Below are 54,805 nucleotides of genomic sequence, written 5' to 3'. Positions count from 1 at the left end.
GCGTGCCTCGGCGGCGGCCGCCTTGGGATCGACGATGGGCGCGGGGTAGTGACGGTCGAGGATCTGCCCGGCCCCGTCCCAGCGCCAGGGCTCCTGCAGGTAGCGATCCGGCACGCGCGCCAGCTCCGGCAGCCAGCGTCGGGTGAATACCCCCGCCGGGTCGTTGTCATGACCTTGCTTGACGGGATTGTAGATCCGCACCGTATTCATCCCCGTCGTGCCCGATTGCATCTGCACCTGCGGCCAGTGGATCCCCGGCTCGAAATCCGTGAAGTACCGCCCGAGGATCACCCCAGACGCTCGCCAGTCGAGCCAGAGGTGATAGGAGGCCACCGCCACCAGCATCGCCCGCGCCCGGAAGTTCAGCCAGCCCGTGGCGATCAACGACCGCATGCAGGCATCCACAAAGGGCAGCCCGGTCTCCCCCCGCGCCCAGGCCCCGAGCCGCGTTGCGTCGGGCTGGGCCGGACGGAGCCCTTCATATGCGCTGTGCAGGCAGCGATGCTCGAGGCTGGGCTGATCCTCCAGCTTCTGCATGAAGTGATCGCGCCAGGCGAGACGGGCCTCGAAGCTCTTCATGGCACCGATCCAACCGTCCCGGGTGCCCTTGGCTTCGACCTTGCGGGCCTTGGCGGCCTGGGTCGCCTCGCGGCCCGACAGGGTGCCCAGCGCCAGATGGGGGCTGAGACGCGAGCAGGCCGAGGCCCCGTCCAGTGGGTTGGCCATGGCCGCGCGATAAGTCTGGCCCCGCTCGGTCAGAAACCCGCCGAGCAGCGACAGCGCCGCGTCCCGTCCGCCCAGCTGCCGCCCGGGGCATGGATCCGCCGCCAGACCGAGATCCGCGGCCTCTGGCAGCCCGCTGCCCATGGCCCCGTCCTCTGCCACCCCGCGCAGCGCGGGCACGGGCTGTTGCGGCGTGGCCATGCGTTGATCGCGCTGGCGCGCCCAGCCATCGCGCCCGGCCAGGCGGCGGACCACGCCCGATTGCGGCAGCTCGTCCCACCGCACCCCTTGCGCCCGGGCCCATGCGGCAACGGCCCGATCCCGGGCAAAGGTCCAGCTGTTCCCGGTCTCCTCATGGCTGATCATCCGGGTGATGCCATGGGTGACGCGCAAGGTCTCGAAAACGGCGACCGCCTGCCCGGTCTCGATGCGCAGGGGTGCGCCCAGCCGGGCAAGGGCGACCGCCAGGCTCGCCACGCTCTCGCGCGTGAAGGCCCATTGCCGGGCGGATGTATCGGGCTCGGCCCAGTACTCCGGCTCGACCACATAGACGGGCAGGACCGGACGAAGGGCGGCCGCCGCGCAGAGGGCCGGATGATCCTCGACGCGCAGGTCACGCTTGAACCAGACAAGAACAGGAGAAAGAGCGGTCATGCCTGTCGAACTAGCGTGCGCGCCCGTCGGTCAAGACAGCCTGCGGGCGCGATGTCCCGACCAAAGTCCAGAGTGCGTAACGAGCAGCCCGTTTCCCTATCCGCGAGCGCAGCCGATCTGTCGCCATTTGATGCAGCGATCCTCCCACCGTGCAGATCGAACGGAGCATGATCGACCGCAATCCGTTCTTGCCCTCAACCGCAGGTGACCCGACAACGGGCCTGACCGCCACGGGAACGGCCCCCCGGAACGACAGCTTTAATGCCGCCGCTACAGCGATCCCCCTGCCCGCCACACTCCCTCGGCGTTCGGCGACTTGGCGGCCTTGCGGGACGGTGGCGCCGAGACGGATGGCACGGGGCGCGCGCACGAGCGTTCAGGGCCACTGGCCATTCCCGAAAAACTGTCGCAAATTGCAAAGACGCCCATCAGCAGGAGCCCGCAATGCGCGACGCCGCCCCCCAGACAATCCGTCTTGCCGACTACACCCCCTATCCGTTTCGCATCGACCATGTGGCGCTGGAATTCCGCCTCGCCCCGGTGGCGACGCGGGTCATCGCAACGCTCAAGATCACGCCACTCTCCTCCGGGGCGGATATGCGGCTCGATGGGGAAGACCTACGCCTGATCCGGGCGACCGTGGATGGCCGCTGGCTCGACCTGACGCCGGATGCGACCGGGCTGACGGTTCCGGCCGCCGAGCTGCCGGACGGCCCGTTCACATGGGAATGCGAGGTGCAGATCACACCGGCGGAAAACACCGCGCTCGAGGGGCTCTACATGTCGAAAGGCATGTATTGCACTCAGTGTGAGGCCGAAGGCTTCCGCAAGATCACCTTCTATCCGGACCGCCCGGATGTGATGGCCCCGTTCGATGTCCGCATTCTGGGCAACGAGGATGGCAGCACGCCGGTGCTCCTGTCCAATGGCAACCCGGATGGCCATGGCCGCTGGACCGATCCCTGGCCCAAGCCCGCCTATCTCTTTGCGCTGGTGGCGGGCCAGCTCGTCGCCGTGGAGGACAGCTTCACCACGGCCTCGGGCCGCGAGGTCGCGCTGAAAATCTGGGTCCGTCCGGGGGATGAGGGTAAATGCGCCTATGCCATGGATGCGCTGAAACGCTCCATGCGCTGGGACGAGACGGAATATGGCCGCGAATACGATCTCGACATCTTTCAGATCGTCGCCGTGGACGATTTCAACATGGGCGCGATGGAGAACAAGGGCCTCAATATCTTCAACTCGAAATACGTGCTCGCCTCGCCCGAAACGGCGACCGATCGCGACTACGAGCTGATCGAGGGGATCATTGCCCATGAGTATTTCCACAACTGGACCGGCAACCGCATCACCTGCCGCGACTGGTTCCAGCTCTGCCTCAAGGAGGGGCTGACCGTCTTCCGCGACCAGCAATTCTCGGGCGACATGCGTTCCCACGCGGTCAAGCGGATCGACGATGTGCTGATGCTGCGCGCGCGCCAGTTCCGCGAGGATGCGGGACCGCTTGCGCACCCGGTGCGGCCCGAGGAATACATCGAGATCAACAACTTCTACACCGCAACGGTCTACGAAAAGGGCGCTGAGGTGATCGGAATGCTGCGCACCCTGATCGGGCCCGAGGCTTATCGGAAGGGCTGTGACCTCTATTTCGAGCGGCACGATGGCGAGGCCTGCACGATCGAGGACTGGATCGCCGTCTTCGAAGAGGCCACGGGCGAGGATCTCGCACAGTTCCGGCTCTGGTATGCGCAGGCCGGCACACCGACGCTCGACGTGGCAGAGGCCTGGTCGGACGGGACCTACACGCTCACCCTGCGCCAGGACCTGCCCGAGACACCGGGCCAGAGCGACAAGTCCCCCCAGGTGATCCCTGTGACCACCGGGCTTCTGGGCCGCGACGGGGCAGAGCTTGTGCCCTCCCAAACGCTGGTGCTGCGCGAACAGACACAATCCTTCCGGTTCGAGGGCCTGCCCGAACGCCCGGTGCCCTCGCTGCTGCGCGGGTTCTCGGCTCCGGTGCGGCTGCGTCACGGGATCAGCCGCGCGGATCGGCTGCTGCTGCTGGCGCACGACACAGACCCCTTCAACCGGTGGGAGGCCGGGCGCAGTCTGGCCAAGGACACGCTGATCACCATGATCACCGAAACCACCGCCCCGGCGGAGGCGTTTCTCGACGCGGTCATGACCGTGGCGCAGGATCCGAGCCTCGATCCGGCCTTCCGGGCCTTGGCGCTCGCGCTCCCCTCGGAGGATGATCTGGCCCAGACCCTCCATTCGGGCGGGGTGACGCCGGATCCCGATGCGATCTATGCGGCGCGCAAGTCCCTGACCCGGGCCATCGCGACCCATGGCGCCGAGGCCTTTGGCCAGCTCTATGACGCCATGGCCGTTCCGGGCCCCTACACCCCCGATGCCAAGGCTGCGGGCCAGCGTGCCCTGCGCGGCACAGCGCTGCGTCTGCTGTCCGAGATCGATGAGGGTGCGCGGGCCAAGGCGCAGTTCCTCGGGGCCGACAACATGACCGAACAGCTTTCGGCCTTCTCTGCACTGCTGAGCATCGGCAAGGGCACCAACGCGGTCAGCACCTTCTATGAACAATGGTCCGGCGACCGTCTGGTCATGGATAAATGGTTCGCGCTGCAAATCTCGCTCGCGGCGCCTGACAAGGCCGTGCGCGCCTGCAAGGCCCTGACCGCGCACCCGGATTTCGACTGGAAGAACCCCAACCGCTTCCGCAGCACACTCGGGGCGCTGGCCATGAACACCGCAGGCTTTCACACGGCGTCGGGCGAGGGCTACGAGCTTCTGGCCGACTGGCTGATCCGGCTCGACCCGCTCAACCCCCAAACCGCCGCGCGGATGTCGAGTGCCTTTGACAGCTGGACCCGCTATGACGAGAAGCGCCAGCGCCTGATCAAGATCGAGCTGGAACGGATCGCTGCAACCCCGGGCCTGTCACGGGATGTCACCGAAATGGTCGGGCGCATCCTCGCCGCCTGACCTCGCATAACCCAACGGAGCCCTCCCTTGCCTCATCTCCTCATCACCGGCGCCAGCGCGGGCATCGGCGCCGCCTGCGCCCGGCTGTCCGCGCGCCCGGGCCTGCACCTGTCGCTGCACTACCGCTCCGATGCCGATGGCGCGGCCGCCGTCGCGGCCGATTGCGCGGCGTCCGGGGCCACCAGCTCGCTCCATGCCGCGGATCTGGGCGATTCCGACCAGATCCCGGGGCTCTTTGCCGAGATCGACGCGGTGGGCGCGCCGCTCACCGGCCTGATCAACAATGCCGGGATCGTGGATGTGCCTGCCCGGGTCGACGAGATGAGCGCAGATCGCGTGACCCGCATGTTCGCCGTCAACACCGTGGGCGCGATCCTCGTGGCCGGGCAGGCCGTGCGCCGCATGTCCACCCGCCATGGCGGGTCGGGCGGTGCCATCGTCAACGTCTCTTCCGCTGCGGCCCGTCTGGGGTCACCGAACCAATATGCCGATTACGCCGCATCCAAAGGCGCCATCGACACCTTCACCAAGGGCCTCGCGCTCGAGGTCGCGGGCGAGGGCATCCGCGTCAATGCCGTGCGACCGGGCATCATCACCACCGAGATCCACGCCAAGGGCGGTCTGCCCGACCGCGCCGCCGATCTGGCCCATACCGTGCCCCTTGCACGCCCCGGCAGCGCCGAAGAAGTGGCCCGCGCCATCCTGCACCTGCTCTCGGATGAGGCCAGCTACACGACCGGCGCCCTGCTCGATGTCGCAGGCGGGCGCTGATCTGACTTAAGTCTGGAAATATCCCGGGGAGAGCGCGAGAGGGGCTGGCCCCTCTCGCCCCGGGCGACGCGCGCAGCGCGGCGCAAAACCTCCCGAGCCAAGCCCACGCCCCCCCACAGATCGATCAGCTCTCGTAGCGGGTGTTGCCACGCCGGTTGGTGTCCAGCGGCAGATCCATATGCAGCGGCTGATGCGCCCGCTGCGAGCAGCTCTGGCGCGGGCACATCTGACAATTGATCCCGATCTTGCCGAAAAGCTTGGTGTCGCTCAGCCGATAGGGCGCGGCATAGCCGATCCGCTCCGCATGGCTCAGCTCGCATCCCAGCGCCACCGCCAGTCGGCGCTCCTGGGTGTCGCGGCTGAACACCGGGCGATCCGTGGTCCGGCTGATGGTGAAGAACTGCTCCCCATCGGGCAGTTCCACGAATTGCGGCAGGATCACACCGGGCGAGGTGAAGGTGTTGTGGATGTTCCACACCGGACAGGCCCCGCCATACTCCGCCAAGTGAAACGACGTGGAGTTGAATCGCTTCGTAACATTTCCCGCCTTGTCGATCCGCATGAAGAAAAACGGCACCCCTTTGGCCCCGTCCCGCTGCAAGGTGGTGAGCCGGTGACAGACCTGCTCGAAGGCCACGGAAAACGCCGCCGCGATCCGGTCCACATCATACCGCGTGCGCTCCGCCAGCTCGAGGATCGGCTCATAGGGCATCAGCAGAGCGGCCGCGAAATAGTTTGCCAACTCCACCCGACAGCGCGCCAGACCAGACTTCTCCGAGAGCCCCGCCCCCGCCGTCAGGCTGTCGAAAATCTCGGGGAATTCCACGAGACCCAGCACATGGGCGAGCTGGAAAATCCGGTTGGGATGATCGAGCGCCTCTGACAGGCGCAGGCGCCTGGCCGCCTCGTCATAGACCCGCAGGCTGTCGGGCATGTCGTGGATCCGCTCCAGCGTGACGGTGATCCCATGCTGGCGGCTGAGCCGGTCCTTGAGGTCGGAATAGATGTCATCCGGCCCGCCGGGCATAGCTGCACGCACGGCCTCGGCGGCGCATTCGAGCTCGTCGAAGTGATTGCGATGATTGCGAAAAAAGTCGTGGATGATGGTCTCGGGCGAGGTCGCCACCAGATCGGGCAGCCCCCCGTCAGAGCCAATGCGCATCACCTTCTCCAGCGTCGCGCGATGGGACTGGTGAAGCTGCAGGAACCGCGCCACCAGCTTGGGCGCATGATCCAGCGCCGCGCGCAGTTCCGTCAGGTCCGGAGCCGCATCGTCAAACACCGGGTCCTGCATGGCATGGCGCAGATCCGTCAGCTGGGTGGCCGCGTCATCCTTGACCAGATCGCGCCAATCCACGTTGTAGGTCTCGGTCAGCGCCATGAGCATCTGTACCGAGAGCGAGCGCTGGTTGTTCTCCAGAAGGTTGACATAGGCCGCGGAGACACCGAGGGCCTGGGCCATCTCTGCCTGCGTCTGCTTGCGCTCGCGCCGCAGCGCCCGCAGCCGGGGGCCCACAAGGGTCTTGCGCATGCCAAACCTTACAACATTACAAGTTTCGTCTCTGTTGCTCAGACATATAACACGCCAACCCGAAATCCAGTGAAATCTGCGGAACGCCGCTCCATGTTGCACCTCACGCCCAGCACGGGGCGCGGCCCGAAAGGGTCGCTCAAAGGTCATCAGGGAGGACACCATATGACACTCAACTTTACCCGCCGCGCCGCAATGGCCGTCGCCGCCGCCGCCGCGACATCCCTCGCCGCCCCCGCCATGGCCGACGACGACTGGAAGCCCAACAAGCCGATCGAGATGGTGATCATGGCCGGTCAGGGCGGCGGTGCGGACCGTCTCGCGCGTCTGTTCCAGTCGATCATCCAGAAAGAAAACCTGGCCTCCATGCCCGTGCTGCCCGTGAACAAAGGCGGCGGTTCCGGCGCTGAGGCGCTGCGCTACCTGAAGGACAAGCCGGGCGACGCCCATGTCATCATGGCCACCCTGAACAGCTACTATACCACCCCGATCCGCACGGATATCGGCGTGGATATCGCCGAGTACACCCCGCTGGCGCGCATGGCGCTCGACACCTTCGTGCTCTGGGTCAATGCCGATAGCGACATCCAGACGCTCGACGATTATGTGGCCGCGGTGAAGGACGCTGGCGGCACCTGGAAGATGGGCGGCACCGGCACCGGGCAGGAAGACAGCCTCGTGACCGCGATGCTCGAGAAAGAGTTCGGCATCAAGCACACCTATGTGCCCTTCAAAGGGGGCGGCACCGTGGCCAAGAACCTGGTCGGTGGCCATATCGATGCGACCGTGAACAACCCGTCCGAGCAGATGGGTTTCTGGAAAGCAGGCAAGGTCCGCCCGATCGCCGCCTTCACGCCCGAGCGTCTGGCTGTCTTCCCCGACGTGCCCACCGCGACCGAGCTTGGCCATGACATCGTCTACTGGATGCAGCGCTCCTTCGTCGGTCCCAAGGACATGCCCGCCGAGGCCGTGGCCTATTACACCGCCATGTTCGAGGGCCTTGCCCAGACCGAGGAATGGCAGACCTACACCGAGGAGAAGGCTCTGATGTCGGACTTCCTCACCGGGGATGAATTGCAGGCCTATTTCCTCGAGGAGCGCGAGAAGCACGCCGCGATCCTGAAGGAAATGGCAGGTGAAACCGGCTCGTAAGATCCCCTACGCCGGACAGAGCGCGGGCGGCCCCGGAAGGCGGCCCGCGCTTGCATATAAGAACAAGCATTCACAAGGGGTTGGGGCATGCTGAAAGCCGAAAGCCTGATCGCGATGGCCCTGATGGGTCTGTCGGGATATTTCATGATCCACGCATTGGTGCTGCCCATTGGCTGGGTCGAGTATGAAGGCCCGGGAGGCGGCGCATTTCCGTTCTGGCTCTCCGGTATCATGCTGCTGACATCGGCCGCGATCCTGTTGCGATCCTTGCGCAGCGAGGCGCCCGAAGAGCCCTTTTTCGACCCCGAAACGCGCCGGGCGGTTCTGGCCGTGTCGATCTCCCTTGTGGTGACGATCGCGCTCTTGCCGGTCGTCGGCGCCTATGTGGCGATCCCGCTCTTCATGATCTGGTATCTGCGGATCTATGGCGGCCATGGCTGGAAGCTCACGGCGATCCTGACTCTCTCCGTGCCCGTGTTTCTCTTCTTCTTTTTCGAAGTGACCCTGAAAATCCTGCTGCCCAAGGGCGTGACAGAACCGTTGTTCCTGCCGCTCTACGCCGCGTTTTTCTAAAGGACCCCGGACATGGATATCTTTGCTCTGCTGGCCGAAGGGTTCGCAACATCCCTGAGCCCGCTCAACCTGTTCATCGTCATCATCGGCGTGACCGTGGGCCTGTTCATTGGCGCAATGCCCGGATTGGGATCGGTCAACGGGGTGGCAATCGTGCTGCCCCTGACCTTTGTCGTGCCCCCCGCCTCGGCGATCATTCTGCTCTGCGCCATCTACTACGGCGCGATGTATGGCGGCGCGGTCAGCTCGATCCTGCTGGGCATTCCCGGCGCCTCGACCGCGGTCGCGACCACCTTTGATGGCCGACCCATGGCGCAAAAGGGCGAGGCTGGCCTCGCGCTCATCGCGGCGGCTGTCGCGTCTTTTGTGGGCGGGACGATCTCGGTCATCCTCTTCACCGCTTTCGCGATCCCGCTTGCGGATCTCGCCCTCGCCTTCGGACCAGCTGAGGAATTCGCGCTTGTCCTTCTGGCCTTCACGACCTTTGTGGGTCTGGGCGGCGACGATGCACTCAAGACCATCGTGATGATCTGTCTCGGCCTCGTGCTGAGCACGGTTGGTCTGGACCTGATCTCAGGGCAACCGCGGCTGATTTTCGGGGATATGCCGGGCTTCTATTCCGGGATCTCCTTCCTGGTGCTGGCCATCGGGGTCTACGGGATCGGCGAGATCCTCTACACGATCGAGACATCGAAATCCTCGCCTACGGTCACCGCAGCCAAGATCACCTTTTCCGAACTGCGCGCCGGGATGCGCCGGATGAACCAGCTGTGGAAAACCATGTCCATGGGCTCGTTCCTCGGCTTCTTCGTCGGGATGCTGCCAGCCGCAGGGGCCACACCGGCCGCGTTGATGGCGTATGGCATCGCGCGCACGACCTCCAAGAAATCCGAGAATTTCGGCAAGGGCGAGATTGAGGGCGTCGCCGCCCCGGAAACCGCCAATAACGCCGCCTCGACCGGATCCCTCTTGCCGATGCTGACCCTGGGCATCCCGGGCTCGCCGACCACGGCCCTCTTGCTGGGCGGCATGGTGATGTGGGGCCTGGTGCCCGGCCCGATGCTGTTCATCGAGCAGCCGGACTTCGTCTGGGGCATGATCAGCTCGCTTTACACGGCCAATGTGGCGGCGGTGCTGATCAACCTCGCGCTGATCCCGCTCTTTGTCTGGGCGCTGCGGATGCCCTTCACCGTGCTCTGCTCGGTGGTCATCGTGCTGTGCATCGTGGGCGGTTTCGCCCCGAGCCAGAAGATCCACGATGTCTGGCTGATCGCGGCCTTCGGCATTGCGGGCTATGTCCTGCGCAAGGCGGATTACCCGCTCGCGCCGCTGGTGCTGGCCCTCGTGCTCGGCCCGCTGATGGAGAAAAGCTTCCGTCAGACGCTGGTGATGGAGCAAGGCAATGTGTTTGCATTTGTCGAGCGCCCGCTGTCGGCTACATTCATGGTTCTGGCGCTGGTTTTCTTCCTGCTTCCCCTGCTGAAGTATGTGAAAAAGCCCGGCAAGAAGCAGGTCCCGGCGGAGTAACGCCGGGGCGGACCCTGGGGCCCACGGGAGCGGGCCCCGCAGACCCGTCGCGCGTATGAGGACCGGAGCAACCGCCGGCACGCGCGACCGAGACGAAGAAGAAAGACGAGGGGACTTTTCATGGCACAGACGGTTTCTGAGCTGATCGCAACCCATGCGGAGGATGCGCCCGCCATTGGCGCACCCGAGCGGGACTGGCTGAGCTATGGCGGGCTGCGCGCCCAGAGCGCCGCGACGCGCGATGCGCTGCATGCGGCGGGCGTGGGACGGGGCGACCGGGTGGCCATCGTGCTGCCCAACGGGCCCGAGATGGCCTCGGCCTTTGTCACCATCGCGCAGACCGCGACCACGGCCCCGCTGAACCCGGGCTACCGGCAGGAAGAATACGAGTTCTACCTGAGCGATCTGAGCGCCAAGGCGATTGTTCTGGCCGAGGGCTATGACGGCCCCGCCCTGGCTGCCGCGCGGAGCTCGAACCTGACGGTGATCCGTCTGGCCTTTGACGCGGCTGAGCCCGCGGGCACCTTCACGCTGACCCCCGAGGGCAGCGCCGGAACCGCCGAGACCGCTGCGCCGACCCCGGATGATGTGGCCCTGATCCTGCACACCTCGGGCACGACCTCGCGCCCCAAGATCGTGCCGCTCCTGCAGTCGAACGTGGCGGCGTCGGCGGCCAATATCCGAACCTCGCTGGAGCTGACCCCGGCGGATCGCTGCATGAATGTCATGCCGCTCTTCCATATCCACGGGCTGATCGCGGCCGTGTCGGCCTCGCTCGAGGCCGGGGCGTCGATCTGGTGCACGCCGGGCTTCAACGCGCTCGCCTTTTTCGGTCAGCTCGAGACCTGCAAACCCAGCTGGTACACCGCCGTGCCAACCATGCATCAGGCGATCCTGAGCCGCGCGGGCCGCAATGCCGAGATCATCGCCGGGGCCAATCTGCGCTTCCTGCGCTCGTCCTCGGCCTCCCTGCCGCCGCCCGTGATGGCCGAGCTGCAAAAGACATTCGGCGCGCCGGTGATTGAGGGCTACGGCATGACCGAGGCCACGCACCAGATGTGTTCCAACCCGCTGGGCTTTGACACGCAGAAGGCCGGCTCGGTCGGCGTGCCCGCCGGGCCGCTCGTGCGCATCGCCCACGAGAGCGACGATGTGCTGATCGACAATGGTACGATTGGCGAGGTCGTGATTTCGGGGCCCAATGTGACCCCGGGCTACGAGGGCAACCCGGACGCCAATGCCAAGAGCTTTTTCGAGGCCGAGGGCGCGCGCTGGTTCCGGACCGGCGATCAGGGCGCGTTTGACGCCGAGGGCTATCTGTCCCTGACCGGGCGCCTGAAAGAGATCATCAACCGCGGCGGCGAGAAGGTCTCTCCGTTGGAGGTGGACGCGATCCTGCTGGATCATGCAGAGATCGCGCAGGTCGTCACCTTCGCCCTGCCCCATCCCAAGCTCGGCGAAGAGGTTGCCGCCGCCGTGGTGCTGACCGACGGGTCCGAGATGACCGAGCGCGATATTCGCGACTTTGCCGCCTCGCGTCTTGCGGATTTCAAGGTGCCGCGCAAGGTCGTGCTGCTCGAGGAACTGCCCAAGGGCGCCACGGGCAAAATCCAGCGGATCGGCATGGCGGAGAAGCTCGGCCTCGTGGAGCAGGCCGCCTGACCCGCGCCTGATCCGACCCTGTTGCCGGTGGCCGCTGCGGGACGCCTCCGGCGGGAGTATTTTGGGAACAATGAAGAAGAGCGCGCGCGACCGGGCGGGCGTGGGAGACTTCCATGAAAATCTGTGTGTTCGGCGCCGGGGCCATCGGCGGCTATATGGGCGTGAAACTGGCACAAGCGGGCGCGGATGTGAGCCTCGTGGCGCGCGGGCCCCATCTGGCGGCGATGCAGGCGAACGGGCTGACCCTGATCGAAGAGGGCGACCAGCGCAGCACGGTGTCGGTCACCGCCTCGGACAATCCCGAGGATCTGGGCCCGCAGGACTATGTGATCGTCACGCTGAAGGCGCATTCGGTGCCGCCGGTCGTGCCGAAGATGCAGCCCCTGATCGGGCCCGAGACCACGATCGTGTCCGGCGTGAACGGCGTGCCCTGGTGGTATTTCCACAAGATCGGCACGGATCTGGAGGGGACGCGGCTGGCCTCGGTAGATCCGGGGAACGCACAATGGGACGGGTTCGGCCCGGACCGGGTGCTGGGCTGCGTGGTCTACCCGGCGGCCGAGGTGATCGAGCCCGGTGTGATCAACCATATCGAGGGCAACCGCTTCTCGCTGGGGGAGCCATCGGGCGAACGCTCGGATCGGGCGATGGCGCTGTCCAAGGCGCTGTCCTCGGCTGGGTTGAAGGCGCCCGTGCGCCCGCGGATCCGCGACGAGATCTGGGTGAAGCTCTGGGGGAACCTGTCGTTCAACCCGATCTCGGCCCTGACCCATGCGACGCTGGATGTGCTCTGCACCGATCCGGGCACGCGGGCCGTGGCCAAGGGCATGATGCTCGAGGCGCAGGAGATCGCCGAAAAGCTGGGCGTGAAATTCCCGATCGATGTGGAAAAGCGTATCGATGGCGGGGCCGCCGTGGGCGCGCACCGGACCTCCATGTGGCAGGATCTCGATCAGGGCCGTCCGATGGAGATCGACGCGCTGGTGAGCTCGGTGCAAGAGCTCGGCCGTCTGACGGAAACGCCGACGCCCACCATCGACACGGTGCTGGCCCTTGTTGCCCTGCGCGGCAAGACCGCCGGGCTCTACTAGGCACGAAAAAGGGCGCGCTGACCGCGCGCCCTCAGGGGCCTGCATTCCGTGAGTGGGCTCAGGCGTCGGCCGTCTCGGCGACCTTGTCCTTGAAGCTGGCAAAGAATTTCGCCGAAAGCTTTTTCGCGGTTGCCGCCACGAGCCGGGAGCCGAGCTGCGCAAGCTTGCCGCCGATCTCGGCCTTGGCTGTATAGCTCAAGAGCGTTGCCGCGCCGCGATCCTCCAGCACCACATCCGCGCCGCCCTTGGCAAAGCCCGCCGCCCCGCCGGAGCCCTCGCCCACCAGCGAGAACCGCTCCGGCGCACCGCTTGGATCGAGGGTGACATGGCCGGTGAAGCGCGCCTTGACCGGCCCGATCTTGAGCACGACCTTCGCCTCGAGCTCGGTCTCGGAATGCTGGATCAGCTCTTCGCAGCCGGGAATGCAGTCGCGGAGGATCTCCGGGTCGTTCAGGGCGGCGTAGACCGCCGCGCGCGGTGCGGGGATCTCGATCTCATCGGTCAGGTTCAGGGACATGGCGTCCTCCTCTCAGCAACAGGGAAACTTGATGCGGCTCAGGACATCGGCCTGGGCCTTGGTGGGCTTGAGCCGGGCGACCAGCCGCAGGAACAGGGCCCTCATGCGCCCGCCTCCCGCTGGGGGCTGCGGCGGGCGGCGACGATCTCGGCGAGGATCGACAGGGCGATCTCCTCGGGGGTGATCGCCTTGATGTCGAGCCCGGCGGGTGCCTTGACCTGATCGAGCAGCGCGGGGGCGAGACCGTCAGCCTCGAGCCGGGCGCGCAGGGTCGCGAATTTCCGGCGGCTGCCGACAAAGGCGATATAGCTGCCCCCGGCGGCCAGGGCCGCACGCAGGGCCGCTTCATCGCCCTTGCCTTGCGTGGCAATCACGAGAAAGCGGGCCGCATCCGCGCCCGTATCAAAGGCATAGCTGTCAGCGAGGCGCACGCCCTCGGGCGCCTCCTCGGCCGACAGGCCCGGCGCGGCAAGCGCCAGATCGAAATCGAACCCGGCCCCAAGCCGGGCCAGCGCACGCGCCACGGGACCCGCCCCGCAGATCTGCAGGACCGGGCGCGGCAGGACCGGCTCGACGAACACATCCATCGAGCCCTTGGAAGGGCAGCCATTGCGGGCAAACCGGACGCCCGCGCGCTCTTCGCCGGGGGCGACGCCCTCAGCCTCGAGGATCTCTTCGGGGCGCAGTGACAGAAACCGCGTCTCACCATCAGCCACGGCCTCGCGCGCAGCGCGCCCGATGGCCCCGCGGATGCAGCCGCCGCCGACCCAACCCGCCAGTATCTCGCCCTCGGCCGAGACCAGCGCCTTGGCCCCGGGCTTGGCGGAGGTCGCCTCGAGCGTGCGGACCACCGTGGCCACCGCAAAGGCGCGGCCCTCGGCCCGCAGACCGGCCATTTCGCGTTCCAGAGCGTCCATCACAGCCCTCCCAGTTCTGTTTCAAGCGCGGCCAGATCCGCAAGGGTCGCCGCCGGGGCAAAGAGATCGAGATGCGGCAGGGCCGCCGCCATCGCCCCCGAGACCGGCGCGTAATCCCGCCATGATTTCAGGGGGTTCAGCCAGACGATCTTGCAGCCCCGGCGTTTCAGACGCGCCAGCGCCGCGCCGGTCTGGCCGGTTTCGCCCGTGTCGTAGCCATCGGACAGGATCAGCACGACCGTCCGGTTATCCACGAAACGGCGCGCATAGGTGCTGGCATAGGTGTCGAGCGCCGCGCCGATCCGCGAGCCACCCCCGAACCCGTCGGCCAGCAGGCTGAGCCGGTTCAGGGCGCGGATCGGATCCTCGTCGCGCAGCGCGCCGGTGATCCGCACCAGACGGGTGTGAAAGAGATAGGCATCCGAGGCGGGATCGGCCCGCATCAGCCCCGCGAGAAAGGCCAGAAAGACCCGGGCATAGACCGTCATCGAGCCCGACACGTCGCAGAGTGCTGCGATCTTTACCGGGCGCTCCGGGCGGCGGCGGCGCGCAAGGCGCAGGGGCTCGCCGCCCGTGGCCAGGGACCGCCGGATCGTGCGGCGAAAGTCGATGCCGGGGCCGCGCGTGGCGGCCTTGCGACGCCGCGACCGGCGATCACGCAGCGCCTTGCCCAAACGTTCGGCCACGCGCTCAGCCGCGCGGATATCCGCAGCCGACACCACGTCGCGCAGATCCTTTTTCATCAGGTTCTGGACCTGCGAGGCGATGAGCTTGCCTGCGCCGTCCGTCTCTGCGTCGCCTGCGCCGTCCTCAGGGCTCTCGGCCCGTCCGCGTCCGCCCTGCGGGCCATCCGCGATCTCGGAAGAGCTGTTTTGCGGCGTGGGCGCCTTGGGGCTCGGCACGGATTTTTCCCGAACGCGCCCGCCATTGAGCCAATAGGCATCAAAAAGCCCGTCAAACTGCGCCACCTCGGCCTGCGACCCGGCACAGACCGCGCGCAGGGCGGCCCGGGCCGTGGCCGGGCGCGTGGCATCCACGCAGGCCAGCGCCTCGAGCCCCAGCTCGGTCGCGCCGACGCCCAGCGTCATGCCGTGGCTGCGCAGATGGGCCATGAACCCGGCCATGCGCGCCGCCGGGCCGGCATCGCGGGCGGCAAAGCGGGTGACGCGGCTCATGCCGCCTTGCCCGCCAACCGCTGGGCGACCTCGAGAGGCAGTGCATCCCGGTCGGTCCGGGTCTTGAGCAGGGTCGCCAGCGTCGCGCCCAGCACCTGCGGATCATCGTTCAGATCCGCGATCCCGAGCCCCGACAGCGCCGCGGCGAAGTCGAGCATCTCGGCGATGCCCGGCTTCTTTTCCAGATCCTCGCGCCGCACCGATTGCACGAAGCCGACGATCTGCGCCGCCAGATGATCGGCGATCTCGGGACAGCGCGCGACCAGGATCGCAAGCTCCGTCTCGCGGCTGGGATAGTTCACATAGGCGTAGACGCAGCGCCGCCGAAGCGCATCACTCAGATCCCGCGTGCCGTTGGCGGTCAGGACAACCGTGGGTCGCGTGACGGCCTTCAGGGTGCCAAGCTCGGGGACGGTGATCTGGTATTCCGACAGGATCTCCAGCAGGTAGGCCTCGAACTCCTCATCCGCCCGGTCGATCTCGTCGATCAGCAGGACCGGCGCCTTATCCTGCCGGATCGCGGCCAGAAGCGGACGTTCGAGCAGGAACTCCTCGGAGAACACGCGCGCCTCGGCGGCGCGGGCCCCCTCCCCGTCCTCGGCGGCCGCCCGGATCGCCAGCAACTGGCGCTGGTAGTTCCACTCATAGATCGCGTGGGCCGCATCCAGCCCCTCGTAGCATTGCAGGCGGATCAGGCGCGTGTCCTGCACCGCGGCCAGCACGCGCGCGACCTCGGTCTTGCCGACACCCGCCGCCCCCTCCAGCAGGAGGGGCCGCCCGAGACGCCCGGCGATATGCAGGGCCATGGCGAGATCGTCCGAGGCCACATAGCCCGTCTCCCCCATGGCCCTTTGCAAGTCGGTCCAATGTGTCATGTCATATCCGAAGGTCCGCGAGGGTCCGGCGCCTTGCACACCGTCCCCCGCGTCCCCTCGCTCCTCAGCCGTGGAGGCCGAGATCGTTGGCGGTCTTCCAGATCCGCCAATGGTCATGGGGCATGTGGCTCTGCCGGAGCCCAAAGGCCCGGAAGGCATCATGCACCGCGTTCGAGAAGGCCGGCACACCCCCGACATTCGGGCTCTCGCCCACGCCCTTGGCCCCGATCGGGTGATGCGGGCTGGGGGTTTCGGTGAAGTCGGTGGTGTAGTTCGGCGTCTCCCACGCGGTCGGGATGAAGAAGTCCATCAGCGTCCCGGTCTTGCAGTTGCCGATATCGTCATAGGCAATCTCTTGGCCCATGGCGATGGCGAGCGCCTCGGTCAGGCCGCCGTGGACCTGCCCCTCGATGACCATCGGGTTGATCCGGGTGCCGCAATCATCCAGCGCATAGAACTGCCGGATCTCATGCTCGCCGGTGTCCACGTCGATCTCCATGACGCAGATATAGGCCCCGAACGGATAGGTCATGTTGGGCGGGTCATAGTAGCTAACCGCTTCCAGCCCCGGCTCCACGCCCGGGATGGGCTGATTATAGGCGGCATAAGCGATCTCCTGGATCGTCTTGAACCGCTCCGGCGCGCCTTTGACCACAAAGCGGTCCACGTCCCATTCCACGTCGTTGTCGTGGACCTCCAACAGGTAGGCCGCGATCATCTGCGCCTTGGCGCGGATCTTGCGCCCGGCCAGCGCCGTGGCCGCCCCGGCGACCGGGGTCGAGCGCGAGCCATAGGTGCCCAGCCCGTAGGGGGCGGTATCGGTGTCGCCCTCTTCGATGGTGATGCTGTCTGCGGGCAAACCGGTCTCGGTGGCGAGGATCTGCGCAAAGGTCGTCGCATGCCCCTGCCCTTGGCTGATCGTGCCCAGCCGTGCGACCGCGGACCCCGTGGGGTGAATGCGGATCTCGCAACTGTCGAACATCCCCATCCCGAGGATGTCGCAGTTCTTCACCGGCCCCGCCCCGACGATCTCGGTGAAATGGGTCAGGCCAATGCCCAAGAGCTTGCGGGTCTCGCCGCGCTTGAACGCCTCGACCCGCTCGGCCTGTTCCTTGCGCAGGCCGTCGTAATCGACCGCTGCAAGCGCCTTGTCCCAAGCGGTATGGTAGTCGCCACTGTCGAACTCCCAGCCGAGCGCCGATTGATAGGGGAACTGATCGGCCTTGATGAAGTTGATCCGGCGCAACTCTGCCGCATCCATACCCAGCTCCATCGCCAGCACTTCGATCATCCGCTCGATGAAGTACGCGGCCTCCGTCACCCGGAAGGAGCAGCGATAGGCGACCCCCCCCGGGGCCTTGTTTGTATAGACCCCGTCCACACCCACATAGGCGACCGGAATGTCATAGGACCCGGTGCAAATATGGAAGAACCCGGCGGGGAACTTGGTGGGGTCGGCGCAGGCATCGAACGCACCATGGTCGGCGGTCACATGGCAATGGAGCCCGGTGATCTTGCCCTCTTTCGTGGCGGAGATCTTGCCCTTCATCCAGTAGTCCCGGGCGAAGGCCGTGGCCATCAGGTTGTCCATCCGGTCCTCGATGAACTTCACCGGCTTGCCGGTCACGATAGAGGCCACGATGGAGCAGACATAGCCCGGATAGACCCCCACCTTGTTGCCGAAGCCGCCACCGATATCCGGCGAGATGACGCGGATATTGTGCTCTTCGATCCCGGACAGCAGGCTGGCGACCGTGCGGACCACATGGGGCGCCTGGAACGTGCCCCAGAGGGTCAGCTTGCCATTGACCTTGTCCATGCTGGCCACGGACCCGCAGGTTTCCAGCGGGCATGGATGCGTGCGGTGGTAATAGACCATCTCCTCGACCGCGACCTCGGCACTGTCGATCACCTGCTCGGTGGCGGTCTTGTCGCCCTCTTCCCAGAGGAAGATATGGTTGTGGTGACGACGGGGCCCATGGGCGCCATCGGCCCCCGGCTCCAGATCCTCGCGCAGGACCACATCCGATTGCAGCGCCTCGAACGGGTCCACGAGGACCGGCAGTTCCTCATACTCGACCTCAACCAGTTCCACCGCATCGGCGGCGATATAGCGGTCCTCGGCGACGACAAAGGCGACCTCTTGGCCCTGGAACAGGACCTTGCCATCGGCCAGCACCATCTGCTTGTCACCCGCCAGCGTCGGCATCCAGTGCAGGGACAGCGGCTCCAGATCCTTGGCGGTCAGCACAGCGACCACGCCGGGCAGCGCCATGGCCGCGTCGGTATTGATCGAGACCACCCGCGCATGGGCATAAGGCGAGCGCACGAAGTCGCCATGCAACATGCCGGGCAGTTTCACGTCATCGACATAGTTGCCCTTGCCCTGGGTGAACCGCGCATCCTCGACCCGCTTGCGTGAGGACCCGAGCCCCTTGAGCTTCTCGACCCGCTCCTCGCGGGTGGGAGGTGTCATGTCATTCATTCTGCGGCCTCCTTCGCGGCGTTCATCTCGGACGCGGCGGCCAGGATGGATTTGACGATGTTCTGATACCCGGTGCAGCGGCACAGGTTCCCGGCCATGCCGAAACGGACCTCCGCCTCGGTGGGGTTCGGGTTCTCCTGCAGCAGGCGGTGCGCGCGGGTGATCATGCCCGGCGTGCAGTAACCGCATTGCAGCCCGTGATGCTCCTTGAACATCCGCTGCAACACGTGGAGGTCATCTGGATCGCCCAGCCCCTCCACCGTGGTGATGTCGGCCCCGTTGGCCTGGGCCGCGAACACGGTGCAGGCCTTGACGGACTTGCCGTCCATCTCGACCGTGCAGGCCCCGCAATGGGAGGTCTCGCAGCCCACATGGGGGCCGGTGATGTTGAGCCGCTCGCGCAGCACGTAGATCAGCAACTCGCGCGGCTCGGCCAGCATTTCCTCGGCTTTGCCGTTCACGGTCATCTTGATGTGCATCTTGTCAGACATGTCTGTCCCCCTCAGGCCCGCGACCACGCCCGGGCAACTGCCCGACCGAGGATCACGCCTGCTACGTGGCGTTTGAATTCGATCGGCCCGCGATTGTCGGGCATCGGATCAATATCGGTGAGCATCGCCGCGACGGCGGCCTTCACGGCCTCTGCATCGCAGGACGTGCCGCTGAGCGCCGCCCCGGCGGCCTCGGAATAGACCGGTGTGTCGCTGAGATTGGTCATGGCGATGTCCACCTTGCCCGCGACCATGCCATCCTTCTCGATCAGAACGGCCGCCGCGGCGGTGGCGTAATCGCCGATCTTCCGCTTCTGCTTTTCATAGGCATAGCCCTTGGCATGGGCGTCAAAGGCGATCTTGGTCAGGATTTCCTCGTCCTCGCGCAAGGTCGTATAGGCGCCTTCGAAGAACTCCCGCGCCGCAACCTCGCGGGACCCGTCAGGACCCAACAGGGTGAAAGTGGCATCCAGCGCCTGCATCAGCCCCGGCATGTCATTTCCCGGATCACCATTGGCGACGTTCCCGCCCACGGTCCCCATATAGCGCACCTGCGGATCGGCGATCTGCTCGGCGGCCTCCCGCAGGAGCGGTGCCGCAGCGTTGAGCGCGTCCGAGGTGATCAGCGCATGCTGGGTGACCATCGCGCCAATGGTGATCCGGCCGGCCTCGACGGAAATCTCGCGCAGCTCGGCGATGTCCTGCAGATCCACCAGATGCTCCACCGCGGCCATGCGCAGTTTCATCATCGGGATCAGGCTGTGCCCTCCGGCGAGGCAGCGCGCCTCGTCTCCATGGGTTTGCAGCACCTGCAGCGCGGATTCGAGGTCCGCAGGGCGGTGATATTCAAAGCCCGCTGGTATCATGTTCGGGTCCTCCTCTGGGTCGGGGGCGTCTCATGCGCCCATCTGCCTTGGCCTGCGACGCTAGTGCGACCGCCTGCCGCAGACCCACCGCCGACACATGGATCGAGAGGCGGATTTCACGAATTGCGCATATGACGCACGAGTTGCGAACCCGTTCGCGCATGGGGCGAGAGCCCCCGTGCGGGGCGCGCGAATTCGGTCATTTGGTGACAGGCCGGGGCGCGGTTCGGCTCAGACGAGGCCCAGGGCGAGGCGCACATCCTGCAGACGCGAGCGGCTGACAGGCACCTTTTCAAGGGCCCCGGCCGCGTCGAAGAAGACCACGCCATTGTCTTTCTTGCGCTCGAAGCCGGTGACATGCGCCGGGTTCACCAGATAGCTGCGATGGGCGCGCACGAAATGCCCCCGGGGCAGGCGTGCCTCCGCATCCGAGATCGACCAGGGGCAGAAGAGCTTCTGCGTCCCGCGATAGAGGATCGTGTAATGCCCTTCGGCACGGATCGCCGTGACATCCCGGCTGTCGATGAAAAACGTTTTTCCATCAAGCTCATAGGGCACGGACTTGATCTGCGGTGTGAGCTCGGGATCCGGCAGGGTGTCGGGCTCCGGCGCGGGTTCCGGGTCGCCGGCCTGCGCCTCGGCCGCGCGTTGCTGCGCCTCCACCGCCGGGAGGAGCGTCACACTGGACAGCAGGAACGCGCCGCATATCACGAAGGCGATCACTGCCACGATCAGGGCGAGCGTCGCGTTGCTGATCAGGGGGCCCGCCGCATCGGCCCCTTCGATGGCCGTGAAGGACGTGCCGTACATGGCCACGAAATGCACCGCGAAGACCGCGAGCCCGAAGAACAGCGTGCCCAGCAGGATGTTGCGATAGGTCCGCTCGCCATAGGCAATCCAGATCGCCGCGACCCCCAGCAGGATCGAGGCGGCCCCGGCCTCCAACAGCCCGAGCAGGGTATAATCCGGCTGGCACAGGCGCATCCCGGACATGCCGATATAGTGCATCACCGGAATGCCCAGCCCGACGCAGACCCCTGCCAGGGTGATCGTCTGGCGCGAGCGCGGCAGGAAATGCAGGATCAACAGAGCGACCCCCACGATCAGGATCGCCACCAGTGCCGAGATCAGGGTGATGAGAGGGTCGTAATAGAACAGGATCGGCAGTTGCAGTCCCAGCATGGCCACGAAATGCATCGCCCAGATGCCCCCGCCCAAGGCGACGGCAGCCATGGCCACCCGGGTCTTGCGCGGCCCCGCAGGCAGCGCCGAGGCCCCCTTGGTCAGCGACAGGCCCGTGAACCCGGCCATGAGCGCCACCGCAAGGGATGCGACCACGAGCCATTCGTTATGGGACACTTCCAGCACGCGGCTCCCCTCCCCAGTTGCTCCGTGCAGGGGATAAAATAGGCCCAAGGCCCCGCGTCGTCCATCACATTAGGGTGTCACGCCGTCTGGACAGTTACCGGCAATAGGGTTGCGCGGCGGTCCAGGCCTGCATGGATTGGCGTTTGGACGTGCTCAAAAGGGGCGCCCAATCGGCGGCGACGCCCCCGCGCCCGGCGGCGATCACCCCGTCCCGTGGCACGGTTACTGCCATGATGCGGATCGCGCAGGACAGGTTCGCCGGACCATCGAGCAGAGCATTGCCGGTTGTTGCCCGGCAGCCATAGCCCCGCGCCGTGGCGGGCGAGATTTGCGTGAGCCCGAACCACTGCCCGCCCCCGCCAACGGCCTGCGGGTTCCACGTGCTCTCGTATTTCGCGAGTGCTGAGAGAAACCCCGTCCAGAATGCTGCCCGATCCTCGGGTCCCGCGCGCAGATAGGCCGGACACCAGTCGCGCACATCCGCCGGCGTCCCCGCGGGCAGCGCCGCGCCATGGGTGGCCAGCGCCGCAAGGGCAGCCCCGGTCAGCGCCTCTGCATCGGGGCGGAAATCCCATTGGGTGACCGGCAGGTCCGGCGCCCCGCGCTCGGCCCGCCCGCCGCAGGCCGCGACCAGACAGACGGCGATCAGGCCCAGAAGGCGCGTGAAACGAGGCATGGTCCGGTCCTTTGCAAAGATCGCGCCAGCCTCGCCCATCGCCGCAGCCAAGACCAGAGGCAAGCGCCCGTTTGGCAAAGATCGGCCTGCGCGGTCAGGGATTGATGGTGCAGGACCCTGTGCCGCTGGCCTGCACGCAGCCTCCGGTGCAATTCGCCTCCACCAGGATCTCGGTGCCATCGGTGCAGGTCACCACCACGACCCCGGCCTCATTGGTATAGGCCCCGCAACTGCCCGTGTCGTTGCCCGTATCCAGCCGGTAGGTCTTGTTCCCGCAATCAAGATCCATGACGGCCCGCTGCCGCCTCTCTTGTGTGCCGAAGGATTGCGGCCCGGGGCGTGTCGAGGCCTCCGGGCGGGCCTGCATCTGCAACTGGGTCTGGGCCATTGCCAGCTGCGGCGGGAGCATGCCGAGGAGGAGAAGGGTAAGAACGGCCCCGGTCCGTGCGGGAAACATCTGGGGAAATCGCATTGCTAAACTCCTTTTGCTGAAACCATGTCCGGAAGGCTGAGCAAGAGGGCGTTAGAAGAGTGTTAGATTAGAAGAGTGTTTGACGGGGCGCCTCCCTCGACCCGCGATTTCGCGCGGAGGTTTGGCTGAGCTGTGTTAGGGTTACTGAACTGTTTCCTTAGCGAGAGCTTTCCTTATGAAATTCCTATCCCTGATCTCTTGTCTTTTTTGCGTCGCAATGGCGGGCGCTGCCCATGCCACGCCGATCACCCTGACCGGCCTAGCGATCGGGGATCCGAACCCTCCGCTGTCGACAGCCGATGAGTTCCAAAACGGGGATTTCACAATCCGTCAGATTGGTGGCTTGTCGAGCGCAAGCCTGATCAATGATGCGACCGAAGAGACAACGGGCTGGTCCTACGACCTTACTGCTCAGTTGGCTGATCGAATGGTAGTTGAGGTGACCTCCGCAAAACTGACCCTCGACGTGCGGACCGGGGGTGACACGCCCGCAAATGACCCTTTTCGGCTAGACGGCTTTGAGATTGCAAACCCGTTCAACGGACCGGCGAATTTTGACAGCTTCACCACGACTTTGGACTTGCTAGATTTGTTTGGAGAAGATCGGCTCTTGCGTTCCATAAACAATGATGGCCTGCTCAAATTCGGTCTTGGAAATGACAGCACGGTCAGCCGAGGCGCGCTCAGCATCTCGGTAGTTGTGCCGCCGATCCCACTCCCGGCGAGTGCGGGGCTGTTGCTCGGCGCACTGGCGCTGATCGGCGGAGCGCGGATCGCTCGGCGCAAGGCCAGCGCAATGCGCCTTGCCCCGACCTCGCGCCTCCCCTAAAACCGCTGCGTTCACTGGCGGAGACAGACCATGCTCGACCTCACATATGACACCCCGAAACCCAAGGTCATCGCGGGCGCGCGGGAGGATTGGGAACTGGTGATCGGGCTCGAAGTCCACGCCCAGGTCGCAACCAATGCCAAGCTGTTCTCCGGCGCCTCGACGCTCTTCGGGGCCGAGCCGAATTCGAACGTGGCCTTCGTGGATGCGGGCATGCCGGGGATGCTGCCGGTGATCAACGAGGAATGCGTGGCGCAGGCCGTGCGCACGGGCCTGGGCCTCAAGGCCGAGATCAACCTGCGCTCGGCCTTTGACCGCAAGAACTATTTCTACCCGGACCTGCCCCAGGGCTACCAGATCAGCCAGCTCTATCACCCGATCGTGGGCGAAGGCGAAGTGCTGGTCGAGCTGGGCGATGGCACGGCCCGCGTGGTGCGGATCGAACGCATTCACCTGGAGCAGGATGCGGGCAAGTCGATCCACGACATGGACCCGCATATGTCCTTCGTGGACCTGAACCGCACGGGCGTCGCCCTGATGGAGATCGTCTCGCGCCCGGACATTCGTGGCCCCGAAGAGGCCGCTGCCTATGTCTCGAAACTGCGCCAGATCATGCGCTATCTCGGCACCTGCGACGGCAACATGCAAAACGGCAACCTGCGCGCGGATGTGAATGTCTCGGTCTGCCGTCCCGGCGATTACGAGAAGTATCAGGCGACGCAGGATTTCGGCCATCTCGGCACACGCTGCGAGATCAAGAACATGAACTCCCTGCGCTTCATCCAGCAGGCGATTGACCACGAGGCCCGCCGCCAGATTGCGATCATCGAGGATGGCGGCAGCGTCGACCAGGAGACCCGGCTCTATGATCCGGACAAGGGCGAGACGCGCTCCATGCGCTCCAAGGAAGAGGCGCATGACTATCGCTACTTCCCCGACCCCGACCTGCTGCCGCTGGAGATCGAACAGGGCTGGGTCGATGACATCGCCTCCGGCCTGCCCGAGCTGCCCGACGCCAAGAAGGCCCGCTTCATGGGCGATTTCGGCCTGTCGGATTACGATGCGAGCGTGCTGACCGCCGACACCACCAATGCCGCCTATTTCGAGGCCGTGGCCGGTGAGGCGGGCGATGGCAAGCTGGCGGCCAACTGGGTCATCAACGAGCTCTTTGGCCGGTTGAAGAAAGAAGACCACGACATCGCCGACAGCCCGGTTTCGCCGGAGCAACTCGCCGGGATCATCAAGCTGATCAAGGCGGATGCAATTTCGGGCAAGATCGCCAAGGACCTGTTCGAGATCGTCTATACCGAAGGCGGAGACCCGGCTGAGATCGTCGAGGCGCGCGGCATGAAGCAGGTCACCGATACCGGCGCCATCGAGGCCGCCGTGGACGAGATCATCGCCGCCAACCCGGCCCAAGTCGCCAAGGCCAAGGAGAACCCCAAGCTCGCGGGCTGGTTCGTGGGTCAGGTCATGAAGGCCACCGGCGGCAAGGCAAACCCGAAGGCGGTGAACCAGCTCGTCTCGGCCAAGCTGAGCCAGCAGTAGCCCGCCCATGGGCCTGCGCCGCCCCCGCCCGGACCGCGATGCGGTGCTGGTCTATAACGAGCGTGTGAAGCTCTTTGCGACCTTCATGAACGCGCTGGCGCTGGGGCTGATCGGCTTTGCCATCCTGCGCCCGCTGACCGGCGCGGCGGCGGGCATGACGGCCTCCAGCCTGTGGTGGGGGCTCGCCGGACTGGTATTGCACGGGGTTTCGCACTATATACTAGGGTATCTGAAGAAGGAGACGCGCGATCCATGACGCTCTTTGAATTCATCATACCCGTTCTCGCCCTGGCACTCGCCGCCGGAGGCGTACTTGTCCTGCGCCACGAACGGCGCAAACTCGACACTCAACTCGCCCGCCAACACGCCGCCGAGTAACCCAAGACGCCCCTTGTTGTCTGGTCAGTGCCCCCTCTGCGACGCAAGCGCAACATAGAGGCCGGTGACCACCTGCGATACCGCCTCCTTGTCCAACAACCCGGCACATCCGGCACCATAGGCCAGCGCCAATCCCACATACCCGGCCCGGTGACACCACAAGGCACCGCCAACTTTCCGCACCTGATCTTCGAACCACTCTTTCATTGCCGTTCTCCACGGTTAAGCTGAGCGGGATCCCACCGGAGGGCTACTCCGGCATCGCGATGGGATCAGAGTGACAGGTTTTGCCTTTTCCACGTGAGGCGGCCTCCGGCGGAACAACAGGCGGAAACAGGCGGAATTGGTATCTTCATTCGGAAAACGCCTCGGTGCCCTGATCAAGGAGCGCAGAGAGGCGGGCGGCTTCACGCAAAGGGAGCTGGCGGAACAATCCTTTCCCGATCTCGACGATCACGAGGGGAAAGAAAGACGTATCCGGGAGCTTGAATCCGGGACCGTAGATCGCCCTCAACCGCGCAACTACACGCCTATCTGTGAAACCCTCTCGATCAGCCGGGATCAAGTACGTCAGTTAAAAACCGCCATCGACGAGCAGGTCGAGAGCAATGCAGAGCACCTCTTGCGGGAAAACGCGGCGCTGGCGGAGCAACTCAAGCTCTCCGAAGCCCTCGTTATTGCCCTCGCCTATGAATACGCCGAAGGCACACCGACGGAGTTCGATGCGGCCATGGCGGGTCTGCGCAACGCATTGCAAGTCGCCGCGGACGCGCGCGCCAAAGGACGGCTGCCAAGCAATGTGGACGACGCGCTGAGCGAAATCATCGCCCGCGTGGATGCCCTCAATGACGCTGGGGAGGTCGAGGCAGCCACTGCCGCCCTGCAAGACGAAGAAATGCGCGCGTCCGCCGGGCTCGCCCGGCTCTTTGACAAAGGTCTCGCACAAGCGGTTCTGACCCGCGATGTAGATCTTGCGGTCTCCTATGAGATCAAGCGTGTCTCGCTCGAGACACCGGACCCGGCTGCCTTGTACGACGCTCTAACCAATACGCTTGAACAACGGTTTGTCACGGGCCGCGACAAGGGCCTCGCCTTCGATCTGGAGGTCGCCATCGCCTTGGCAGACACCCTCTACAATTGGGCGACCACGGACGAAGAACGGGGCATGGCTTTAGGCAACAAAGCTGTTGCGCTGCGAATTCTCGGAGAGCGCCTGCAATCCCCTGGCCCTTTGGCTGCGGCAGTCGAGACCTTTGAAAAGCTCCTCACAGTTTTTACACGTGATACGGATCCGGGACGCTGGGCGATCACCCAGAGCAATCTCGGCAATACCTTGGGAACCCTTGGGGCGCGGCAGGACGACCTTGACACCCTCACCCGCGCCATTACCGCCTATGAGTCTGCGCTTGAGGTCCGCACCCGCGACGCCCTCCCCCTCGACTGGGCCAGGACGCAGAACAATCTCGGAAATGCGCTGCATACCCTCGGGGCACGGCAGGACGACCCGGATGCCCTCACCCGCGCCATTACCGCCTATGAGGCCGCGTTGGAGGTCCGCACCCGCGACGCCCTCCCCCTCGACTGGGCCAGGACGACAGTGAATGTGGCAAATGCTGAACGGTCTCGAGCCCGTCTGCTTTCGGGGGATGCCGCGCGGCGCGCCTTGGGCGCAGCACTCTCCCATATAGAGGATGCGCTTACCGTCTTTTCCCCGGAGAACACGCCCTATAATCATGGCAATGCGACCCGGCTGCGCGACGGTATTCTCGCGGATCTGGACGCCCTCCCCTGAACCGCCGACGCGTCCATGAAAAAAGGCGGCACCCGTTTGGGCCCGCCTCTTTCCGTTGTCATGTATATGCTTCGCAGTCTGCGCTTAGGCAGCCTTGCGACGGCTCCGCAGAGCACCGGCACCGAGCAGCGCACCGCCCAGCAGCAGACCACCAGCCGGCAGCGGGATCGGAACGATCTCGGCCAGGATCAGGAAGTCGATTTCCGGTGCGATACCGCTACCAACGATTTCCGGATCGCCATAGGCATAGGTCAGCGTGATGCTTTCGCCTGCGCCAACAACGGCCGTGAAGTCGATGTCGTCAGACTTTGCTTCCGGCGTCATTGCAACGTCGGAGCCGAACGTCGTGGTGACGCCGCCCATGAACATTGCCGAGTTGGAGCCCAGCGTGATCTGGTTGATCGTCGTGGACTTCAGCGCGAATGCCGCATTCGACATGGAGGTGTTCTCGAACGTAAATGTCAGAGTTCCGCCCAGGTCAGCATCCGTGAAGACAGCGTTGTAGGAATAGCCCGACGCGAGGAGATCCACGGTATCGCCGGAATTGATGTTACCACTTTCAGTCAGAGCGCTTGCCGCACCAGGCAAGGCCAGACCTAAAGCAGCAATTGCTAAAGGTTTTAAGTTCATCGGTTACCCTCTTAGTTACTCACAAGTGACACACCTGCTAGAGCTACTTTAGGTTAACGCGCGGTTTCGAACAAGTTTGCTAACGTTGTGTAAACCTGAATCAGGGCAATTTTTCGACAAATGCGTAGTTTTTGAGACGCCAGCCTCCCAGCTCACGAACAATGCCGTTGCCGCTCCCGCATTGTTTTGCGCTGATGCACGACTAGGATCGGAGGCTCGGCGGGATCTGCCGTGCATCTGCGGAAAACCGCCCCAATGATTCGGCGGTGCAGCGTGCGCGGACACCGCCCCTTGCGCTCGGAAACGGGCCTGATACCGTGCCGCCGCGGCGCAGAAAAGGAACAGCGGAGATGTATGAATACAAGGCCATTCCGGCTCCGACACGACCCCTCAAACGCAAGGGTCTGAAGACGGTCGAGGACCGATTTGCCGCCACCATTTCCGAGGTGATGAACCAGACCGCCACCGAGGGGTGGGAGTATGTGCGGGCCGACACCCTGCCCTGTGAAGAGCGCAGCGGACTGACTTCGCGCACCACTCGGTTCCAGACGCTTCTGGTGTTCCGCCGCCCGTTGCACCCGTTTGCCGCGCAACCCGAGACCGGGGGCGTTGAGCCGCCGCTGCAGCTGTTGCCCGCGCCGGGTGAGACCCCTCCGGTCGCTCCGATCGCCCCAACAACCCCGCCAGCACCGTCCCCCGCGCCAGAGCCCCCTGCACAGGTGGCCCCGGCGCCCGAGCCCCCCACACCACCCGCAGCGGCCCCGGCCGCCCCCAAAGTGGCCGCGCCAGAGCCTCCGGCACCGCAGCCCCGGACCGAGGCCCCCGCCGAGACGCCGCCGGGCCCCAAGCGCGTGCCCACCTTCGCCGATGCCCGGATCGAACCGCGACGCGTGGACCGCATCGCGCCCGAGACACTGACCGTGCTCAACTCCATGAAAGGCACCCGCCCGGGGGATGACGACGACACGCCGCCCTCCTCCGAACGCTAGGGCGCGTCAGACCTCGATCTTCAGGGCGAGCGCGTGAATGCGCCCGACCAGATCCGCCCCGAGCGCCTCATGGACCGCCCGGTGCCGTGCGATGCGGCTCATCCCTTCGAACCGCCCGGAGGCGATATGCACATTCCAATGGCTCTCGCCCCCCTCCTGATAGCCCGCATGACCGCGATGGGACTCGCTGTCATCGACCACCTCCAGGATGCGGGGGGCAAACGCTGCCTCAAGCTTGCCTTCGATCTCGGTTTTCACACCCATTTTGTCGCAATCCTCTTTGCTTGCTCGGACAAAGCATTAAACTCTCACCTCCGAGTCGAAAAGTGAGGTGCCATGTCCAAGAGTGATCCCTTCGGGTTCGATATGTCCGTATCGTCCTCCAAGAAGAAGAATCCCCGCGGTCGCCGCGGCATGTCCGGCGCTTCCGAGACCTCCACGCGGCAATGCGAGCATGAGGGCTGCACCGAAGCGGGCAAGTATCGCGCGCCAAAATCCCCCGACAGCCTCGATGAATATCTGTGGTTCTGTCAGAAGCATGCGCGCGAGTACAATCTGAAATGGAATTTCTTCAACGGCCAGTCCGAGGAAGAGATGGCCCGGCGCATGGACAAGGACCGGGTCTGGGACCGAGAGACCAAGCCCTTCAAAAAGTCCACGGAAGAGCGCGCCTGGGCGCGGCTCGGCGTGGATGATCCCCATCAGGTGCTCGGCGAGAACGCGACCCGGAACCCTGGAAAATCCATCACCGGCACCCGGCGCCTGCCGCCGACCGAACGGCGCGCCATCGAGATTCTCGAGGCGAAAGACCACTGGACCAAGCCGGAAATTCGCAAGTCTTACAAAGCCCTGATCAAGGTTCTTCATCCTGACATGAACGGGGGCGACCGCAGTGATGAAGAGAAGCTGCAAGAGGTCGTCTGGGCCTGGGACCAGATCAAGGACAGCCGCAACTTCAAGGGCTGAGAGGCCCTGCCCATGCGGGGCAATCCCCGCGCCCCAACGGGCGCGGCGGCGGCGGTCCGGCATTGAACAGGGCGCGCCCTGAGGCGCACGACGCACGCTCACGTGCAGCGTGAGCCGCGACATCGCAACCATCTGTCTGGAAAGGGGCCTGCCGGGCAAGGTCTGGTACGGGCGGTGGGACTCGAACCCACACGGCACAAAGGCCTTCGGATTTTAAGTCCGATATGTCTACCATTCCATCACGCCCGCGGCTGTCTCTTGGCTAGGACGCGCACGGACATGGTGCAACCGGAAAAATCGCCGCTAGAGCTCCTGGCCTTCGGGCGCCTCCGTGGGGGCGGCGAGATAGACCCGTTCGGGCAGCCACGGGTTCAGCGCCACCGCCTCGCGCAGCACCGCCTGGGCCTGCAAGGCGCGGCCCATCCGGATCAGCGTGAGCGCCTTGCCCGACATGGCCGCCGTATGGGTCGGGCTGCGCGCCAGGGCCTCGTCCAGATCCGCCAGGGCGGGCTCGTAATCCTCCTGCAGGAACCGGGCGAAGGCGCGCTGGTTCCAGCCCTCGGCATAGTCCGGGCACAGCGCGATGAGCGCCGTGAAGGTCTCGACCGCGCCAGCGAAATCATAGCTTTGGCGTTGCGCCATGCCCCGGTCCAGAAGCTCCTGCGCGGCGGCGTCCGGGGCCTCGGTCCAGACCTGCCAGAGGGCGATCGTCAGCGGGCGCGCAGCGGCCTCGGAAGGGGCCGATTGCAACCGGTCATGGATCTGGGCGATCTCGACACTGCGATCGCGCACGGGCGCGCAGCTTTCGGCCAGAGCCGGGGTCGCGAGGGCAAGACAGAGAAGCGGGGCGCAGAGATACGCAGGACGAATATGGGCCATGGCGCGAGATTTGGCGCAAATCCGGGCCGGGTCAAATCCCGTTCCCGCGAGCGCGCCCCCTTGACCTGAGCCGCGTGGAGGCGCACCTCCTGCCCCATGTTTCCCATCCGCGACCACAATCCGTCCGAACGCACACCTTATGTCACCCTCGCGCTGATCGCGATCAATGTGGTGATCTTCCTGTCCTATTTCCCGATCCTCGGGGATGCGCGGGCCTCGACCCAGGTCTTTCTGACCTGGGGTCTTGTGCCCGCCGAGCTCTCGTCGGGGGGCGGGGTTGCGAACATCTTCACCTCCATGTTTCTCCATGGCGGGATCATGCATCTGCTGGGCAATATGCTGTTTCTGTGGGTGTTCGGCGACAATCTCGAAGATGAGCTGGGCCATGGGACCTTTCTGGGGTTCTACCTGCTGAGCGGCATGGGGGCCGGGCTGGCGCAGGTGATCTCGGCCCCGAACAGTCCGATCCCCATGGTCGGGGCCTCGGGCGCGATTGCCGGCGTGCTGGGCGGGTATCTGTTGCTCTATCCCAAGGCACGGGTGGATGTTTTGTTCATCATCGTGATCATCTTCAAGATCATCCCGATCCCGGCGGGCATTGTCCTGACGGTGTGGTTCGCGATGCAGGTGTTTTCCGGGGCCGCCACCCCCGCGGGCAGCGGCGGCGTGGCCTATTGGGCCCATGCGGGCGGGTTCCTGGCCGGGCTGGTGATGATCCTGCCGCTCTGGCTGAAACTGGGCGGTCCGGGGTTCTGGCGTCGGACCCATGGTCATCCGGATCATCCTGAGGCACGCTACCGCCGTGTTTCGACCCGCATTCCCAAGGTAAGACGCCGCCGATGACCCGACCCGAGCCCCCGACCCGCCTGTCCTGCCACTGCGGCGCCGTTGTTCTGGAGCTGTGGCTCGCGGATGGGTTCCGCACGGCGCGGCGCTGCGACTGCTCTTTCTGTCGCAGGCGCGGGGCCATCGCGGTCTCGGTCAAGCTGCCGGATCTGCGGGTGGTGCAGGGCGCAGAGGCGCTGCGGCTTTACACTTGGGGCACGGGCACCGCGAAGCATTACTTTTGCGGAACCTGCGGGATCTACACCCACCATCAACGGCGCTCGGATCCCACGGAATACGGGGTGAATGCCGCAGCCCTCGACGGCGTGAACCCGCGCGATCTGGGCGAGGTGCCCTGGGCAGACGGCGTGAACCACGTGTCGGATTCCGCCCCCCGCTAGACCCCGCGTTCGGCGGGCCTGCGGTCCGTCCGGGCTCAGCGCGCGCGGATGGTCTGGGAAAACTTGCCGAAGATCGGCTCGTTGGCCGCCAGGATATGTCCGTCCTCGAGCATGGATTGCCCCTCGCGGATCGGCTCCACCAGCCCGCCCGCCTCGCGCACCAGCACGATGCCCGCCGCGATATCCCAAGGTTTCAACCCACGCTCCCAGAAGCCCTCGTAGCGGCCCGCCGCCACATAGGCGAGGTCGAGCGCCGCCGCCCCCCAGCGCCGCACGCCCGCGCATTGCGGCAGGATCTGCCCCAGATCGCTCAGCGTTGCCGGCAGGTACTTGTTGTTCGCAAAAGGCAGCCCCGTGGCAAAGACCGACTCGATCATCACCCGGCGCGACGAGACCCGCATCCGCGTCTGGTTCATCCAGGCGCCCTGCCCCTTCTCTGCGAAAAACATCTCGTCCTTGGCCGCATCGAACACGACCCCGGCGACCACCTCGCCCTTATGCTCCAGCGCGATCGACACCGCCCAATGGGGCATTCCGTGCAAGAAGTTCGTCGTCCCGTCCAGCGGGTCCACGATCCAGCGTCGGGTCGGGTCCGCGCCCATCACCTCGGCCTTGCTCTCCTCGGCCAGCCAGCCGTAAGTCGGCCGCGCCTCGCGCAGCTCGGTCTCGAGGATCTCCTGGGCGCGCAGATCCGCGCGGCTCACGAAATCGCCCGCCCCCTTCATCGAGGCCTGGAGGTTCTCAACCTCGCGAAAATCCTTCACGAGGCTGCGCCCCGCGGCCCGCGCGGCCTTGATCATCACGTTGAGATTTGCACTTCCAATCGCCATTCCCGGCCTCCTGAATTCCAGCGCATGGCTATAGACCCGGGGCTGCGCGCTGCCAACCCCCAAACACCGCCGCCGATGGCTGGTTTTGCCCCAAGCCACACCCATATGAAGGGGATGTTGACCCGTCGCGCCGCCCTCGCCCTGACCTCCGCCGCCCTGATCGCGCCCCCGGCCCGCGCCAATGCGTCCTGGGACGGCGTGGCCGAGGCCGCGCGCCGGCTCGATCAGCTCCACAGCCTCACCATTGCCCACCGGGGCGAGACCGTGCTGGCCGAGGCGTTTCGCGGCCCGGCCCTGAGCCGCCCCGCGCCGATCAAATCCGTGTCGAAATCCCTCGTCGCCCTCCTGCTCGGCGCGGCCATCGACCGGGGCGAGATCCCGGGCCCCGCCACCCGCCTCGCCGAAATCGCCCCCGGGCTGATCCCGCAAGGGGCGACGCCCATCGTGCCGAATCTGACCATGGCGGACCTGGTGACCATGCAAACCGGGCTGGAGCGCACCTCGGGTGCCAATTATGGCGGCTGGGTCGCAAGCCCGAACTGGGTCGCCGATGCCCTGTCGCGCCCGCAAGTGGGCCAGCCCGGACGGGGCATGCTCTATTCCACCGGCAGCTTCCACGTGCTGGGTGCTGCGCTGGCAGAGGCCACGGGGCTGAGCCTGCTGGCCCAGATGCGCGACCGGATCGGCAGCCCGCTCGGGATCGAGATCCCGGCCTGGACCCGCGATCCACAGGGCTACTATCTGGGCGGCAACGAAATGGCCCTGCGCCCGGCGGATCTGCTGCGCATCGGCGAAATGGTCCGCCAGGGCGGCACCGGGAACGGGCCCCCGGTGATCAGCGCCGACTGGATCACCGCCTCGGCCCAGCCGCGCACACGCTCGCGCTTTTCCGGTCTGGCCTATGGCTATGGCTGGTTTCTGGGGCGCGCCGATGGCGCCGGCTTCCTGCTCGCCCGCGGCTATGGCGGCCAGATCCTCTGCATCCTGCCCGAGCGCGCGCTCACCATCGCGATCACCTCCGACCCCACGCGGCCCGCCCGCTCCGGCGGCTATTTCGGCGCGCTGATGACGCTGATCGATGGCACCATCCTGCCCGCAGCCCGCAGCGCCTGAGATCTTAAGTCTCTAAATATCCCCGCCGGAGGCTCCCGCCCCCGCCAACTGCCCGGCCCGTTGCAGTTTCAGCGGCTCGGTCCGGGCCAGCCGGATCACATGGGACATGAAGGGCAAGGTGGTCTCGTCCCGCCGGGTCGCCGCATAGAGCCGCTTGGTCACCCCACCCTCGGTCAGGGGCCGGGTCACATAGTCGGAATTGTAGCGCACCTCGCGCACCACCCAATCCGGCAGTACCGCAACACCCCGGTTCGACGCCACCAGCAGCAGGATCACCGCCGTCAGCTCCACCTGCCGAAGCGCCCGAGGCTCGATCCGCGCCGGGATCAGCAGCTCCGAAAACACATCCAGCCGCGCCCGTTCCACCGGATAGGTGATCAGCAGCTCATCGCGAAAATCCTCGGCCTCCACATAGGGCTTCTGCGCCAGCGGATGGGTGGCGGAGGCCACGAAAACTGGCTCGTAATCAAAAAGCGGCGTGAAATCGATCCCGGGCAGATCCTCCGGGTCCGAGGAAATCACCAGATCCACCTCCTCGCGCTGCAGGGCGGGCAAGGCCTGAAACTGCAGGCCCGGACGGATATCCACATCCACATCGGGCCAGGCCTTGCGGAACTGCTCCAGCACGGGAAAGAGCCACTCGAAACAGGCATGGCACTCGATCGCGATATGCAGCCGCCCGGTCTTGCCCGCCTTGATCCCGCGGAACTCCTCCTCCAGCGCTGCGACCTGGGGCAGCACCTGCTCGGCCAGCCGCAAGAGCCGCATCCCCGCCGCCGAAAGCTTCAGCGGTTTGGACCGGCGCACGAAGAGCTCTAGCCCCGCCTGATCCTCCAACCCCTTGATCTGGTGAGACAAAGCCGATTGCGTGATGTTCAGGATATCGGCGGCCTTGGCCAACCCGCCCGCCTCGTGGATCGCCTTGACCGTGCGCAGATGTCGAAATTCCAGATGCATGACCTGAGCCGCCTTCATGTTTATCTTGAAGATTATGAAATTGTCTCAGATTGGCAAGTGTGCGAACTAGCCTGCAACCCAAGATCAGGAATATCTCATGTCCGCGCCGCGCGTTTCGTTCGAATTCTTTCCGCCGCAATCCATCGCCGCATCTTTCCGCCTCTGGGATACGGTCCAAACCCTCGCGCCCCTCGACCCGAGCTTCGTCTCGGTGACCTATGGCGCGGGCGGCACGACGCGCAAGCTGACCCATGACGCGGTGGCCACCATCGGCAAGAATTACGGGCTGAACGTGGCCGCCCACCTGACCTGCGTCGAGGCGACCCGCGCCGAAACCCTCGAGATCGCCGAGGGCTACTCGGCAGCGGGCGTCACCGAGATCGTCGCCTTGCGCGGCGACCCGCCCAAGGGCGCAGACGGGTTCACCCCGGCCCGGGATGGCTTTGCCAGCTCCGTCGAGCTGATCGAGGCGCTGGCGGCCACGGGCAAGTTCAACATCCGTGTCGGCGCCTATCCGGACCAGCACCCGGAGGCCGCGACGGCCCAGGCGGATGTGGATTACCTCAAGCGCAAGATCGACGCCGGGGCCGCCGCCGCGATCACCCAGTTCTTCTTCGAGGCCGAGACATTCTTCCGCTTCCGCGACCGCTGCGTGGCCGCCGGGATCAACGCGCCGATCATTCCGGGCATCTTCCCGATCGAGAACTGGACCAAGGCCCGCAATTTCGCCCTGCGCTGCGGCACCAAGGTCCCTGCCTGGCTCGACGAGGCCTTTGCCGCCGCCACACGCGATGGCCGCGAGGAGCTGCTCTCCATCGCGCTGGCCACAGAGATGTGCACCGAGCTGCGCGAGGGCGGGGTCGAGGATCTGCATTTCTACACCCTGAACAAGCCCGAGCTGACCCGCGAGGTCTGCGCCGCCCTGGGCGTCAGCCCCAAGGCTGCGCTCTCCGAGGTGGCCTGACGTAACGTCACGGCTGCCCCGCCCCGCCGCACTGCCTAGCATTTGCGGGCAGGCAAAACCGGGGGGATCATGACCGACAACTTCGCCGTGGTGGATCGCGAGACGCTGCTCTCGCTCTCGGGACTCGAATTCATGCAGGGCATGCTGCGCGGGGACCTCCCCCGCCCGCCGATCTCGGTCGGGCTGGGATACCGGCTGACCTCTGTCGAGACGGGCCGCGTGGTCTTCACCGGCGCGCCCTCCGAGGCCCATTGCAACCCGATGGGCGGGGTGCATGGCGGCTGGTATGGCACGCTGCTGGACAGTTGCATGGCCTGCGCGGTGATGACCCTCGTGCCCAAGGGGCGGTTCTACACAACGCTGGAATACAAGATCAACATCACCCGCGCCCTCCGCCCGGGGGTCGAGATCACCGCCGAGGGGCTGATCGATCATGGCGGGCGCACAACCGCCACGGCCCATGGCGAAATCCGCGGGGTCGCAGATGGCAAGCTCTATGCCACCGGCACCACCACCTGCCTGATCATGGATGGCTGACCCTGGGGTCTAGGGCCCAAAGCGCCGCGCACCCAGTGCCGCCAGCGCCCCGTCGCGCGCCGGATCCGTCAGCCAGGCTGCCAGCCCCTGTGCCGCCTCTGACGCCTCGTGGCTGAGGCAGAGGGACAGGTCCACATGAACCTCCAGCGCTTCGGGACAGATCGCAACCGCATGGACACCCGGCACCGGGGCGATATTGGTCAGCGGCAGCACCGCGAGGTCCACCTCCCCCGCCTTGAGCGCGCGCATGGGCCCGCCCCCTTCGAGCCCGCAGAGCCGGTCGGCCACCTGCTCCGTCACCCCGAGGGACCGGGCCAGGGCGTGAAACTGCGCGCCGCTCGTGCCTTGATCGGTCAGCCCGATGCGCCCGGCCCCAAGGATCACCGCTGCGATCCGGGCCGGGTCGGTCACCGCCGGTGCGCTGGCCGGTCCCCGCGCAGCGAAGCTCAGTGGGGCGCGGCCAAACGGGCGATGGCGGCCTGCGGGGCTGTGCCCCGCCGCGATGATCTGCGCCACATAGACCGGGTTTGTGATCGCGATATCCCAGGCCGCGCCCGTCGCCACGTGCCCCGGCACCTCGGGGTTGAGCATATGGGTGATCCGCAGGCGGTGACCGGTCTCGGCTTCGAAGACCGGACCGAGCACATCCATGACCTCGCGCAGGGCCACGGGTACGATGAATTCAATCTCCGGCTGGGGCATTCCGCTGTCCTTTTGCGTTGCGCGCAGCCTACAGGCTGCGCGCCCGGGCCGCGATTTGAAATCGCGGCCCCCTCACCCCAACCGGCGGCGCAGGAGCCAGATGAAGAAGCTGCCCCCGATCAGGCCGGTAACAACCCCGATGGGCATCTCGTCCGGGGCCATGACCAGCCGCGCACAGATATCCGCCCAGAGCAGGAACACAGCCCCCAGAAGCGCCGAAATCGGCAGGACCCGCGCGTAATCGCCCCCCACCACCAGCCGCACGATATGGGGCACCATCAGCCCGACAAAGCCGATGATCCCGGAAAACGCCACCATCGCCCCGGTGACCAGCGCGCCCATCACGAAGACCGACAGCCGAAACCGCGCCACCGGGATCCCGAGGGTCGAGGCCGTCTCGTCGCCGATGGTCATCGCGTTGAGATTGCGCGCGTTCAGCCACAGATAGGCCCCCCCGACCACCAGGATCGCGAAGGGAAAGATCAGCTGATCCCATTGCGCCAGCCCAAGCCCGCCCAGCATCCAGAAGACCACCGTATGGCTCGCCCGGGGATCTCCGAGGAAAATCAGCATATTGGCCAGGGACATCACGATGAAGGACACCGCAACCCCGGCCAGGATCAGCCGGTCTGCACTGGTGGCGGAGGCGAATTGCGACACCGCCAGCACCAACAGCGTCGCCCCCAGCGCGCCCAGAAAGGCTAGCAGCGGCACGGTCAGCAGCCCGAGAAACAGCCCCGTATGAAGCAGCGCGAGGATCGCCCCAAAAGCCGCCCCCGCCGAAATGCCCAGCAGATGCGGATCGGCCAGCGGGTTGCGGGTGACCGCCTGCAGGCTCGCGCCCACCATGGCCAGACCCGCACCCACGCAGCAGGCCAGCAGCGCCCGGGGAAAGCGGATGTCCCAGACGATCGCCTCGCGCCCCGCCGACCAGTCCACCGGCACCGCACCCGGCACGATCTGGTTGGCCAGCACCCCCCAGACCACCGGCGCCGAGATCGAGATCGCCCCGAGGCTCACGGCAGCATAGACCGACAGGATCAGCGCTACGCCCCCCGCCACCATGGCCAGCGGGAACAGCGCCGCCCGCGCGCGCCGGACCGGGGCGGATCGCGCCATGTCGCTCACTCGGCGCGGAAGGCGGCGGCGAGGGTCTTGACCGCCGCGATATTGCGCGGCCCCGGCGTGGCCTCGACATATTCGAGCGTCACGAAGCGGTCATTCTTCACCGCGTCGATCTCGGCGAAGGCCGGGTTGGACCGCAGGAAGGCGCGCTTCTCCTCGGCGGTGACCGAGCCGTAATTGACGATCACGATGACCTCCGGATTGCGCTCTACCACGGCCTCCCAGCCGACGGTGGCCCAGCTTTTCTCGAAATCGTTCATGATGTTGGTGCCGCCAGCCGCCTCGATCAGGGCGTTCGGCATGGCATAGCGCCCGGCGGTAAACGGCACATCCTCGCCGCTGTCATAGACAAAGACCCGGGGCGCCTCGGCCAACGCGGGCAGATTGGCGGTGAAATCTGCGAGATCCGCCTCATAGCCCGCGATCAGCGCCTCGGCCCGCTCCGGCACCCCGAAGATCGCGCCCAGATTGCGCAGGTCAGCATACATGTCCTCCATGCTCGCCGGACCTTTTTCAGAGATATGGATGCAGCTCTCGGTCAGTTCATAGACCGGGATGCCGAAGGGCGCGAGGGTCTCTGGCGTGACGTCACCGCCAACCCGCATGCCGTAATTCCACCCGGCAAAGAAGAAATCCGCATCGGCCCCGATCAGCACTTCCTTGGTCGGGTATTTCTCGGCCAGTTCGGGCAAGGCCTCGACGCCCGTGCGCATGGTCTCATCCAGAGTTTTCCAGCCCGAAATGCCCGTATAGCCGACCATCCGATCCGCCAGCCCGAGGACCAGCATCATCTCGGTCAGGTTCACATCATGGGAAACGGCCGCCTTGGGCGGGGCGTCAAAGGTGACCTCGCGGTCGCAGCTTTGCACGGTGGTCTCGGCCAGCGCGGCAGTGGTCAGCAGGGTCGTGGCGAGGAGCGTCAATGTCAGTTTCATGGGGTCTTCAGTCAGGAAGGAAGGTGAAAGGAAAGATGTTGGCTGTTGCTCGGGTCGAGCCGTTCGCGCCGGGCCTCGACCCGGAACGCGTGGGACACGGCCGTCTCGGTCAGCACTTGATCGGGGGTGCCGAAACCGCGGGTCCAGCCCGCCTCCAGCAGCAGGATCTGGTCGCAGATCTCGGCGGCCATGTTCAGGTCGTGGAGCGAAACGATGATCGTCAGGTCGAGATTGCGGATCAGGGCCAGCACCTCGAGCTGGTGGCGGATATCCAGATGATTGGTCGGCTCGTCGAGGACCAGCACCTGCGGCTCCTGCGCGAGGGCGCGCGCCACCATCACGCGCTGCCGCTCGCCGCCCGAGAGCGTGGCGAGATCGCGCTCGGCCAGCCCAGTCAGGTGCAGCTGCGCCAGCGCCGCCTCGACCTTTTCCGCATCCTGCGCCCCGGTTCTGGCCAGTCCCGAACGAAAGGGCGTGCGGCCCAGCGCCACCACTTCGCGCACGGTCAGCCCGAAGGACGACGCATGCTCCTGCAGGACCGCCGCGACCTTGCGCGCGGCCTCGCGTGGCGAGATCTCCCAGAGATCCGCGCCCCCCACCCGGATCCGTCCGGTGGCGGGCCGCTGGAAGCGGTAGATCATCCGCAAAAGCGTCGACTTGCCCGCCCCGTTCGGCCCGACCACGCCCAGCACATCGCCCGCAGGCACATGAAAGCTTGTGGGATGCACCAGCAGCGGGTCCGCCCGGCGCGGGGCCCAGCTGATCCCGTCGGCGCTCAGATCTGCAGCGCTCATGACGCGCGCTGCCCGGGGGCCGCCTCTTTCAGCGCGATGATCGCCGCCGGCACCCGTGCCAGCGTGGTGCGCCGCAGCTTGCCCGGCCGATCCACCGAGGAACACCAGCCATTGCCGAGCACCGCGTATTGCCGGGCAAAGGCCACCAGATCGTCGATATCCACGTCTGGTTCGATGTCGCCAAACAGATAGGTCGCCTTGCGCGTGCCGTGATAGGCCACGGTGCAGGGCCGCTCGCAGCCCGCCATGCAGGCCACGCCGGAAATCTCGAAACTCTCGGGCACGCTGTCGCCCGCCGCCGCGATGGCCGCGCGCAGCCGGGCGATCAGTTCATAGCCCGGGCGGCAGTCACTGCCCTTGTGCCGACACGACGTGCAGACCGTGATTCTGTGGGTTGGGGTTGCCATATCGCCCTCCGCGATCGCCCAGGGGCGTGCGTGGGACCGGGATATCGAAACGGAGCGACCCGTCTCACCATCATAGCCTCCTGTCCGGACACCCCGCCCGGGTTGAAGTTACGTCACCGATGGCAGGTCTCCTGACTCGCGGGTCCGGGCTCGCCCGATCCTTCCCGAGCGCGGTCGCTCAGTGGTGATCATCGGGGTCGCTCGCCGCTCACAGTTGCGGGGGCAGTTACGGATTTGGCGCCGCTTGGCTCCTCCTCACCGTATTCCCTTTTCATCCCGGCCTGGCCTTTGGCCTCCGGGAACCATCGGGGCGACTGTCGGGAAGTTTGCCCAGCCCGTCAAGCCATCCTGACAGATCGGGTAAAACCGCCGCAGGGCCCGGCTCAGCGGTGGGAGATCCGCTCAGGCGCGGGACGGGCGGCGCGCCCGCGCGGCAGGATGGCGGCAAGGCTCTGGCCCGCCGCGGTGGCCAGCGCGCCCAGGGGCGGGATCCGGCGGCGGCGCGGCACGCTCTCATGCAGGCTCTCGGAGCGGTCCACCCCCACCCGGCGCGCCCGGCGCCGCACGAACAGCTTTCCCCAGCTGCGCCAGGACCCCATCGAGGGCGCATTGGCATCGCGCGGGAAGCGGTCCTGCCAGCCATCGGGCAGGCGCAGCCCGCAGGCCTCGGCCTGCTCCAGCATCCAGACGAAGGGGATATTGGCGAGGGGCCGCGCGGCAGAGAACCCGGCCAGCTGCCCGCCGATATCCCCATGGGTGCCACGGAACCAGACCTGCTCCACATGGCCGTTCCAGCCCGGCGGGCAATGCCACAGGACCGGGGCAAAGGCCCGGCGCCGCTCGTTCAGGGCCAGCGCGTGGAAGCCGTGCTTGACCGCGCCGCTGAGCTGATCCGAGTGAAACGCGCTGGCCATGGGCGCGAGCCGCCGCAGACCCGGCATCTGGATGCCCAGCGCCTTGACCGTGTCCCAGACCCCGACCATCTCGATCTCCACCTGCCGGTGGCAATAGCGGTCGGCAAACCGCTCGGCAAAGCGGCTGTCCCGGCGTTCCTGGTAATAGGCATAGAGCTGGCGCACCCGCTGCGCGGTCGCGGCCTCGGGCCGGATCAGGCCAAAGCGGTCGATCAGCCCCGCCAGCGAGCGCACGGCATAGGCGCCGCGCGAATAGCCCATGAGAAAGATCCGGTCCCCCGGGCGATAGCGATGGGCAAGAAACCGGTAAGCGCGGCGGATCTGCCGGTTGATGCCGATCCCGGCGATCACCTCGATGGACCGGCGCCAGCCCTGCCACTGGATCCCCGGCTCGTAGAACAGGGTGACATGGGGGTCGCGGCGGTCACGGATCAGCTTGTAGGCCAGCCCGGCATTGGTCTCGCGTCCGGGCATGAACGAGGACATCGTCCCGTCGAGAATGACGATATGGTCCGTGGGGACATGGGCGGGGCGCGCCGCCGGGTTCGGGGCAGGTGTCCTCATACCCCCAAGATTGTAGTCCCGAAAGGTTAAGTAAAGAACAGACCGAGCACAGGGCCGTGTGCGGCCCGTGAGCACACGGATTTGCGAACAATCGGCGCGCGCAGGAAAGACTTATGCGTGAACGACTTGCGCGTTAATCTTAATGCAAAACCTGCAGAATCCGCGCGGGTCGGCCCCGCCAACGGCGGGGCCACCGATCCATCTATTCGGCGGCGTGGGGGGTTTGGGCCAGCATTTCCCACATGCGCGCGGGGGTGAAGGGCATGTCTACCTTGCGCAGGCCCAGATCCCAGACCGCGTCCTGCACCGCATTGGCCACGGCAGCGAGCGCGCCGACGGTTCCGGCCTCGCCGCAGCCTTTCATGCCCAGCACGTTGTTCTTGGACGGCACCGGCTCGGTATAGAAGGCGATCATCGGCACGTCATCGGCGCGCGGCATGCCGTAATCCATGAAACTCGCCGTCAGAAGCTGCCCCTCCGGGTCATAGACCACATGCTCGGTGATCGCCTGCCCGATGCCCTGGGCCACGCCGCCATGGACCTGCCCCTCGGCCAGAAGCGGATTGATCAGCACGCCGAAATCATCGACCACCGTATAGCGGTCCACGGCCACCACGCCGGTCTCGGGATCGATCTCGACCTCGCAGACATGGGCCCCGTTGGGAAAGGACCGCCCCGGCAGGGTCGTCTCGGCCTCATGGGTCAGCAGCGCGGTCTCCCCGGCGGCGCGGGCCGCCTCGGCGGCCTCGATCATGGTCATCACCACGTTGGAGCCCTCGGCCCGGAAGCTGCCCTCGTCAAAGGTGATCTCCGCCGCCTCCACGCCCATGCGATCCGCGAGGAAGGGGGCAAAGGCCGCGATGGCCACATCGACCATGGCCCGGGTCGCCTGGCTCTGGACCGTGACCGAGCGCGAACCGCCCGTGCCCCCGCCCTTGGCGATCAGGTCGCTGTCGCCCTGGACGATACGGATCCGCTCTGCGGGGATGCCTGTCATCTCGTGCAGGACCTGCACGAAGACCGTCTCATGGCCCTGCCCGTTCGATTGCGTGCCCACATAGAGCGTGACGCTGCCATCCTCCTCGAAGACCATCTTGGCCCCTTCGCTCGGATCGCCGAGGATCGCCTCGATATAGTAGCACAGGCCCTGCCCGCGCAGCTTGCCCGCCGCCTCACTCGCGGCCTTGCGCGCCGCAAAGCCGGCGCGATCCGCCTCTTCGCCCGCACGGTCGAGCACCCGGGCGAAAGCGCCCACGTCATAGGTCTCCCCCGAGGGGGCGGCATAGGGCATCTGCTCGGGCGTGATGAACGAGCGCTTGCGCAGCTCCCACGGATCCACGCCCAGGCTGCGCGCCGCGTGATCCATGGCCCGCTCCAGCGTGTAGATCGCCTCGGGCCGTCCGGCCCCGCGATAGGCATCCACCTGGGTGGTGTTGGTATAAATCCCGCGCACCCGCATATAGGCGGCCTGCACGTCATAGACGCCGGTCATCACCTTCATGGCGAGGCTGGTCTGAATGGCCTGCGCGAATTGCGAGTTATAGGCCCCGAGATTGCTCAGCACGTCCGCCTTGAACCCGATCAGCTTGAGATCCGCGTCAAAGGCCAGCTCCACATCCGAGACCAGATCCCGGCCCGCATTGTCGCTCAGCATCGCCTCGGTGCGCTCGGACATCCAGCGGCAGGGTCGGCCCAGCACCCGCGCCGCATGGGCGACCACGAAGTATTCGGGATAGGCCATGCCTTTCATTCCGAAACCGCCGCCCACATCCGGGTTGGTGACCCGCACCTCCTCGGCGCTCAGGCCCAGATTGCGGCAGAGCTGCGCCTTCATGGTCCAGACCCCCTGCCCGTTATGGGACAGATGCAGGCGCCCCTCCTCGAGCGCGGCAAAACAGCCCCGCGGCTCCATGGAGTTCACGATGATCCGGTTGTCCTCAACCACCAGCCCGACCCGATGCGCCGCGCGGGCAAAGGCCGCCTCGGTCGCCGCCTCTTCGCCGCAGGCCCAGTCGAAAGCCACATTATCCCCGGCCTCCGCATGGAGCGCGGCACCCCCCGGTGCCGTGTCCAGCTTGGCGGGCTTCTCGTCGATCTCCAGCGCGATCGCCTCCACCGCGTCCCGCGCCTGATCCAGCGTCTCGGCAAAGACCATGGCGATGGGCTCGCCCACGAACCGCACCGTCCCCTGCGCCAGCAGCGGCCGCACCGGCCCCGCCCCGCGCGTCCCGTCCCGGTTCGGCATCACCGTCGCCTGCATATCCATGCGCAGCCCGGCCGCGGCCAGATCATCCCCCGTCAGCACCAGCGCAACCCCCGGCATCGCCGCCGCCTCGGCCACATCCAACGCCGTGATCGCCCCATGGGCCACCATCGAGCGCAGCACCACCCCATGCAGCGCCCCCTCGGGCGCGATGTCATCCACATAGCGCCCCGCGCCGGTCAGAAACCGGACATCCTCCACCCGCGCCGCAGGCTGGCTGATCCCGAATGTGTCGCGCTGTTTGGTCATGAGAATTCCTTCGCTCGTCCGGCCTGAACCTTAGCCCCATCCCGCCCACTGTCCAGACCGCCCCTTTCCCTTCCCACGGGGTTTCGTTATCTCCACGCCCAAGTGCAAAGGATGACCGCCATGCCCATGGAAAAGACCTTCAACGCCGCCGAGGCCGAACCCCGTCTCTATGCCCGCTGGGAAGCCGAGGGCTGCTTTGCCGCCGGCGCGAATGCCAGCCGGGACGAGACCTATTGCATCATGATCCCGCCGCCCAACGTGACGGGCTCGCTCCATATGGGCCACGCGTTCAACAACACCCTGCAGGACATCCTGATCCGCTGGAAACGGATGCAGGGCTACGACACGCTCTGGCAGCCGGGCACGGACCATGCGGGCATCGCGACCCAGATGGTGACCGAACGCGAGATGGCCGCAAATGGCGAGCCGACCCGCGCCGAAATGGGCCGCGCCAAGTTCCTCGCCCGCGTCTGGGAGCAGAAGGTCAAATCCCGCGGCACCATCATCGGACAGCTCAAGCGTCTGGGCGCGTCCTGCGACTGGTCGCGCGAGGCCTTCACCATGGGCGGGGCCGAGGGCGATCCGGACAAGGGCAAGGGCCCGAACTTCCACGACGCGGTCATCAAGGTCTTCGTCGATATGTACGACAAGGGCCTGATCTATCGCGGCAAGCGGCTGGTGAACTGGGATCCGAAATTCGAGACCGCGATCTCGGACCTCGAGGTCGAGAATATCGAGACCCCCGGCCATATGTGGCACTTCAAATACCCGCTCGCGGGCGGCCAGACCTACGAATACGTGGAAAAGGACGAGGACGGCACCGTCACCCTGCGCGAGACCCGCGATTACATCTCGATTGCCACCACCCGGCCCGAGACCATGCTCGGCGACGGCGCGGTCGCGGTGCACCCCGATGACACGCGTTATGCGCCCATCGTCGGCAAGCTCTGCGAGATCCCCGTGGGCCCCAAAGAGCACCGCCGCCTGATCCCGATCATCACCGATGAATACCCGGACCCCGACTTTGGCTCCGGCGCGGTGAAGATCACCGGCGCCCATGACTTCAACGACTATCAGGTCGCCAAGCGCGGTGGCATCCCCATGTACCGCTTGATGAATACTCGCGCCCAGATGCGCGATGACGGCGTGCCCTATGCCGAGGCCGCAACCATCGCCATGGAAGTGGCCGAGGGCAAGCGCACGCTGGGCGAAGCCGAATGCGACGCGATCAACCTCGTCCCGGACGAGCTACGTGGGCTTGACCGTTTCGAGGCCCGCAAGGCGGTTGTGGAGCAGATCACGTCCGAAGGCCTCGCGGTCATGATCCCCAACCCCAAGGTCGCCGAGGACAACGCCCCCGAGGACACCCCGGCCACAATCCCGCTGGTGGAAAACAAACCGATCATGCAGCCCTTCGGCGACCGCTCGAAGGTCGTGATCGAGCCCATGCTCACCGACCAGTGGTTCGTGGACGCCGAAAAGATCGTCGGCCCCGCGCTCGACAAAGTGCGCGACGGCACGGTCAAGATCATGCCCGAGAGCGGCGAGAAGACCTATTACCACTGGCTCGACAATATCGAGCCCTGGTGCATCTCCCGCCAACTCTGGTGGGGCCACCAGATCCCGGTGTGGTATGGGCCGGGCAAGGTGGATAACACTTACAGCTATGCTCCCTCAGATCTCAAAACCTTCTGTGGCTCGACTTTTGATGAAGTCCGTCGAGAAGCCAAAAGCTACTATGCTGGGGAACGCGTAGACGAATGCGACTCTCAATTGGAGTCGCAAGCACGAGACGATGACCTGATCTTGCTTTGGCGTGATCCCGACGTGCTCGACACCTGGTTCTCCTCCGGCCTCTGGCCAATCGGCACCTTGGGCTGGCCCGAGGATACGGACGAGCTCAAGAAATACTTCCCGACCTCCACCCTCGTGACCGGTCAGGACATCCTCTTCTTCTGGGTCGCCCGGATGATGATGATGCAGCTGGCCGTCACCGGCGAGGTGCCCTTTGACGAAGTCTACCTCCACGGGCTCGTGCGCGACGCCAAGGGCAAGAAGATGTCCAAGTCCGTGGGCAACGTGATCGACCCGCTGGAGATCATCGACGAATACGGCGCAGACGCCTTGCGCTTTTCCTCCGCCGCCATGGCCAGCCTGGGCGGGGTGCTCAAGCTCGACATGCAGCGCGTGCAGGGTTACCGCAATTTCACGACCAAGCTCTGGAACGCCACGCGCTATGCAGAGATGAACGAAGTCTTTACGGCCCGCGCGGACGTGCCCGACACTTGCCCGACAGATGTCCGACAGCTGCCCGACGCTACGCAGACCCTCAACCGATGGATTATCGGCGAGACCGCGAAGGTCCGCGAAGAGGTCGATGCTGCACTGGCCGAGTACAAGTTCAACGACGCGGCAACCGCGCTCTATGCCTTTGTCTGGGGCAAGGTCTGCGACTGGTATGTGGAGTTCTCCAAGCCGCTTCTGCTCGACGGGGACGACGCCTCCAAGGCCGAGACGCGCGAGACGATGGCATGGGTTCTGGAGCAGTGTTTCATCCTGCTCCACCCGATCATGCCCTTCATCACCGAAGAGCTTTGGGACACCACCGGCACCCGCGCCAAGATGCTGGTCCATGCGGATTGGCCAACCTACACGGCTGCCGATCTGGTAGATCCGGAGGCGGATCGCGAGATGAACTGGACCATTTCGCTGATCGAAAACGTCCGGTCCGTGCGCGCACAAATGCGTGTCCCTGCAGGGCTTTACGTGCCGGTGGTGCAGGTCGCGCTCGATGAGGCCGGGCGCAAGGCCTATGCCAATAACGAGACGCTGATCAAACGTCTCGCGCGCATCGGCGAGGTGACCGAAGCCGACGAGCCCCCCAAGGGCGCGCTCACCATCGCGGTCGATGGCGGGACCTTCGCCCTGCCGCTCGCGGACATCATCGATGTGGGCGCTGAGAAAGAGCGTCTGGGCAAAACCCTCGCCAAGCTGCAGAAAGAGCTGGGCGGTCTGAAGGGACGGCTGAACAACGCGAAATTCGTGGCCTCCGCCCCACCCGAAGTGGTCGAGGAAAGCCGCGAACGTCTGGCCACCGGCGAGGCCGAACTCGCCACCCTGAGCGCAGCCCTGGACCGCCTCGCAGAAGCCAGCTGACCCAAAAACGCAGCGCCCCACCCCACCCGAGGCGCTGCTCATCCCACAGGAGCCTCCGGCGGGGATATTTGGAGACTTAAGGTTTTGACGCGCGCTCAGGGGCCAGCCGTGCGCCGGTGGATCCGTCGGGCAAGCCCCTTGCCCTTCATTGTTCCACAAATACTCAATACCCCCTCACCTTCTGCGCAACGTTGCAGCGCGGCCCTCGCCGCGCTAGGCCATGGGGATGACAGACAGACCCGGCCCCCGTTACACACCCCTCGTCGACAGCCTGCCCGCGACCGTGCCCTTTGTCGGTCCGGAAACCCAGGAGCGCGCCCGAGGGAGGCCTTTCGCGGCACGGCTTGGAGCGAATGAGAGTGTCTTCGGACCCTCCCCCAAGGCGCTCGAGGCGATGGCCGCCGCCGCCCATGGGGCGTGGATGTATGGCGATCCGGAAAGCCACGACCTGCGCGCCGCACTTGCGGCCCATCACGGGATCGCGCCGGGCAATATCGTTGTCGGCGAAGGGATCGACGGGCTTCTAGGTTATCTCGTGCGGCTGATGGTCGGGCCGGGCGACGCGGTGGTCACATCCGCCGGGGCCTATCCGACTTTCAACTACCATGTGGCGGGGTTTGGCGGCGCGCTCCACACGGTGCCTTACCGTGACGACCATGAGGATCCCGATGCCCTGCTGGAGATGGCGCGGCGTGTGGACGCCAGGCTGGTCTATCTCGCCAATCCGGACAACCCCATGGGCACCTGGCACACGGCCGCGGTGATCGAGGCCATGGTGGCCGCCATGCCGTCGGGATGCGTTCTGGTGCTGGACGAGGCCTATATCGAGTTCGCGCCCGATGGCACCACCCCGGATATCGCGATAGATGACCCGCGGGTCATCCGGATGCGCACCTTCTCCAAGGCCCATGGGATGGCCGGGGCGCGGGTGGGCTATGCGCTCGGGGCCGAGGATCTGATCACCGCCTTCAACAAGGTGCGCAACCATTTCGGGATGAGCCGGATTGGCCAGGCCGGGGCGCTCGCCGCCCTGAACGACCCCGCCCATCTGGCCCATGTGGTCCGCGCGACCGCCTCCGCCCGGGCGCGCATTGCCGAGATCGGCGCGGAAAGCGGGCTGCGGGCCCTGCCCTCGGCCACGAACTTCGTCACGCTGGATTGCGGTGCAGACGGGGCGCGGGCCAAGGCGATCCTGCAAGGCCTCATCGCGCGGGATCTGTTCGTGCGCATGCCCTTTGTCAGCCCCCAGGACCGCTGCATCCGGATCTCTGCGGGCACGCAGGAAATGCTCGATTTGCTGGCAGAGCGCCTGCCGGATGCCGTTGCCGAGGTCAATCACCGCTGAGCAACGCCCCGCGCGCCGCCCCACGAAATCGCGACTTTGCCAATGGCGCGTTTGCGCTAATATTCTGGGCAAGACGCGAATGGAGGCCCCATGCACGGACAGACCCAGGAAAAGCGCCCGCCCGGACGGGTCGAGGATTTCACCCTCCCCTTTCTCGTGGCCTTCGGGGTCGTTCTGTTCTGTGTCCTGGGATTTGTCTGGGCGCTCTACGGGTTTCTGCCCGCCATGGCCGCGGCCTATCTGCTGGATCAGTGGATCAAGCTGAAGCCGCTCCACCGCAACGGGATCAAGCCGCGCGACGAGGCCTGAGCCCCGCCCAGGATCCAAGCTCCGCAGACGGCCAATGCCAGATCAGGCGCGGGCCGCCACGGCCGTCGCGGCTTCGAGCGCACCGTCGCCATGGGGGATCTGCAGGGCCTTGAGCCCGGCATCGATCGTTCCGAGCACGCCCAGCACCATATGGGCATTCACATGGCCCATATGGCCGATCCGGAAGAACCCGTGCCATGCGGGATCCCCGGGCGCGGCCATGCCCAGCCCAATGCCCAATGTCACGCCCGCCTTGTCCGTCACCCAGTCGCGCAGGGCGGTCGCATTGGGCGCCTGCATCCGCACGCTGGTCACCGCATGGCTGCGCAGCGCCGGATCCGTCACGTTGAGCGCGATGTGACCGCGCCCCTTGCCCTTGCCCCAGGCCTCCATCGCGGCCCAGACGGTCTGGGCCAGCTTCTCGTGGCGCGCCAGGACCGCCTCCAGCCCCTCCTCGTGGAGGATCATGGTCAGCGCCTCGCGCAGCCCATAGAGGTGATGGGTCGGTGCCGTGCCAAAGAAGAACTGATAGAACATCTCCGGGTTGGAGCGCACGGCCCAGTCCCAATAAGGGCTGACAATGTCGAGCCGGTCATGGGCCTCGTTCGCCTTCTCGTTGAAGAAGACAAAGCCAAGGCCCGGCGGGGTCATCAGACCCTTCTGGCAGCCGGTGACCATGACATCGACGCCCCAGGCATCCATGTGGAAATCGTCACAGGCCAGACAGGCGATGCAATCCACCATCAAAAGCGCGGGATGCCCCGATGCGTCCATCACCTTGCGCAGGGCCGGGATGTCGCTGCGCACGGAGGTTGCGGTATCGACCTGCACCGCAAGGACCGCGCGGATCGCACCGGTCGTGTCGGCCCGCAGCGCCTCTTCGATCACGGCCGGGTCAAAGGTGGACCGATCCCCGAAATCGAGCACTTCGGCGTCGATCCCGAGCCCGCGGGCCATTTCGGCCCAGCCCTTGGCGAACATCCCCGTTGCGATCACGAGCACCTTCTGGCCCGGGGCCACGGTATTGGCGAGTGCGGCTTCCCAGACCCCGTGGCCATTGGCGATATACATGGCCACCCGGGCCTCGGTCCGGGCCACGGCCAGCAGGTCAGGCACCATGCCCTCGACCATCTCGACCAGCGCGCCGGTATAGATATTCGGCGCCGCGCGATGCATCGCCTGCAGCACCCGGTCGGGCATGACGGACGGGCCGGGAATGGCGAGGTAAGTGCGGCCGTTGGCGAGGGTCATGGGAGCTCCTGAACTCAAACGCCTCAAGTCCTAGGACGCGCGCCGAGCAGGGTCAATCCTGTCCCTGGGGCGCGCGGTAGGCATCGGCCAGACGGGCCGGATCCGCGCCACCGAGATAGCGCAGCAGAAGCGCCAGATTGCGCGCCCCGCGCCGCAGCCAGCCCTCGCGCTCATAGCGCGCGGCACTGGTCCGCGCGACCGCGCCGAGCGGGCGCAACCGCCCGCGCAGGGCGCGGGCCAGAGCCACGTCCTCCATCAGGGGGAGGTCGGGAATACCGCCCACCTCCTCCAGCAGGGACTGGTGGATCAGAAGGCCCTGATCGCCATAGGGCAGCCCCAGCCAGCGCGCACGCCAATTGGCCCAGCCCGCCACGAACCCGGCCGCCGGTCCCAGCGCGTCGAATTGCAGGCGGCCATAATGGGCAACCTCGCGATCCTGCAGCGCCGCGCCCACCGCCTCGGCCCAGCCGGGCTGCAACGCGGTATCCGCATGCAGGATCAGGATCCAGGGCGCCCGCGCCTTGGCCACCCCGCGGGCGATCTGCGCCCCGCGCCCGTGCGCACCGGTCACCCAGACCGCACCCGCCGCATCCGCCACAGCCTCGGTATAGTCGGTCGAGCCCCCGTCGGTCATGATCAGCTCGGCGATCAGCCCCGTCTCGAGCCCTTCCGACAGGGCCGGGATCGAGTGGCGCAACGCCTCCTGTGCATTCAGAACCGGCATGACAATGGAGATCGGTGCGCGCATGTACCCTCAAAAACAACCGTGGTCCGTCCGCCGTCCCTTGTGGCTCGGCGGCAAACCTATATGTGAGAAATCACAAAGATGGGAGAGCGAAATGCCCCAAGACAGCACAGCCGTGATCGAAGCCGTCCCCGCCCGCCGGGTGATCCGCGTCTCGGGATCCGATGCGCGCAGCTTCCTGCAGGGGATGGTGACCAATGATCTGGCACGGCTCGCCGAGGGCGCGGTCTACACCGCCTTCCTGAGCCCGCAGGGCAAGTTTCTCGCCGATTTCTTCGTGATCCCGGAGGGCGACGCGCTTTTGCTTGACGTGGCCGAGGGGATTGCCCCGGGCCTTCTGAAGCGGCTGACCATGTTCAAGCTGCGCGCGGATGTGACCCTCGAGATGACCGAGATGCCCGTGGCGCGCGGATTGGGCACGCCGCCCGAAGGGGCCTTGGCGGACCCGCGCCACCCGGATCTGGGCTGGCGGCTCTATGGCACCGAGGGCGGGCCGGAGGTCACGGATTGGGACGCCCTGCGCGTGGCACTGATGGTCCCCGAGACCGGGCCCGAACTGCAGCCCGATGACAGCTACATTCTCGAAATGGGGTTCGAGCGTCTCAACGGCGTCGATTTCAAGAAAGGCTGCTATGTGGGCCAGGAGGTCACGGCCCGGATGAAGCACAAGACCGAGCTGCGCAAGGGGCTCGCCCGGGTGCAGATCGAGGGCGAAGCCGCCCCCGGCACCGAGATCACCGCCAATGGCAAGCCTGCCGGGGTGCTGGGCACCCAGAGCGGGGATCAGGCCCTCGCCTATCTGCGCTTTGACCGCGCAAAGGGCGAGATGACGGCGGGCTCTGCACGGGTCACCTGGACCCCCTAGGCACCGCCGTCCGTATCGCGCTCGGGCTTACTCGACCGTGACGCTGATCACCTCGGTCATGATCGGGGGATCATGGGGCACGTGGTTCAGATCACCCAGCACCAGCTGCATCGTGTGGGTGCCCGCGGGCAGATCGATCGTCACCTGGGTCTGACCACCGCCGAAATGGATATGGTTGTCATCCGCCGGGATGCCATAGAGCAGCTCATCCGCGCCATCGGGCCCCTCGCCCAGCTTGGCCCGGTTCAGCAGCAGGTGGTGATGCCCGGTCTTGTCCTTCTCGGTCCCCGCCGGGGCGACGCCCATACCTTCGAGGCCGAAGACGATCGTCACCGGGCTGGACACTGTGGCCCCATCCTCGAGATTCACGAAATAGACGGCGGCACCTTCGGGCGCGGGCGTATCCCCGGCGACAGCGGCCAGCGTCATCGCGCCTGCCATGCCGAAAGCGGCCAATGTGGTTTTGAAAATCATGCGAAAGCTCCCTGTAGTCTCGGCGCGGATGTTCCGCGCTCTGGCCCTAGAATTAGGCCAAACGGCAGCGAATCCACGTAAAGATTTCGGGAGGGGCGAATCTCGGGAGGATCACCTCTAGCAGAATTCTCCGCCAGCGACTTGATCTCGATCAAAGAACAAACCTGTCGGCTCTGATCCGCCCAACACCCTCTGCCCCTCAGGGTGACGCCCGGTTTATGCCGCACGGCGGCGCTGAAAACGCAAAAGGCGCACGAAACGCGCGCCTTCTGACCGGAGTTTTCGAGGCGGCTCAGGCGCGCTCGGAGTATTCCATGGTCTCGGTATTCACGACGATCGCCTCGTCCTGACCCACGAAGGGCGGGACCATGACCTTGATGCCATTGTCGAGCACTGCCGGCTTGAAAGAGTTCGCAGCCGTCTGGCCTTTGACCACCGGCTCGGTCTCGACCACGGTGCAGGTCACCTTCTGGGGCAGCGATGCGCTCAGCGCCTCGGCCTCGTAATACTCGATCTGGATCGTCATGCCGTCCTGCAGGAACGGACGGCGGTCGCCAAGAATTTCCGCAGGCAATTCAATCTGTTCGAAGGTCTCGTTGTCCATGAAGACCAGCATCCCGTCGCTCTCGTAGAGAAACTGCTGGTCCTTCTGCTCCAGTCGCACGCGCTCCACCTTGTCGGCGCTGCGGAAGCGTTCGTTGAGCTTGGAGCCGTTGCGCAGGTTGCGCAGCTCGACCTGGGCAAAGGCCCCGCCCTTGCCGGGTTTCACGTGGTCGACTTTGACTGCCGCCCACAAACCGTCGTTGTGTTCCAGCACGTTGCCGGGGCGGATTTCGTTTCCATTGATCTTGGGCATGAGCAGAAACCTGAAGAAAGGTTGAATGGGAAGTCGCCGATCCTATATCTGGGGACGGGCTACCTGGCAAGCCGCTGCAGGTTGCGGTTAACCACTCAAAGCTATGCATATGCCGCATATGTGGTATACCGAGATCGCAGACCAGAATCAGCGCAAAACCGTCATATTCGGCGGCACGCCAAAAAGACAAGAGCAATAATCAAGGAACACTCATGGCCGACTTCGTCGATTCATCCGCATTCAATTACGAGCAGGGCCAACGCGCGCGCAAACTCTTCGCGGCCGTTGTTCTGGCTGCGCTCGATGATGCGATCGCGGATGACAAGAAATACGGGAATGGTCCAGAGCAGATCGCCCGCTGGGCGCGCTCGCGCGACGGGCGCGAAGTGCTGTCCTGTGCCGGCATTGACCCGAACGAGCGCGTGGTCTCTGGCCTGATGGAATTCGTGGGCCAGGGGGTGCGGACCTCCGTGGCTCTCTCCCGCGAGGAGAGCGAGCGTCGCAACGCCGCTCAGCAGCAGGCCGAAGCCGCCTGATCTTCCCGCAAAACGCGGACAATTTGCGCGCGCCCGACCCGGCGCGCGTTTTTTGTTGCGCGCATCCATGGCGGTCGAGGCTCAGAAAAAGACCAGCCATTGCCGGATCACCCAGAGCTCGGCGAGCAGCAGCACGGCAAAGAGCCCTCGCAAAGGCCAGCTGTCGAAGCGTCGCCAGAGCAGCACGACCAAGGCGAGGCAGGCCGCCCCTTCCAGCGGCGCGACGATCCAGGCGAATTGCGCGCTGTCCCAATAGCTGATCGGGCTCTCGAAGACCCAATCGGACAGGGGCCAGAAATGCGGGCGGCCATCGTCATGATGCAGGGGCAGATCGAGCAGCACATGCAACAGCGCCGCCCCGCCAAGCGCCGTTACCGCCGGTCGGCGCAAAACCAGCCCCAGAACACAGATCGCCCCCCAGAGCGGGATCGAATTGTCGATGGCAAAGATCCGTTGCCAGCTCGGCGAGAAATAGAGCTCGTTAAAGACGGTCTGGGGCGGGATCTGCTGCACATAGAGCGCCCAGCTGCCCAGTATGTAGAGCGAGAGATCGGGCAAGAGCGCGCCCAGAAGCGCCGCGGCGGTCACCCGGCGCGCGCCCGGGCGGGCAAAGGCGCCAGCACCGAAGATGAGATGGGCCGGTGTGTTCATCCGGGCTTGTCCTTGGGTCGGAACGGGGGCTAGGTCTGCGATGCTAACCGGTGGAGGGCTCATGGCAAACGCGATTATGGTTCAGGGCGCTGGCTCGAATGTCGGCAAGTCCATGATCGTGGCCGGTTTGGCCCGGGCGTTTGTCAAACGCGGGCTGCGGGTGCGGCCGTTCAAGCCGCAGAACATGTCGAACAATGCCGCCGTGACGGCCGATGGCGGCGAGATCGGCCGCGCACAGGCCCTGCAGGCCCGCGCCGCTGGGGTGCCGCCCAGCACCGACATGAACCCCGTGCTGCTCAAGCCCGAGACCGATACGGGCGCGCAGGTCATCGTGCAGGGTCAGCGTTTCGCGACCCTGCGGGCGCGGGATTATGCCAAGGCCAAGCCGCAGCTGCTGGCCCCGGCGGTCCAGAGCTATCACCGCCTCGCCGCGGAGGCTGATCTGGTGCTGATCGAGGGCGCGGGCAGCCCGGCCGAGATCAACCTGCGGGCCGGAGACA

Annotated in this window: 55 protein-coding genes, 1 tRNA gene and 1 riboswitch (2 of these 57 cut by a window edge); of the genes, 25 read left to right on the top strand and 31 right to left on the bottom strand. The window is 65.9% G+C overall.

Annotation, left to right across the window (positions count from 1 at the left end; all coding sequences use genetic code 11):
* On the bottom strand, positions 1 to 1,377 hold the 5' portion of the coding sequence (locus ACP15I_RS05940; protein ID WP_424974336.1) for an FAD-binding domain-containing protein. It extends 195 nt beyond the left edge of the window; only the first 1,377 of its 1,572 coding nucleotides appear in the window; its start codon is at positions 1,375 to 1,377; its stop codon lies beyond the left edge, outside the window.
* Between the two features lie 444 nt (positions 1,378 to 1,821).
* On the opposite strand from ACP15I_RS05940, the gene pepN reads away from it, so the two are divergent.
* On the top strand, positions 1,822 to 4,377 hold the full coding sequence (gene pepN / locus ACP15I_RS05935; protein ID WP_424974334.1) for an aminopeptidase N: 2,556 nt from the start codon (positions 1,822 to 1,824) through the stop codon (positions 4,375 to 4,377).
* Positions 4,378 to 4,404: 27 nt separating this feature from the next.
* Positions 4,405 to 5,148: an SDR family oxidoreductase gene (locus ACP15I_RS05930; RefSeq protein WP_424974333.1), complete on the top strand. Its 744-nt coding sequence runs from the start codon at positions 4,405 to 4,407 to the stop codon at positions 5,146 to 5,148.
* A gap of 124 nt (positions 5,149 to 5,272) precedes the next feature.
* Here the strand turns inward: ACP15I_RS05930 and ACP15I_RS05925 are convergent, their stop codons facing one another.
* Positions 5,273 to 6,679, bottom strand: a complete 1,407-nt coding sequence (locus tag ACP15I_RS05925; RefSeq protein ID WP_424974332.1) for a helix-turn-helix domain-containing protein — start codon at positions 6,677 to 6,679, stop codon at positions 5,273 to 5,275.
* A 165-nt stretch (positions 6,680 to 6,844) separates the two neighbouring features.
* Between ACP15I_RS05925 and ACP15I_RS05920 the strand changes: the two genes are divergently transcribed.
* The 5 genes from ACP15I_RS05920 to ACP15I_RS05900 all read left to right on the top strand — a co-directional run bounded on the left by ACP15I_RS05920 (position 6,845) and on the right by ACP15I_RS05900 (position 12,684).
* Positions 6,845 to 7,831, top strand: coding sequence for a tripartite tricarboxylate transporter substrate binding protein (locus tag ACP15I_RS05920; protein WP_424967791.1), 987 nt, complete (start codon positions 6,845 to 6,847; stop codon positions 7,829 to 7,831).
* A gap of 87 nt (positions 7,832 to 7,918) precedes the next feature.
* On the top strand, positions 7,919 to 8,404 hold the full coding sequence (locus ACP15I_RS05915) for a tripartite tricarboxylate transporter TctB family protein (protein WP_424967789.1): 486 nt from the start codon (positions 7,919 to 7,921) through the stop codon (positions 8,402 to 8,404).
* A gap of 12 nt (positions 8,405 to 8,416) precedes the next feature.
* Positions 8,417 to 9,931: a tripartite tricarboxylate transporter permease gene (locus ACP15I_RS05910; RefSeq protein ID WP_424967788.1), complete on the top strand. Its 1,515-nt coding sequence runs from the start codon at positions 8,417 to 8,419 to the stop codon at positions 9,929 to 9,931.
* A 120-nt stretch (positions 9,932 to 10,051) separates the two neighbouring features.
* A complete protein-coding gene (locus ACP15I_RS05905) occupies positions 10,052 to 11,593 on the top strand; it encodes an acyl--CoA ligase (protein WP_424974331.1) in 1,542 nt (513 codons plus the stop codon).
* Positions 11,594 to 11,706: 113 nt separating this feature from the next.
* On the top strand, positions 11,707 to 12,684 hold the full coding sequence (locus ACP15I_RS05900) for a 2-dehydropantoate 2-reductase (RefSeq protein ID WP_424967786.1): 978 nt from the start codon (positions 11,707 to 11,709) through the stop codon (positions 12,682 to 12,684).
* Between the two features lie 58 nt (positions 12,685 to 12,742).
* On the opposite strand, the gene ACP15I_RS05895 is transcribed toward ACP15I_RS05900, so the two are convergent.
* From ACP15I_RS05895 to ACP15I_RS05850, 10 genes are all read right to left on the bottom strand, one after another.
* Positions 12,743 to 13,195 carry an SRPBCC family protein gene (locus tag ACP15I_RS05895; protein WP_424974618.1) on the bottom strand — a complete coding sequence of 151 codons (453 nt, stop codon included), beginning with the start codon at positions 13,193 to 13,195 and terminating at the stop codon, positions 12,743 to 12,745.
* A 107-nt stretch (positions 13,196 to 13,302) separates the two neighbouring features.
* On the bottom strand, positions 13,303 to 14,118 hold the full coding sequence (locus ACP15I_RS05890) for an XdhC family protein (protein WP_424974330.1): 816 nt from the start codon (positions 14,116 to 14,118) through the stop codon (positions 13,303 to 13,305).
* Positions 14,118 to 15,293 carry a vWA domain-containing protein gene (locus ACP15I_RS05885; RefSeq protein ID WP_424974328.1) on the bottom strand — a complete coding sequence of 392 codons (1,176 nt, stop codon included), beginning with the start codon at positions 15,291 to 15,293 and terminating at the stop codon, positions 14,118 to 14,120. Before ACP15I_RS05885 ends, ACP15I_RS05890 begins: the two co-directional genes overlap by 1 nt.
* Positions 15,290 to 16,168 carry an AAA family ATPase gene (locus tag ACP15I_RS05880; protein ID WP_424974327.1) on the bottom strand — a complete coding sequence of 293 codons (879 nt, stop codon included), beginning with the start codon at positions 16,166 to 16,168 and terminating at the stop codon, positions 15,290 to 15,292. Before ACP15I_RS05880 ends, ACP15I_RS05885 begins: the two co-directional genes overlap by 4 nt.
* 64 nt (positions 16,169 to 16,232) lie before the next feature.
* Positions 16,233 to 18,653 carry an aerobic carbon-monoxide dehydrogenase large subunit gene (locus ACP15I_RS05875; RefSeq protein WP_424974326.1) on the bottom strand — a complete coding sequence of 807 codons (2,421 nt, stop codon included), beginning with the start codon at positions 18,651 to 18,653 and terminating at the stop codon, positions 16,233 to 16,235.
* Positions 18,650 to 19,144: a (2Fe-2S)-binding protein gene (locus ACP15I_RS05870; protein ID WP_424967780.1), complete on the bottom strand. Its 495-nt coding sequence runs from the start codon at positions 19,142 to 19,144 to the stop codon at positions 18,650 to 18,652. Before ACP15I_RS05870 ends, ACP15I_RS05875 begins: the two co-directional genes overlap by 4 nt.
* 11 nt (positions 19,145 to 19,155) lie before the next feature.
* Complete coding sequence (locus tag ACP15I_RS05865) at positions 19,156 to 20,010, bottom strand: FAD binding domain-containing protein (RefSeq protein ID WP_424974325.1); 855 nt, start codon at positions 20,008 to 20,010, stop codon at positions 19,156 to 19,158.
* 231 nt (positions 20,011 to 20,241) lie between these two features.
* Positions 20,242 to 21,378 carry an MHYT domain-containing protein gene (locus tag ACP15I_RS05860; protein WP_424974324.1) on the bottom strand — a complete coding sequence of 379 codons (1,137 nt, stop codon included), beginning with the start codon at positions 21,376 to 21,378 and terminating at the stop codon, positions 20,242 to 20,244.
* A 94-nt stretch (positions 21,379 to 21,472) separates the two neighbouring features.
* Positions 21,473 to 22,054: a transglycosylase SLT domain-containing protein gene (locus tag ACP15I_RS05855; RefSeq protein WP_424967777.1), complete on the bottom strand. Its 582-nt coding sequence runs from the start codon at positions 22,052 to 22,054 to the stop codon at positions 21,473 to 21,475.
* Between the two features lie 94 nt (positions 22,055 to 22,148).
* A complete protein-coding gene (locus ACP15I_RS05850) occupies positions 22,149 to 22,463 on the bottom strand; it encodes a hypothetical protein (RefSeq protein ID WP_424974323.1) in 315 nt (104 codons plus the stop codon).
* A gap of 238 nt (positions 22,464 to 22,701) precedes the next feature.
* Here ACP15I_RS05850 and ACP15I_RS05845 point away from each other — a divergent pair, with 238 nt between their 5' ends.
* Genes ACP15I_RS05845 through ACP15I_RS05830 form a run of 4 tightly spaced genes read left to right on the top strand, consistent with a single transcriptional unit; the run spans position 22,702 to position 25,281 of the window.
* Positions 22,702 to 23,355, top strand: a complete 654-nt coding sequence (locus tag ACP15I_RS05845) for a hypothetical protein (protein WP_424974322.1) — start codon at positions 22,702 to 22,704, stop codon at positions 23,353 to 23,355.
* Positions 23,356 to 23,385: 30 nt separating this feature from the next.
* Entirely contained in the window at positions 23,386 to 24,903 is a 1,518-nt protein-coding gene (gatB, locus tag ACP15I_RS05840; protein WP_424974321.1) for an Asp-tRNA(Asn)/Glu-tRNA(Gln) amidotransferase subunit GatB, read from the top strand.
* 7 nt (positions 24,904 to 24,910) lie between these two features.
* Positions 24,911 to 25,159: a hypothetical protein gene (locus ACP15I_RS05835; protein ID WP_424967773.1), complete on the top strand. Its 249-nt coding sequence runs from the start codon at positions 24,911 to 24,913 to the stop codon at positions 25,157 to 25,159.
* Entirely contained in the window at positions 25,156 to 25,281 is a 126-nt protein-coding gene (locus tag ACP15I_RS05830) for a hypothetical protein (RefSeq protein WP_424967772.1), read from the top strand. The genes ACP15I_RS05835 and ACP15I_RS05830 overlap by 4 nt, the downstream gene beginning before the upstream one ends.
* A 24-nt stretch (positions 25,282 to 25,305) precedes the next feature.
* On the opposite strand, the gene ACP15I_RS05825 is transcribed toward ACP15I_RS05830, so the two are convergent.
* Positions 25,306 to 25,488: a hypothetical protein gene (locus ACP15I_RS05825; protein ID WP_424974320.1), complete on the bottom strand. Its 183-nt coding sequence runs from the start codon at positions 25,486 to 25,488 to the stop codon at positions 25,306 to 25,308.
* A 136-nt stretch (positions 25,489 to 25,624) separates the two neighbouring features.
* Between ACP15I_RS05825 and ACP15I_RS05820 the strand changes: the two genes are divergently transcribed.
* Positions 25,625 to 27,073 (top strand): hypothetical protein, encoded by a 1,449-nt coding sequence (locus ACP15I_RS05820; RefSeq protein ID WP_424974319.1) that lies wholly within the window; start codon positions 25,625 to 25,627, stop codon positions 27,071 to 27,073.
* A gap of 84 nt (positions 27,074 to 27,157) precedes the next feature.
* Here ACP15I_RS05820 and ACP15I_RS05815 read toward each other — a convergent pair whose 3' ends face one another.
* Positions 27,158 to 27,703 (bottom strand): hypothetical protein, encoded by a 546-nt coding sequence (locus ACP15I_RS05815; protein WP_424974318.1) that lies wholly within the window; start codon positions 27,701 to 27,703, stop codon positions 27,158 to 27,160.
* A gap of 350 nt (positions 27,704 to 28,053) precedes the next feature.
* Between ACP15I_RS05815 and ACP15I_RS05810 the strand changes: the two genes are divergently transcribed.
* On the top strand, positions 28,054 to 28,692 hold the full coding sequence (locus ACP15I_RS05810; protein ID WP_424974317.1) for a DUF4177 domain-containing protein: 639 nt from the start codon (positions 28,054 to 28,056) through the stop codon (positions 28,690 to 28,692).
* Positions 28,693 to 28,698: 6 nt separating this feature from the next.
* On the opposite strand, the gene ACP15I_RS05805 is transcribed toward ACP15I_RS05810, so the two are convergent.
* Positions 28,699 to 28,956 (bottom strand): BolA family protein, encoded by a 258-nt coding sequence (locus ACP15I_RS05805; RefSeq protein ID WP_424967767.1) that lies wholly within the window; start codon positions 28,954 to 28,956, stop codon positions 28,699 to 28,701.
* A gap of 72 nt (positions 28,957 to 29,028) precedes the next feature.
* Between ACP15I_RS05805 and ACP15I_RS05800 the strand changes: the two genes are divergently transcribed.
* Complete coding sequence (locus ACP15I_RS05800; RefSeq protein ID WP_424967766.1) at positions 29,029 to 29,658, top strand: J domain-containing protein; 630 nt, start codon at positions 29,029 to 29,031, stop codon at positions 29,656 to 29,658.
* Positions 29,659 to 29,821: 163 nt separating this feature from the next.
* Here ACP15I_RS05800 and ACP15I_RS05795 read toward each other — a convergent pair.
* Together ACP15I_RS05795 and ACP15I_RS05790 are read right to left on the bottom strand one after the other, a co-directional pair.
* Positions 29,822 to 29,907: transfer RNA gene (locus tag ACP15I_RS05795), tRNA-Leu, on the bottom strand.
* Positions 29,908 to 29,961: 54 nt separating this feature from the next.
* Positions 29,962 to 30,537, bottom strand: coding sequence for a tetratricopeptide repeat protein (locus ACP15I_RS05790; protein ID WP_424974316.1), 576 nt, complete (start codon positions 30,535 to 30,537; stop codon positions 29,962 to 29,964).
* A 96-nt stretch (positions 30,538 to 30,633) separates the two neighbouring features.
* Here ACP15I_RS05790 and ACP15I_RS05785 point away from each other — a divergent pair, with 96 nt between their 5' ends.
* Together ACP15I_RS05785 and ACP15I_RS05780 are read left to right on the top strand one after the other, a co-directional pair.
* On the top strand, positions 30,634 to 31,380 hold the full coding sequence (locus ACP15I_RS05785) for a rhomboid family intramembrane serine protease (protein WP_424974315.1): 747 nt from the start codon (positions 30,634 to 30,636) through the stop codon (positions 31,378 to 31,380).
* Positions 31,377 to 31,763, top strand: a complete 387-nt coding sequence (locus ACP15I_RS05780) for a GFA family protein (protein WP_424974314.1) — start codon at positions 31,377 to 31,379, stop codon at positions 31,761 to 31,763. The genes ACP15I_RS05785 and ACP15I_RS05780 overlap by 4 nt, the downstream gene beginning before the upstream one ends.
* A gap of 35 nt (positions 31,764 to 31,798) precedes the next feature.
* Here ACP15I_RS05780 and ACP15I_RS05775 read toward each other — a convergent pair whose 3' ends face one another.
* Positions 31,799 to 32,593 (bottom strand): inositol monophosphatase family protein, encoded by a 795-nt coding sequence (locus ACP15I_RS05775; RefSeq protein ID WP_424974313.1) that lies wholly within the window; start codon positions 32,591 to 32,593, stop codon positions 31,799 to 31,801.
* A 114-nt stretch (positions 32,594 to 32,707) separates the two neighbouring features.
* On the opposite strand from ACP15I_RS05775, the gene ACP15I_RS05770 reads away from it, so the two are divergent.
* Entirely contained in the window at positions 32,708 to 33,706 is a 999-nt protein-coding gene (locus ACP15I_RS05770; RefSeq protein WP_424974312.1) for a serine hydrolase domain-containing protein, read from the top strand.
* A gap of 12 nt (positions 33,707 to 33,718) precedes the next feature.
* On the opposite strand, the gene ACP15I_RS05765 is transcribed toward ACP15I_RS05770, so the two are convergent.
* Entirely contained in the window at positions 33,719 to 34,663 is a 945-nt protein-coding gene (locus tag ACP15I_RS05765; protein ID WP_424974616.1) for a LysR substrate-binding domain-containing protein, read from the bottom strand.
* 97 nt (positions 34,664 to 34,760) lie between these two features.
* Here ACP15I_RS05765 and metF point away from each other — a divergent pair, with 97 nt between their 5' ends.
* Together metF and ACP15I_RS05755 are read left to right on the top strand one after the other, a co-directional pair.
* Positions 34,761 to 35,627 carry a methylenetetrahydrofolate reductase [NAD(P)H] gene (metF, locus tag ACP15I_RS05760; RefSeq protein WP_424974311.1) on the top strand — a complete coding sequence of 289 codons (867 nt, stop codon included), beginning with the start codon at positions 34,761 to 34,763 and terminating at the stop codon, positions 35,625 to 35,627.
* A 69-nt stretch (positions 35,628 to 35,696) separates the two neighbouring features.
* Positions 35,697 to 36,164, top strand: a complete 468-nt coding sequence (locus tag ACP15I_RS05755; RefSeq protein WP_424967759.1) for a PaaI family thioesterase — start codon at positions 35,697 to 35,699, stop codon at positions 36,162 to 36,164.
* Between the two features lie 9 nt (positions 36,165 to 36,173).
* Here ACP15I_RS05755 and ACP15I_RS05750 read toward each other — a convergent pair whose 3' ends face one another.
* The 7 genes from ACP15I_RS05750 to ACP15I_RS05720 all read right to left on the bottom strand — a co-directional run bounded on the left by ACP15I_RS05750 (position 36,174) and on the right by ACP15I_RS05720 (position 44,117).
* Positions 36,174 to 36,866, bottom strand: a complete 693-nt coding sequence (locus tag ACP15I_RS05750) for a substrate-binding domain-containing protein (RefSeq protein WP_424974310.1) — start codon at positions 36,864 to 36,866, stop codon at positions 36,174 to 36,176.
* A gap of 72 nt (positions 36,867 to 36,938) precedes the next feature.
* The gene (locus tag ACP15I_RS05745) at positions 36,939 to 37,985 is read right to left on the bottom strand and encodes a FecCD family ABC transporter permease (protein ID WP_424974309.1); all 1,047 of its coding nucleotides are present in this window, start codon (positions 37,983 to 37,985) and stop codon (positions 36,939 to 36,941) included.
* Positions 37,986 to 37,990: 5 nt separating this feature from the next.
* Positions 37,991 to 38,926 (bottom strand): ABC transporter substrate-binding protein, encoded by a 936-nt coding sequence (locus ACP15I_RS05740; protein WP_424974308.1) that lies wholly within the window; start codon positions 38,924 to 38,926, stop codon positions 37,991 to 37,993.
* 11 nt (positions 38,927 to 38,937) lie between these two features.
* The gene (locus ACP15I_RS05735) at positions 38,938 to 39,720 is read right to left on the bottom strand and encodes an ABC transporter ATP-binding protein (RefSeq protein WP_424974307.1); all 783 of its coding nucleotides are present in this window, start codon (positions 39,718 to 39,720) and stop codon (positions 38,938 to 38,940) included.
* Positions 39,717 to 40,127, bottom strand: coding sequence for a DUF1636 family protein (locus ACP15I_RS05730; protein ID WP_424974306.1), 411 nt, complete (start codon positions 40,125 to 40,127; stop codon positions 39,717 to 39,719). Before ACP15I_RS05730 ends, ACP15I_RS05735 begins: the two co-directional genes overlap by 4 nt.
* A 104-nt stretch (positions 40,128 to 40,231) precedes the next feature.
* Positions 40,232 to 40,449: riboswitch (cobalamin riboswitch) on the bottom strand.
* 61 nt (positions 40,450 to 40,510) lie between these two features.
* Positions 40,511 to 41,605, bottom strand: a complete 1,095-nt coding sequence (locus ACP15I_RS05725; protein WP_424974305.1) for a DUF2235 domain-containing protein — start codon at positions 41,603 to 41,605, stop codon at positions 40,511 to 40,513.
* A 202-nt stretch (positions 41,606 to 41,807) separates the two neighbouring features.
* Positions 41,808 to 44,117 carry a xanthine dehydrogenase family protein molybdopterin-binding subunit gene (locus tag ACP15I_RS05720; protein ID WP_424974304.1) on the bottom strand — a complete coding sequence of 770 codons (2,310 nt, stop codon included), beginning with the start codon at positions 44,115 to 44,117 and terminating at the stop codon, positions 41,808 to 41,810.
* Positions 44,118 to 44,237: 120 nt separating this feature from the next.
* On the opposite strand from ACP15I_RS05720, the gene ACP15I_RS05715 reads away from it, so the two are divergent.
* The 3 genes from ACP15I_RS05715 (at position 44,238) to ACP15I_RS05705 (ending at position 48,927) form a co-directional block, all read left to right on the top strand.
* Complete coding sequence (locus ACP15I_RS05715; RefSeq protein ID WP_424974303.1) at positions 44,238 to 47,273, top strand: valine--tRNA ligase; 3,036 nt, start codon at positions 44,238 to 44,240, stop codon at positions 47,271 to 47,273.
* A gap of 226 nt (positions 47,274 to 47,499) precedes the next feature.
* Entirely contained in the window at positions 47,500 to 48,618 is a 1,119-nt protein-coding gene (locus ACP15I_RS05710) for a pyridoxal phosphate-dependent aminotransferase (RefSeq protein ID WP_424974302.1), read from the top strand.
* A gap of 90 nt (positions 48,619 to 48,708) precedes the next feature.
* The gene (locus tag ACP15I_RS05705; protein ID WP_424967749.1) at positions 48,709 to 48,927 is read left to right on the top strand and encodes a hypothetical protein; all 219 of its coding nucleotides are present in this window, start codon (positions 48,709 to 48,711) and stop codon (positions 48,925 to 48,927) included.
* Between the two features lie 42 nt (positions 48,928 to 48,969).
* Here ACP15I_RS05705 and ACP15I_RS05700 read toward each other — a convergent pair whose 3' ends face one another.
* Together ACP15I_RS05700 and ACP15I_RS05695 are read right to left on the bottom strand one after the other, a co-directional pair.
* Positions 48,970 to 50,178, bottom strand: coding sequence for a pyridoxal-phosphate-dependent aminotransferase family protein (locus tag ACP15I_RS05700; RefSeq protein WP_424974301.1), 1,209 nt, complete (start codon positions 50,176 to 50,178; stop codon positions 48,970 to 48,972).
* Between the two features lie 52 nt (positions 50,179 to 50,230).
* Positions 50,231 to 50,926: a glycosyltransferase gene (locus ACP15I_RS05695; RefSeq protein WP_424974300.1), complete on the bottom strand. Its 696-nt coding sequence runs from the start codon at positions 50,924 to 50,926 to the stop codon at positions 50,231 to 50,233.
* Positions 50,927 to 51,017: 91 nt separating this feature from the next.
* On the opposite strand from ACP15I_RS05695, the gene ACP15I_RS05690 reads away from it, so the two are divergent.
* A complete protein-coding gene (locus ACP15I_RS05690) occupies positions 51,018 to 51,788 on the top strand; it encodes a YgfZ/GcvT domain-containing protein (RefSeq protein ID WP_424974299.1) in 771 nt (256 codons plus the stop codon).
* Between the two features lie 27 nt (positions 51,789 to 51,815).
* On the opposite strand, the gene ACP15I_RS05685 is transcribed toward ACP15I_RS05690, so the two are convergent.
* Positions 51,816 to 52,262 (bottom strand): DUF4399 domain-containing protein, encoded by a 447-nt coding sequence (locus tag ACP15I_RS05685; RefSeq protein ID WP_424974298.1) that lies wholly within the window; start codon positions 52,260 to 52,262, stop codon positions 51,816 to 51,818.
* A gap of 292 nt (positions 52,263 to 52,554) precedes the next feature.
* Positions 52,555 to 53,118, bottom strand: coding sequence for an elongation factor P (gene efp, locus ACP15I_RS05680; protein WP_424967743.1), 564 nt, complete (start codon positions 53,116 to 53,118; stop codon positions 52,555 to 52,557).
* Between the two features lie 212 nt (positions 53,119 to 53,330).
* Between efp and ACP15I_RS05675 the strand changes: the two genes are divergently transcribed.
* Entirely contained in the window at positions 53,331 to 53,654 is a 324-nt protein-coding gene (locus tag ACP15I_RS05675; protein ID WP_424967742.1) for a DUF6280 family protein, read from the top strand.
* An 81-nt stretch (positions 53,655 to 53,735) separates the two neighbouring features.
* Here the strand turns inward: ACP15I_RS05675 and ACP15I_RS05670 are convergent, their stop codons facing one another.
* Complete coding sequence (locus tag ACP15I_RS05670) at positions 53,736 to 54,305, bottom strand: cobalamin biosynthesis protein CobQ (protein WP_424974297.1); 570 nt, start codon at positions 54,303 to 54,305, stop codon at positions 53,736 to 53,738.
* A 61-nt stretch (positions 54,306 to 54,366) separates the two neighbouring features.
* Between ACP15I_RS05670 and ACP15I_RS05665 the strand changes: the two genes are divergently transcribed.
* Positions 54,367 to 54,805, top strand: the start of a protein-coding gene (locus tag ACP15I_RS05665; RefSeq protein WP_424974296.1) for a cobyric acid synthase. It continues 1,022 nt past the right edge of the window; 439 of the gene's 1,461 nt are visible here — the first part of the coding sequence; its start codon is at positions 54,367 to 54,369; its stop codon lies off the right edge, out of view.

This window comes from Dinoroseobacter sp. S124A, from assembly GCF_049801015.1.
Taxonomy (GTDB): Bacteria; Pseudomonadota; Alphaproteobacteria; order Rhodobacterales; family Rhodobacteraceae; genus Dinoroseobacter.
This window is presented reverse-complemented; position numbering and strand designations above follow the sequence as displayed.

Bases quoted from the DNA above. Each gene is read 5' to 3' on its own strand.
- pepN (WP_424974334.1), top strand. From the start codon at position 1,822: ATGCGCGACGCCGCCCCCCAGACAATCCGTCTTGCCGACTACACCCCC.
- ACP15I_RS05925 (WP_424974332.1), bottom strand. From the start codon at position 6,679: ATGCGCAAGACCCTTGTGGGCCCCCGGCTGCGGGCGCTGCGGCGCGAG.
- ACP15I_RS05920 (WP_424967791.1), top strand. From the start codon at position 6,845: ATGACACTCAACTTTACCCGCCGCGCCGCAATGGCCGTCGCCGCCGCC.
- ACP15I_RS05915 (WP_424967789.1), top strand. From the start codon at position 7,919: ATGCTGAAAGCCGAAAGCCTGATCGCGATGGCCCTGATGGGTCTGTCG.
- ACP15I_RS05910 (WP_424967788.1), top strand. From the start codon at position 8,417: ATGGATATCTTTGCTCTGCTGGCCGAAGGGTTCGCAACATCCCTGAGC.
- ACP15I_RS05905 (WP_424974331.1), top strand. From the start codon at position 10,052: ATGGCACAGACGGTTTCTGAGCTGATCGCAACCCATGCGGAGGATGCG.
- ACP15I_RS05900 (WP_424967786.1), top strand. From the start codon at position 11,707: ATGAAAATCTGTGTGTTCGGCGCCGGGGCCATCGGCGGCTATATGGGC.
- ACP15I_RS05890 (WP_424974330.1), bottom strand. From the start codon at position 14,118: ATGGACGCTCTGGAACGCGAAATGGCCGGTCTGCGGGCCGAGGGCCGC.
- ACP15I_RS05885 (WP_424974328.1), bottom strand. From the start codon at position 15,293: ATGAGCCGCGTCACCCGCTTTGCCGCCCGCGATGCCGGCCCGGCGGCG.
- ACP15I_RS05880 (WP_424974327.1), bottom strand. From the start codon at position 16,168: ATGACACATTGGACCGACTTGCAAAGGGCCATGGGGGAGACGGGCTAT.
- ACP15I_RS05875 (WP_424974326.1), bottom strand. From the start codon at position 18,653: ATGAATGACATGACACCTCCCACCCGCGAGGAGCGGGTCGAGAAGCTC.
- ACP15I_RS05870 (WP_424967780.1), bottom strand. From the start codon at position 19,144: ATGTCTGACAAGATGCACATCAAGATGACCGTGAACGGCAAAGCCGAG.
- ACP15I_RS05865 (WP_424974325.1), bottom strand. From the start codon at position 20,010: ATGATACCAGCGGGCTTTGAATATCACCGCCCTGCGGACCTCGAATCC.
- ACP15I_RS05855 (WP_424967777.1), bottom strand. From the start codon at position 22,054: ATGCCTCGTTTCACGCGCCTTCTGGGCCTGATCGCCGTCTGTCTGGTC.
- ACP15I_RS05850 (WP_424974323.1), bottom strand. From the start codon at position 22,463: ATGCTCCCGCCGCAGCTGGCAATGGCCCAGACCCAGTTGCAGATGCAG.
- ACP15I_RS05845 (WP_424974322.1), top strand. From the start codon at position 22,702: ATGAAATTCCTATCCCTGATCTCTTGTCTTTTTTGCGTCGCAATGGCG.
- gatB (WP_424974321.1), top strand. From the start codon at position 23,386: ATGCTCGACCTCACATATGACACCCCGAAACCCAAGGTCATCGCGGGC.
- ACP15I_RS05835 (WP_424967773.1), top strand. From the start codon at position 24,911: ATGGGCCTGCGCCGCCCCCGCCCGGACCGCGATGCGGTGCTGGTCTAT.
- ACP15I_RS05830 (WP_424967772.1), top strand. From the start codon at position 25,156: ATGACGCTCTTTGAATTCATCATACCCGTTCTCGCCCTGGCACTCGCC.
- ACP15I_RS05825 (WP_424974320.1), bottom strand. From the start codon at position 25,488: ATGAAAGAGTGGTTCGAAGATCAGGTGCGGAAAGTTGGCGGTGCCTTG.
- ACP15I_RS05815 (WP_424974318.1), bottom strand. From the start codon at position 27,703: ATGAACTTAAAACCTTTAGCAATTGCTGCTTTAGGTCTGGCCTTGCCT.
- ACP15I_RS05810 (WP_424974317.1), top strand. From the start codon at position 28,054: ATGTATGAATACAAGGCCATTCCGGCTCCGACACGACCCCTCAAACGC.
- ACP15I_RS05805 (WP_424967767.1), bottom strand. From the start codon at position 28,956: ATGGGTGTGAAAACCGAGATCGAAGGCAAGCTTGAGGCAGCGTTTGCC.
- ACP15I_RS05800 (WP_424967766.1), top strand. From the start codon at position 29,029: ATGTCCAAGAGTGATCCCTTCGGGTTCGATATGTCCGTATCGTCCTCC.
- ACP15I_RS05790 (WP_424974316.1), bottom strand. From the start codon at position 30,537: ATGGCCCATATTCGTCCTGCGTATCTCTGCGCCCCGCTTCTCTGTCTT.
- ACP15I_RS05785 (WP_424974315.1), top strand. From the start codon at position 30,634: ATGTTTCCCATCCGCGACCACAATCCGTCCGAACGCACACCTTATGTC.
- ACP15I_RS05780 (WP_424974314.1), top strand. From the start codon at position 31,377: ATGACCCGACCCGAGCCCCCGACCCGCCTGTCCTGCCACTGCGGCGCC.
- ACP15I_RS05775 (WP_424974313.1), bottom strand. From the start codon at position 32,593: ATGGCGATTGGAAGTGCAAATCTCAACGTGATGATCAAGGCCGCGCGG.
- ACP15I_RS05770 (WP_424974312.1), top strand. From the start codon at position 32,708: ATGTTGACCCGTCGCGCCGCCCTCGCCCTGACCTCCGCCGCCCTGATC.
- ACP15I_RS05765 (WP_424974616.1), bottom strand. From the start codon at position 34,663: ATGCATCTGGAATTTCGACATCTGCGCACGGTCAAGGCGATCCACGAG.
- metF (WP_424974311.1), top strand. From the start codon at position 34,761: ATGTCCGCGCCGCGCGTTTCGTTCGAATTCTTTCCGCCGCAATCCATC.
- ACP15I_RS05755 (WP_424967759.1), top strand. From the start codon at position 35,697: ATGACCGACAACTTCGCCGTGGTGGATCGCGAGACGCTGCTCTCGCTC.
- ACP15I_RS05750 (WP_424974310.1), bottom strand. From the start codon at position 36,866: ATGCCCCAGCCGGAGATTGAATTCATCGTACCCGTGGCCCTGCGCGAG.
- ACP15I_RS05745 (WP_424974309.1), bottom strand. From the start codon at position 37,985: ATGGCGCGATCCGCCCCGGTCCGGCGCGCGCGGGCGGCGCTGTTCCCG.
- ACP15I_RS05740 (WP_424974308.1), bottom strand. From the start codon at position 38,926: ATGAAACTGACATTGACGCTCCTCGCCACGACCCTGCTGACCACTGCC.
- ACP15I_RS05735 (WP_424974307.1), bottom strand. From the start codon at position 39,720: ATGAGCGCTGCAGATCTGAGCGCCGACGGGATCAGCTGGGCCCCGCGC.
- ACP15I_RS05730 (WP_424974306.1), bottom strand. From the start codon at position 40,127: ATGGCAACCCCAACCCACAGAATCACGGTCTGCACGTCGTGTCGGCAC.
- ACP15I_RS05725 (WP_424974305.1), bottom strand. From the start codon at position 41,605: ATGAGGACACCTGCCCCGAACCCGGCGGCGCGCCCCGCCCATGTCCCC.
- ACP15I_RS05720 (WP_424974304.1), bottom strand. From the start codon at position 44,117: ATGACCAAACAGCGCGACACATTCGGGATCAGCCAGCCTGCGGCGCGG.
- ACP15I_RS05715 (WP_424974303.1), top strand. From the start codon at position 44,238: ATGCCCATGGAAAAGACCTTCAACGCCGCCGAGGCCGAACCCCGTCTC.
- ACP15I_RS05710 (WP_424974302.1), top strand. From the start codon at position 47,500: ATGACAGACAGACCCGGCCCCCGTTACACACCCCTCGTCGACAGCCTG.
- ACP15I_RS05705 (WP_424967749.1), top strand. From the start codon at position 48,709: ATGCACGGACAGACCCAGGAAAAGCGCCCGCCCGGACGGGTCGAGGAT.
- ACP15I_RS05700 (WP_424974301.1), bottom strand. From the start codon at position 50,178: ATGACCCTCGCCAACGGCCGCACTTACCTCGCCATTCCCGGCCCGTCC.
- ACP15I_RS05695 (WP_424974300.1), bottom strand. From the start codon at position 50,926: ATGCGCGCACCGATCTCCATTGTCATGCCGGTTCTGAATGCACAGGAG.
- ACP15I_RS05690 (WP_424974299.1), top strand. From the start codon at position 51,018: ATGCCCCAAGACAGCACAGCCGTGATCGAAGCCGTCCCCGCCCGCCGG.
- ACP15I_RS05685 (WP_424974298.1), bottom strand. From the start codon at position 52,262: ATGATTTTCAAAACCACATTGGCCGCTTTCGGCATGGCAGGCGCGATG.
- efp (WP_424967743.1), bottom strand. From the start codon at position 53,118: ATGCCCAAGATCAATGGAAACGAAATCCGCCCCGGCAACGTGCTGGAA.
- ACP15I_RS05675 (WP_424967742.1), top strand. From the start codon at position 53,331: ATGGCCGACTTCGTCGATTCATCCGCATTCAATTACGAGCAGGGCCAA.
- ACP15I_RS05670 (WP_424974297.1), bottom strand. From the start codon at position 54,305: ATGAACACACCGGCCCATCTCATCTTCGGTGCTGGCGCCTTTGCCCGC.